Below are 47,500 nucleotides of genomic sequence, written 5' to 3' on the forward strand. Positions count from 1 at the left end.
ATCGACGTGACCGATGGTCCCGATGTTCACGTGCGGCTTGGTGCGCTCAAACGTTCCTTTTGCCATGTTCTCTGCTCCCTCCAAGTGGTGGATTCACACGCAAAATTGCCCCTTTGATCGGGCGTCCCCCGCGCATACCGCAGGGTTCTGATGGTGTGACCCACATTGGGTTGATTCTCGCCAGGGCAGTGTCCCGCCGTGCTGGCACGTTGCGCTGGAGTCCAGACGCACCGAAGAAAGAGGATACAGGATATCCGGGTTCAGGGCAAGTGCTGTCCACAACGCGAAACGACCAGGTTAGCCGGGGGAACTGCAGACAGACGCCAGAATTCCCAGCGCTGCTCGTCACTGAAGATCCCAGTCTGGCTTCAGTGACGCGTGTAAGCCATCACCTGCTTGTCAAAGGCGCCGATCAACATGAAGATGCCCAGCACCGTCCCGACGGGAAAGACCAGCAGGGTAAACACACCGATTACGATGGCCGAGACGCGGCCCCAGTTCCGGCCTTCCAGCAGGGCCCGGCGCGTGTAATACAGCCACAGGATCAGGACCGCCGTGATGGCAAACGACAGCCACAGCACCCACTGAAGCTGATCGGGCGACAGCTGAACGGGCGGCAGCCCTGAAGTTGCTGCCTGTTCGTTGAGCCGCGCCAGCACGTCGGTTAACGTGGGGCCAGTGAAGGGCAGGGTCAGCAGGGAAATGGCGTTGTAAAAAACGCCGATCAGCAGGGGAAGCGTCAGGAACAGCAGGCGCGGGGGGCGCGGGCCCAGCGGCTTCTGTTCGGGGGAAGTGGGAGCAGTCATCACCTCCCAGAGTATCGCGCCGCGCTTTGAAAGGGCGGCAAAAGAGAAAGGCCCGCCAGTGACGGCGGGCCCTGTCTCTTAAAACCGGTTTACTTCTTCATCAGTCCCTGGGCGATGTTGTTCGGCACCTGGGTGTAGTGGTCGAAGAACATGCTGTAGCTGGCGCGGCCCTGGGTCATTGAGCGCATGTCGGTGGCGTACCCGAACATCTCGCTCAGCGGCACAAAGGCCTTGACGATCTGGGCGTTGCCGCGCGCTTCCATGCCCTGAATCTGGCCACGGCGGCTGTTCAGGTCACCGATGATGTCGCCCATGTAGTCCTCGGGCACGGTCACCTCGACGCGCATGACGGGTTCGAGGATCGCAGGAGCGCCCTTCTGGACGGCTTCCTTGAGGGCCATGCTGCCCGCGATCTTGAACGCCATTTCCGAGGAGTCCACTTCGTGGTAGGACCCGTCGTAGATGGTGACCTTCATGTCCACCACCGGGAAGCCCAGCATGGGGCCGCTCTGCATGGCTTCCTCGATCCCCTTCTGGGCCGGGTTGATGTACTCGCGGGGAATGGTGCCGCCCACCACGGCGTTCTCGAAGACGAAGCCGGAACCGGGTTCCAGGGGCTCGGCGCGGATCTTGACGTGGCCGAACTGCCCGCGTCCACCGGACTGACGCACGAACTTGCCTTCCACATCGGTGGCACGGGTGATGGTTTCGCGGTAGGCCACCTGCGGCGCGCCCACGTTCGCCTCCACCTTGTATTCGCGCTTCAGGCGGTCCACCAGGATTTCCAGGTGCAGTTCGCCCATGCCCGAGATGGTGGTCTGGCCGCTTTCCTGGTCAGACTCCACGCGGAAGGTGGGATCCTCTTCGGCCAGCTTCTGCAGACCAATGCCCATCTTTTCCTGGTCGGCCTTGGTCTTGGGCTCGATGGCGAGCTTGATCACAGGCTCCGGAATATCGATGCTCTCCAGCAGCACGGCGTCGTCGCCGTCGCCGATCAGGGTGTTGCCCGTGCCGGAATCCTTGAGGCCAATGACGGCGCCCAGTTCCCCGGCCTTCAGCTCGGTGACTTCTTCACGGCTGTTGGCGTGCATCTTCAGCAGACGGCCCACGCGCTCGCGCTTGTCCTTGGACGCGTTCATCACGTAGCTGCCGGACTGCATGGTGCCCGAGTAGATGCGCACGAAGGTCAGGCGGCCCACGTAGGGATCGGCCATGATCTTGAACGCCAGAGCGGCCAGCTTGCCGTCGGGGTCGGCGGGGAACGCAACAGTTTCCTCGCTGTCTTCCACCTTGCCGACGATGGCCGGAACTTCCAGCGGGTTGGGCAGATAGTCGATCACGGCGTCGAGCAGCAGCTGAACGCCCTTGTTCTTCAGAGCGCTGCCGCACAGCACCGGGAAGATTCTCTGCGCGATGGTGCCCTTGCGCAGGGCCTTGATCAGTTCTTCCGGCGTGGGCTCCTCGCCTTCCAGGAACTTCATCATCACATCTTCGTCGACCTCGGCCGCAGCCTCGATCATCATGGCGCGCATCTCGGCCACCTTGCCCGCGTACTTCTCGGGGATGTCGCCGATCTCGCCCACGGTGATTTCGGTGCCCAGATCGTTGGTGAAGGTGTGGGTCTGCATCCGCACGATGTCGATGATGCCCTTGAAGTCGGATTCCTCGCCCATCGGGTACTGGATGGGGGCGGGGATGGCGCCGAGGCGCTCACGGATGTCACCCAGCACCAGATCAAAGCTCGCGCCGGTCTTGTCCATCTTGTTGGAAAACGCGATGCGCGGCACGCCGTAACGGTCCGCCTGACGCCACACGGTCTCGCTCTGCGGCTCGACGCCCTGGCTGGAGTCGAACACGGCCACCGCGCCGTCCAGCACGCGCATGGAGCGTTCCACTTCGATGGTGAAGTCCACGTGGCCGGGAGTGTCGATGATATTGACGACGTATTCCTGCTCGGTGCCGGAACGGGTCCACTTGGCGGTGGTGGCAGCGGCGGTGATGGTGATGCCGCGCTCGCGCTCCTGCTCCATCCAGTCCATGGTGGCCGCGCCGTCGTGCACCTCACCGATGTTGCGGTTGCGGCCCGTGAAGAACAGGATGCGCTCGGTGGTGGTGGTCTTGCCCGCGTCGATGTGGGCGGCAATCCCGATGTTGCGGAAATGGGTCAGGTAATTGGTGGCTTTGGTGGTCATTAGACTCCCTGATAGAGAGGGAAGCGTGTCTCGCCCCCCGGATCATTGGTTGAGGCGCACAGCACATGCGCGCCCGGTAGTTTGCGCCCTTCACCTAAGCTGGACGGCAGGAAAGCCCACCGTCCAGTCTTCACTGCTGGGCGGAAGTACCGGTTACCAGCGGTAGTGCGCGTAGGCGCGGTTGGCTTCCGCCATGCGCTCGATGTCGTCCTTCTTCTTGATCGAGCCGCCGCGGCCCTGGGCGGCGTCCATGATCTCGCCGGCCAGACGCTCGATGGCAGTGCGCTCGGGACGGCTGTCCACGGCGGCCATCATCCAGCGCAGGGTCAGGCTCTGCTGACGGCGCACGCTGACCTCGACGGGCACTTGGTAGGTGCTGCCCCCGACGCGGCGGCTGCGGACTTCCACGCGCGGCTTGATGTTGTCAAACGCCTGCTTGAAAATCTTGAGCGACTCCTGGCCGGTGCGCTCCTGCACGACTTTCATGGCGCCGTAAAAGATGCGGCTGGCAAGGTTCTTCTTGCCGTCTTCCATGATGCGGTTGATGGTGGCGCTGACCAGCACGTCCTGATAAACCAGGTCGGGCTGGAGGGGACGCACTTCTGCTCTGCGGCGACGTGCCATGTTGAACTCCTTAGATACTTGCTGGGTGCGCTGTTGTCAGGCGCGTTGTGCGTGATTCATTGGCCTTACCTCTGGCGAACGCTCCAGAAGACACTCTGGGGTTCAGGCCACAAGGGGGCGTGCCGACAGTCCCGCCGGGGCGGGCAACCTTTACTTCTTGGCCGCCTTGGGCTTCTTGGTGCCGTACTTGGACCGGCTCTTGTTGCGGTCCTTGACGCCCTGGGTGTCGAGGCTGCCGCGCACGATGTGGTAACGCACGCCGGGCAAATCCTTGACTCGTCCGCCGCGGATCAGCACGACGCTGTGTTCCTGCAGGTTGTGGCCCTCGCCCGGGATGTAGGCGGTGACTTCAAAGCCGCTGGACAGACGCACGCGGGCGATCTTCCGCAGCGCCGAGTTGGGCTTCTTGGGCGTGGTGGTCTTGACGACCGTGCACACGCCGCGGCGGAAGGGGCTGCCCTTAAGGGCCGGAACCTTGCTCTTCTTCTGGAGCGTGGTGCGCCCCTTGCGGATCAGTTGCTGGGTGGTAGGCAGGGTGAATCACTCCTCGTGTTCGGTTTTCCAAGGACATACGGCTTTCTCGGAAGATAGGGCCAGCCCACGCGTACGGGGCCGGGCGACGGGTTGACAAAGTTGAGCTCTGAGGTGATCACGCACTCCTGACGGACTGCTGGGGCTGTCAGCATCAGCCCTGAGGTCACTTGCCGGAGCGGCATGCCGAAAAACTCCACGCGGCGCAACCCTGGACCGGGGCAGTTTTCAACCTTGGCATGATACGCCTGCGGGAGGGACTGACGCAAGGGGAGCTGTCCGGCGCACCAGACGCAGCGCACACAGCGCCGTCCCACGCCCCATACCGCGATCAGCCGAACGTTTCGGGAGCGAAGACCGCCCGCTCCTGCGTGGTTTTCACGTATGAACTGCGTCCCAGATACACGGGGGCTTCACCCGTGAACAGCCGTTGCCCATCGTAAAAGGCAGGATCGTGCCGCACCTCCAGCACCTCGCCCACGAACAGGTCATGATCTCCCGTGGTCACGGTCTGGCTGACCCGGCAATGGTAGTGCAGATAGGCGTCGGCCAGAGCCAGCGGCGCGTCCGGCAAAGTCTTCAGGTTCAGCCGGGACAGCTTGTCGGCCTCTGCCGGATTCAGGTCATGCAGCGATATCACGCCTGTGCCCTGCACTGGCCGGGCGTGCGTGGCAGGCAGGAAGTTGACCCCGAAGACGCCGCTGCCGGCCACCAGGGGGTGGGTGGCCCGCTCCCGGCCAATTAGCACGCCGTACAGCGGGGGCTGAGCGCTCAGGGCGGTGTGCCAGCCGGCCGCCATAACGTTGCGGACCCCGCCGTGTTCGGCGGTGATCAGCGCCACCGTGCCGGGGTAGTAACCGAAGAACTGCGTGCCTGTCTCGCTGAGCATGGGAGGCAGGATAGCGGGAGGTCCGCATCACCGCGCCACCTACCCCGCTTGCATATCAGTTCCGGTGGCCCGCTGCTTGCCTGGGAAGGTTGCCACTGCCCGGCCACACATGTGTCGTGACGCCCGTCCCGCTGTATCGGCTGGCCTGTAGATGTAGACCATGACCTGAACGCCGTAACGCCCGGTCAACCCGCCACAACAGGCGCCGCCTCTCCCGAGCGTGGTGGCGGCGTTGAAACTCACCGGACTGGCCCCGCTGTGATGTCCAGCATGGCGCTGTCGTTTGTTCTGCCGGATGAGCCGCTGGTATAACTGCCATTCGCATTGATACTGGCGTCGTTGGAAAGGGAAGAAAAGGCGTTGCAGCAGATCAGGACGCACACGCTGATGCCAGCCGCCAGCACAGGCCGGAACGGATGCGTGGCACAGCCGTCAGGACACCTGCGGCCAACCGAGAGGCAGAAGGCCTGCCCACGCCCCGTATCCTGTGCCTCATGTCTTCATCCCAGCCCACCGTGACCCGCATTGCCCCCAGTCCCACCGGAGACCCGCACGTGGGCACCGCTTACATCGGTCTGTTCAACTTCGTGCTGGCGCGGCAGGGCGGCGGCCGCTTCATCCTGCGGATCGAGGACACCGACCGCAACCGCTACGTGCAGGGCAGCGAGAAACGCATCTTTCAGATGATGCAGTGGCTGAACCTCACGCCCGACGAATCGCCGCTTCAGGACGGCCCCAACGGCCCCTACCGCCAGTCGGAGCGCACCGAACTGTACGGCCAGCACGCCCGGCAACTGGTGGAATCCGGCCACGCCTATTACGCCTTCGAGACGCCCGAAGAACTGACCGAACTGCGCGAGAAGGCGCAGGCGGACGGTACGGTGATCGCCGTGCCCAGCCGCGATCTGGACCCCGAACAGGCGCAGCGGCGGGTGGCGGCGGGTGACGCGGCGGTGGTCCGGCTGAAGGTGCCGCGCGAGGGCGAGACGGTGGTCAACGACCTGCTGCGCGATCCCATCCACTTTCAGAACGCCGAAATTGACGACAAGGTGCTGCTCAAGGCCGACGGTTACCCCACCTACCATCTGGCGAACGTGGTGGACGATCACCTGATGGGCGTAAGCGACGTGGTCCGTGCCGAGGAATGGATCACCAGCACGCCCATACACGTCCTGCTGTACCGCGCCTTTGGCTGGGACGCGCCGCGTTTTGCGCACATGCCGCTGCTACGAAACGCTGACAAATCCAAGATCAGCAAGCGTAAGAACCCCACCAGCGTCGAGTGGTACATGCAACAGGGCTACCTGCCCGAGGCGATGCTGAACTTTCTGGCGACGATGGGCTGGACCCACCCCGAAGGCCAGGAAATCTTCGATCTGGCCGAGTTCGAGCGCACCTTCCGGCTGGAGGACGTGACGCTGGGCAGCCCCGTGTTCGATCAGGACAAGTTGCGCTGGTACAACGGCAAGTACCTGCGCGAGGTGCTGGACGAGGAGGAAGTCACCAGGCGCCTGCATGACCACCTGCTGGCCCACAAGTCCGGGTTGCCGCTGGACAGTTACTTCCGCGCCGTTACCCGGCTGCTGATTCCGCGCATTGAAGTGTTCAGCGACTTTCTGGACAAGACAGGCTACTTCTGGTCCGAGGACTACCCGGTCAACGAGAAGGCGCAGAAGGCCATTGACGGCGCGCGGGAGCTGCTGCCGGAGCTGGCGGGCCGCCTCAAGAACCTGCCCAGTTTCGACGCCGGGAACCTGAGCGCCCTGTTCCACGCCTACGCCGAGGAAAGGGGCCTCAAGCTGGGCAAGGTGATGCCCCCGGTGCGCGCCGCCGTCGCCGGAACGCTGGAAAGCCCCGATCTGCCGCAGATGCTGGAAGCCCTGGGCCGGGAGCGCGTGGTGGCACGGGTGGAGCGGGCCGCACGCGCCGGCTGAAGGGCCACCGCCACCACAACCAGGCATAACGGATCAACGGTTTCACCGCCAGCATGACCCGCATGTTCGGCACCAGCCTGTGCTTCATCGTGGCGGGCTTCCTGGTGGTGCTGTTCATTCCGGTGATTCCGGTGCTGGGGGCCACCCAGGTCCCCGGCTCCACCGCAAAGCCGGACGGCAGCCCCACGGCCAGCGACTGACCCCAGCCCTTACCCCGGAGGCGCCCAGACAGATGAGGTCTGGGCGCCTCGTGCCGTGCGGCGAGAGGGCCAGACTCTTCGCCGCCGCCCCGTATACTGCCCGGTACTGTGACTGGCACCATACAAATTTCCGAGGCGGCCCTGGCCTCCTTGATCGGCCTGACGGCCCACGAGATTCCGGGGGTGGTGGGCATGGCCCCCGCCAACCTCAAAGAAGGCATCAGCCGCGTGCTGGGCCGCGCCAACGTCAGCGACGGCGTGGTGATTGGCCGGGACAGGGAGGGCGGCACCTACACCGCCGACCTGTACATCGTGGCGGCCTACGGCGTCAGCATTCCCACGGTGGCGCGCAATATCGTCGAGCGCGTGGAACACACCGTCAAGAATCTGGCCGGCATCGAACTCTCGGCCACCCGCGTGCATGCGGTGGGGGTCCAGCGTGTCTGAGCACAAGGCAACCCTGACGCCCGCCGACCTCGCCCAGATGCTGCGCTACGCCACCGACTGGCTGGGTGTGTACCGCGAGGAAGTCAACGCGCTGAACGTCTACCCGGTCCCGGACGGCGACACCGGCACCAACATGCACCTGACCATGCAATCGGTGCGCCGCGAACTGGACACCGCCGACGTGAGCAGCATGGCCGGCGTGGCCCGCGCCATCAGCTACGGCGCGTTGCTGGGCGCACGCGGCAACAGCGGCGTGATTCTGTCTCAACTGCTCAAGGGCTTCGCGGAAGTCATCAAGGACAGGACAGAAATCGATGCGCCCACCCTGGTCCGCGCCTTCGACGCTGCTCAGAAGAGCGGGTACGGCGCAGTCATGAAGCCGGTGGAAGGCACGATCCTGACCGTGGCGCGGGGTATTGCCGAGGGCGCACGCGGCGACTCGGTGGACATGGTGCTGGAAAACGCGCTGTTCAAGGGGCAGGAATATCTGGACCAGACGCCCGAGATGCTGCCCGCACTGAAGCAGGCGGGAGTGATCGACAGCGGCGGCCAGGGCTACCTGTACATCGTGCAGGGCATGCTGGCCGAGCTGCGCGGCGACGAACTGCCCGAAGCGCCCGAGATCACCCAGTACGCCGCCCAGAGCTTCGAGAACGAGGAGTTCGGCTTCTGCACCGAGTTCCTGATGTCCGAGGCCACCAGGCCCATTGAGGACATCCGCGAGCTGGTCAGTCCGTTCGGCGACAGCCTGCTGGTGGTGGGCGCGGAGGGCTACGTCAAGGGCCACATCCACACCAACGAGCCGGACGAGCTGCTGGCCACCGTGGGCCGCTACGGCAGGATGCTGAAAACCAAGGTCGAGGACATGTCCGAGCAGCACACCGAGATTCTGGGCATGGCCGGGGCCACCGCCCGCGCCGAGGAAGAGCTGCCGCTGTCGGGACTGGTGGCGGTGGCCAACGGTTACGGGCTGGTCAAGCTGTTCCGCAGCCTGGGGGCACGCATCGTCTCGGGCGGACAGACCGCCAACCCCAGCGTCCAGGACATCGTGGACGCCGTTCGCAGCGTCAGCGCCGAACGCGTGATCGTGCTGCCCAACAACAAGAACGTGCTGATGGCCGCCGAACGCGCCATGGAACTGATGGAAGGCCGCGCCGTGGTAGTGCCCACCCGCACGCTGGGGCAGGGCATGGGCGCGGCGCTGGCCTTTCAGCCGGACGTGCCCGCCGACGAATTGAAGGAAGCCATGACCGAGGCCGCCGGGGCCGTGACCACCTTTGAAGTCACCCGTGCCAGCCGCACCACCAACATCACCACCAAGAAGGGCGAGACCCTGGACATTGCCGAGGGCGACGTGATTGGCCTGCAGGACGATGAACTCGTCCAGGCCGGCGGCAGTCCCGAGGACAGCGTGCTGAAGATGCTGGCGGACGCCTACGCCGGGCAGGAGATCATCACGGTGTTCGGCGGCCCGCAGAAGTCCCAGGCGGATCTGGACGCGCTGGCCGAACGCATCGGCCAGCAGTTCGCGTCGGCGGAGGTGGAGGCCCACGCGGGCGGCCCGGACCTGTACGACTATCTGGTGATGCTGGAGTAAAAGTGGACGGGACAGCCCTCCGCCTGATCGCCCGTCCCACCCGATGGCATGCAGGATTGAACATGCTGGGGCACTGCTGGGCCGCCGTTCAGTTCACAAAAATGTCCAGCGGCAGAAAGGCGCTGACCGTGTAGTTCGGCGCGTCCACTACCTGACTGATCTTCAGATCCACACACGCGCTGGACAGCACGTACGCCTGCTCCAGGCTCAGACCACGCGCCGTCAGCCGCTGCAGCAGGGCGCGCAGGGCAATGCGGGCGGCGGTCATCAGGTCTGGATCGTGGCCGGTGGTGGCGTGCCAGCGCGAACTGCTGCCGCCGTGCGTGGGCGTGACGAATTCCGGCGTGGTCAGGCCCGCGCCCTTCTCCAGGCCGACGCGCAGCGCGATCTGCCCGGCCATCTCGATCCCCGTCCCTGACAGTTCGCCGTCGCCCTGCGCGGCGTGCAGGTCGCCCACCGAGAGCAGCGCACCTGGGACTTCCACCGGCAGATACAGCGTGCTGCCCGCCACCAGTTGCCGGATGTCCATGTTGCCGCCCACCTGCCGGGGCGGCGCGGTGGGGTGCGGGCCGTCCGCGCCGGGCGCAACCCCAATCACACCGGGAAAGGGGGCCAGGGGCAGGCGAATGCCCGGCAGGAAATCGGCGTGAAGGCCGCTGCGCAGGTCCCAGAAGTGCGTGTAGGGCTGCAAGCCTTCCCCGGCCAGCACAGCGTCCAGCAGGCCAATCCCGTTCGGGCGGCAGGCGGTCCAGCCCCAGGCGGCAGGCCGGACGTCCAGAATGTCGATCTTCAGGGCGTCGCCGGGCTGCGCGCCCTCCACGAACACCGGGCCGGTCAGCGGATGACCCCGTGGGCCGTCACGCACAGGAACAGCGTCGGCCCGGATCAGAGCGTCCAGCGTGGGAGGGGACGTCAATTCACCGCCTGCCACCCGCCGCGCCACCCCACCGTCCGAGGCGTCCAGCGTGTCGAGGGTAAGGCTGTCGCCGGGTCGCACGTGCAACGCGGGCGGCAGCGTGCGGTCCCAGACAGTGTGAATGTGATCGGCGTTCAGGTGGTGGTCAGCCATGCGGCTCAGCGTACTGGTAATTCTGACCGATATTCTGGGGAGCGATGCCCAACCCACACGCCGCCCTCCCCTTTTCCGCCACCGTTTACCCGGACGCCCGCCCCGCCGCGCACCTGACCTGGGATTCGCGCGAGGCTGGCCCGGATGTGGCGTTTGTCGCCCTGCCCGGTGAAACGATGCACGGCAACCGCTTCGTGGAGGCGGCGCTGGCGGCGGGTGCCCCCTTCGTTCTCACCGATCTGGATGTGCCGCGCGCCGTGCGGGTGTTCGACGCCTGGGCCGCGTTGCGAACCTGGGCGCACGCCGAGCGGGCCAGAAACCGGCTGGTTGTCGGCATCACCGGCAGCGCGGGCAAGACCACCGCCAAGGCCTACGCGGCGGCGGCGCTGGACGCCCACTTCATGCCGGTGTTCAACACCCAGCCCGCCATCGCATGCTTTCTGGTCGAGTTCGGGGCCTCCGCGCAACCGCTGGTGGTGGAGATGGGCATTGACCGCCCCGGCGAGATGGACGAACTTGTTGCGCTGGTGCGCCCGGACGTGGGGATCGTCACTTCCATTGGCCCGGCGCATCTGGAGCAACTGGGCAGCATCGAGAACATCGTGCGCGAGAAGGGCGTCATCCTGAAGGGCGTGCGCGGGCTGGTGGGCGCACAGGCTGCGCCGTTCTACCCAGGTGTGGACAGCTACGGCTTCGGAAACGTGACCCACGCCGGGCAGAATCTGCAGGTCACGCCGCAGGGCGCCGCGTTCCTGTTCGACGGGACCGAGGTCCGTCTTCCGCTGGCCGCCCGCGTGCAGGCCGAGGCCGCCGTGCTGGGCCTGACCCTGGCGCGCGAGGCGGGCCTCCCACAGGACGAGGCGGCGGCGCGACTGTCCCAGGTCAGCGTACCGGGGGGGCGTTACCGGATGCATCCGGGCCGCTTCACGGTGATTGACGACGCCTACAATGCCTCGCCCGTGGCCGTCACCGCCGCACTGGACGCCCTGACGGGGATGCCGGGACGGCGCATCAGCGTGCTGGGCCGCATGCTGGAACTGGGCGACACCGAGCGCGAGTGGCACGCGCAGGTGGGTCAGGCGGCGCGGGCCAGAGCGGACCTGACCTACGGCGTGGGGGCCTTTGCCGCCGAACTGGGCGAGCGGGCTTACAGCACCGTGCCCGAGCTGACAAATGCCCTGCTGGCCGAGGTCCGGGACGGTGATGTGGTGCTGGTCAAGGCCAGCCGGGGCATCTCCTGGACGCCCCAACAACGGGCGCAGGCCGGGGTGGGGCTGGACGTGGTGGTGGACGCCCTGCTTCAGTGGCGCGACGGCGGCGCTGGAAACTGACGCAGGTACGTCAGCGCCCGCTCCCATGCACCCGGCGGAAAATAGCAGGGAGTGGCGTGATCGTTGGCCGCGCAGAATTCGGTCATCGGCACAGTAATGTCCTCCACCCCGCCCTGCCAGTAAGGCGCGTAGGCCGCATGATGGCGGCGCAGCAGTCCCACTTCTGAGATGTAGCCCTGGGCATCGAAGGCGGTGTGGCCGTCGGTGACGTAGATATGGCTGCCGTCAAAGCCGGGCGTGGGGTAGATGAAGCGGGGCCGGAAGCCCGCGTGCGGGTAGGTGTCCAGAAACGCGAAGGCCAGAATCTGGCACGCGCCGGCCGAGAAAAAGGCGATGTCGGGGCGCTGATAGCTCAGACGCGCGTCATTGAACTGCTCCCGGGTCCGGGCGAAGACGGTGATGGGCTGCCTCATGTCCCTGAGCCTAGCGCCGGGAACAATGGGTTCCATGCGCCGCCTCCTTACCCTTGTCCCCAGACTCCTCATCCTGGGCCTGCTGCCGCTGGCAGGCTGCGCCCCGGTTCCGGCGGGGGCACCGGCGCAGTCCCAGGTCGCCAGCCCGAAAGTCGTCGCCGCGCCCGCTGACCCCGGCTTCCGGGCCGCCTTTGCACCCGAAGGCGTGGCATGGGTCAGCGGTGGGCAGGCCTGCGTGGCGCGCATGCCGTCGTACCGGGTGACCTGCCCCCGGCTGCCCCCGGTGGTGGACGTCGCCTGGAACGCCGGGGACGCCTGGGCCGCCGTTCCAGGGCTGGGGGCAGTGGTCACGCTGGACCGCGCCGCGCGGACGGTGGCGGTAGGCCGGGTGGTGGCCCTGAGCGCCAGCCGGGCCTACCGTGAGGACGGCACCGCCGTCACCTACGCGGGCGCGGCAACGCGCGGCGTGGTGGGTGCGCCCGCTGCGGCACTGACGGGCGGCGACGGTCAGGATTACGTGCTGCTGGGGGGCCGGCTGCTGCGGGTATCGGACGGCGCGGTGCTGGAAACCGGCGCGGGACCGTACCTGCACGCCACCCCCACCGGCGCGAGATCGGCTGACGTGCCCGGCGTGAACGGCGCCTTCGGCCGCTACCGCCTGAACAACGGTGCGCTGGAACGGCTCGACACGGCCGGAGGGGTGCTGGCCCGCGTGCCGCACGGGCCGGGCCGCGTGGGGCTGGTGGGGACGGATGTGGTGACGATCAGCCCACAGGGTCAGGTGCGCGTCTTCGGAACTGATCTACGGGAGCGCTAGCCGGCTGGGCCGGGGCGACGGTCCGGCGAAACTGGAGCCGGAGCCATCTGTCTGCTGCCTGAGCGGGCCAGAGCCCAGGGGCACACCTCTCACTGAACACCTGTCGGCTGCTGATCCGCGCCGTTTGTCCCTGCGCCCTGAAGTGGGCGACGGTGGGGGCATCCAGCCCACCCCCCCCACCGGGGCAGGAGCGCGTGGGCCAGATCCTGTATTTTGACCCGGCACCACGCCCGTCATCTTCCGCCGTCCAGACCGGCCCGGCCTGCGGGGGTGTCAGAGTTCGGTAAGCGCCGGGATGGTTGCATGGAGGGGTCCATGGTAGCCCCTGCCTTCCGTCTGCCCGTCCGTCGCCTACCGCCCACGTTTCCCGTCTGGAACAGCTCCCGCCAGATGACTGCCTGTTGAAATCCACCCTGATCTGGAGGGAGAATGTCTAGTTTCGTACAACGTCTGCTCAGCCCGCGTCCCGCCGCGCTCGGCGTGGAAATCGGCACCAGCGCCATCAAGGTGGTGGCCTTGCGGGCCGGTTCACCGCCCTCACTGCTGCACGCCGTCATGACGCCCACGCCGATCGGCAGCATGCAAGACGGTCTGGTGGTCGAGCCCCAGGCCGTGGCCACCGAACTGCGTAACCTGCTGGCCGAACACCGCATCACCACCCGCTACGCCGTGACCGCCGTGCCCAACCAGTCGGCGGTCACGCGCAACATCATGGTGCCCAAGATGGACCGCAAGGACCTTCAGGAGGCCATCAAGTGGGAGGCCGAGCGCTACATCCCGTACCCCATCAATGAGGTCAGCCTGGACTTCGACGTGCTGGACGATCCAGCCACTATTCCCGAGGACGGGCAGCTGGAAGTGGTGATCGCCGCCGCCCCCACCGAGGCCGTGGCGCGGCAGATCGAGGTGCTGCGTCTGGCAGGGCTGGAACCCACCGTGATCGACCTCAAGAGTTTCGCGGCCCTGCGGGCACTGCGCGGCAATCTGCTGGGCGAACACCTGACCAAGAGCACCCTGACCGGCAACAAGTACACCGAGTCTGGCGAGGTGGCGCTGGTGCTGGAAATCGGGGCCAGCAGCTCGGTGATCAGCCTGGTGCGCGGCGACCGGGTGCTGATGGCACGTAACATCAACGTGTCGGCCGACGACTTCACCACGGCGCTGCAAAAGGCCTTCGATCTGGACTTCAGCGCCGCCGAGGACGTCAAGCTGGGCTACGCCACGGCAACCACCCCCACCGAGGACGAGGAAGACCTGCTGAACTTCGATATGGCCCGCGAGCAGTACAGCCCGGCGCGCGTGTTCGAGGTGGTCCGGCCGGTGCTGGGCGACCTGATCACCGAGATTCGCCGCTCGCTGGAGTTCTACCGGGTTCAGAGCGGCGACGTGGTGATCGACCGGACCTTCCTGGCCGGTGGCGGCGCCAAACTGCGCGGCTTGGCCGCAGCCATCAGCGACGCGCTGGGCTTCCGGGTGGAAGTCGCCAGCCCGTGGCTGACCGTGCAGACGGACCAGGCCGGCGTCGATACCGGGTACCTGCAGACCAACGCGCCCGAGTTCACGGTGCCGCTGGGCCTCGCGCTGAGGGGGGTGGGCAGCCGTGGTTGAGATCAACCTGCTTCCGCAGCAGTACCGCAAGCAGTCGGTGCCCAGCGCGTGGCGCTACGCCACCTACGCCCTGATCCCGCTGACGGTGGCCGCCATCCTGATTCCCGAGGTGGTCACGGCCACCCGCGTGGGCGACCTGAACCGCGAGATCGACGCCCTGAACGGCGAGATCGTGGCGCTGACCCCGGCCAAGCAGGAATTCGACACGCTGACGGCCGAGGCGCGGACGCTGGAGCAGGTCACGGCCATCGCCGAGCAGCTCAGGGCAGGCAAGACCTACTGGACCAATGATCTGGCGGCGTTCACTGCCCAGCTGCCCGGCGACAGCAGCCTGGCCGTCACGTCGCTGACCATTCGCAACATGGACGCCGGCAATCTCAGCTCGCTGCAGCAGACCGGCATCTACATGGGCAAGGCCGTGACGCGCGAGATCGATCTGAGCGGCACGGCCACCAGCCAGCAGGCCGTGGTGAACTTTCTGAAACTCTACGAGGACAGTCCCAATTTCGGCGTCAACTTCAAATCCCTCCAGAGCGCGTCGGCCAGCGGCCCGGAGCAGAGCGGGACTGCCGGAGCGGCGCAGCAGTACACCTTCACGGCCAGCGTCGGGGTTGTGGGGGGTGTACCAGCAGGAGCGGATACGGAAACGGTGGCCCCGGCGGTGCAGCCAGCGCCCGCCGCACCGGCACAAGGAGTGGGCAGTGTTAACTAAACTCTCTCCCAGAAACCTGTTCCTGATCGTGATGGCGGCCTGCCTGCTGCTGCTGGCGCTATGGTTTGTGCTGCGTTTTCAGCCGCGGCAGCAGCAGATCACAGACCTGCAGGGCCAGGTCGAGCCGCTGCAGACACGCGTGACGGTCATGCGGCCGGCTGCCCAGGCCCTGCCCGCGCTGCGTGAACGCGTCGCCGAGCTGCGTACGGATCAGCAGGAATTCCTGACGGCCCTGCCCAGCACCGCCAATTTCGGCTCGGTGCTGGACGGACTGCGGCGCACCACGGCTGCCAGCGGGGCCACCCTGAACACCTTTGCGGTGTCGGGCGGCGCGGCCACAGAGCTGCCCGGCGGCGTGCGTCCCATCGGCCTGAACGTGGGCGTTCGCGGCACGTTCTCCCAGATGTTCGAGACCCTGCGGACCCTGGAAACCGCCGGTCGGTTCACCACCGTCAACAACGTGGCGCTGCAACTGCCGGCCGCCAGCAGCTTCGATCCCCAGCTGGAGGGCACCCTGGGTCTGACCGTCTATACCTTCGATCCGGCCCAGGCCAGCGCTGCGGCAGCTGTCGGCGAGAACCCACAGGCCCCGGCGGCCCCGGACGCCCCAGACGCCGCCCCAGGAGGAACCCAGTGACCCGCGCGCCCATCAAACTCTCCCGTGAGATGAAACTGCTGCTGCTGCTGCTGCTGATGGTGGCGTTGATCGGCGCGTGGTACGTCTGGACCAGCAGCCAGACAGCGGGCGCCCTGTCGCCGGCCACCACAGGAGCCGGCGACGCCGTTGCCCAGACAGACGGTGCCCAGACCAACGGTGCACCGGCAGACCCCGCCACAGGCGATGGCGCTGCTGGTGCAGGCACCGGCGAGCCTCCAGCAACCCCTGACACGCCCGGAACTGCCGGAACCGGCACGACCCTGAGCACGGTGCCACTCGCGCCCGCCGGAAATGCGTCCGGCCAGGACGGCGCAGACAACACGCTGACCGTGCAGCCCAACCGTCCGGTGGAGATCGAGGTCATTCCCCCCTTCCCCACCCCCGACCTCAGTGGCGACGGCGCTCCGACCTCCACCCCCGGCGGCATCAATCCCCAGGCCAGCGTTGCTGCCGTCCCCGGCAAGAACCCCTTCCGGCCCCTGAATCTGGACCCCAGCGCCCAGAATTCCAGCACCCAGGACCCGGCCAGCAGGCCAGCCGCGGCGACCCCTCCCGTTTCCGCGTCCAGCGGGCCGGACGGCAGCGGGCAGAATGACAGTATCGAGACCACACCGGTGACGCCCATCCTGCCCGGCAGCACCGCCGGACCGCTGGCGCTCAGCCCGATTCCCGGCGCGGTCGGCAGCGGCCCCGTGACCAATGGGCTCGGCAGCCTGTCCCCCATTCCTGGTGCCAGCAGCGGCGCAGTTTCTGGCCAGGCACCCGAACGCACCATCTCCGGCGACAGCGGCGACTCCGGCGTGACCGTGATCGGCAACAGCGGCACCATGCCTGACTCCGGGACTGCAGCTGGCGCAGCCGCCTTAGGTGGCCCCAATGCGGCCAGTCCGGCGCTGGGCGGCGTGGTCATCACCGCTCCTAAGCCGCCCAAGCCCGTCGCCCCGCCCATCGCCGGCATGAATGTTCCCAGCGTGACCCGCGTTCCTGCCAGGTCCGGCGCAGCTTCACCCCCCGCAGCTGGAGCCACCGCAGCAGCGCCGGGCGCAGGCACCAGTCGCCCGCTTCCAGGCACGCCGCAGGTCATCACCTCGCTGGGTCAGGATGCCGCAGACAGCGACTCCGGTGCGTCGCCCGACGCCCGCAAGCTCGATCAGTTCGTGCAGCAGCGGCAGCTGAGCTTCAACGCCGCCGTCCTCGGGCCCATCAACACCGCCATCTTCCGGGGACAGGACGGCTACGTGGTTGTCGCCGTGGGCCAGACCCTCCCGAACTCTCAGGTCACGGTCAAGGAAGTCAGTGCCGCCAGCGCCGTGCTGAGCCTGGGCAGCGAACTCAAAACTCTCGAACTGGACCAAAGGTGAGCCAAGCCATGAAGAACCGTTACGCCCTCCTGCTGACTGCCGCGCTCGGCATGGCCGCCGCGCAGACCGCCGCCGCCCAGACCATTCCCGCCACGCCTGGAGGCGCCCCATCCCGGCCCGCCGCCAGCGCGGCCTCCGCGCAGTCCATCGTCTCTGACCCGCAGCTCTCGGGGGCACAGGTTACCTTCGAGGTCCGGCGGGCCGGCAGCGACCTGGCCTCCATGCTGATCGCCCTGGCCACCAGCGCCGGCTACGAGATCATCATCGAACCGTCGGTGGACGCGGTACTGCAGGCCAACAGTGTCGGAGGTCCCGCCGCGGCCGGCGCAGCAACCGGTGCAGGCAGCGCCCTGACCTACGCCTTCAAGAACAAGCCCTTTAACGAGGTCTGGCCGCTGGTGCTCGATATCTACGGCCTGAGCTACGAAACGCTGGGCATCGGCGGTAAGACCGTGCTGCGGGTGGGCATCAAGCCCCTGCAGAAGATCGTCAAGCTGCCGGCCAGCCTGAGTGCGGCCGACACCGAGCGCCAGCTGAAGCTGTCCTTCGGCAGCCTGCGCAAGATCACCAGCAGCCAGACCAACGCCGCTCCGGCGGGAGCCACAGCCGCCGGGCCGCAGACGAGCGCCACCACCACCGAGGCCAGCCAGGAGGAGATCGTTCTGGACTCGCCCACCATGCGCATCGTCGCGGAGCCGGCCTCCAACAGCGTGATTATCCGGGGCACCAACCAGGAGGTCGCCCAGGTCGAGCGGCTCCTCGGCCAGATCATTGCGGCGCAGGCGTCGGGCCCCGCCGTGGTCAGGCCGGCCCCGATCCCCAACGTGCAGCGCGTCTACAGCGTCAATGGGCGTCAGGAAGACGTGGTGGCCCTGCTGGGCAAGCAGTATCCCGGACTGAACGTCACGCCAGTGGGCAGCACTGGACAGGTGGTGGTCAGCGGTCCCGAGGACCAGCTGACGGACGCGTTCAAGCTGCTCGCGCAGGTGGACCGCCCCGCCAGCGCTGCCCCGGACCCCAAGTCGGCGGTGCAGGTCTACTTCGCCAGGGGCAAGTCGGAGGACGTCAGCAAGTTTCTGGCCGCGCAGTATCCCGGCCTGAAGGTCACGCCCATCGGCACCACCGAGCGGCTGGTGATCAGCGGCCCACAGGACCAGCTGAGCGCCGCGCTGGCCCTGCTGGGACAGGTGGATCAGGCTGCGCCGGTGGCTGCCAGCACCGTGCAGCGCGTTTTCACGCTGGCCAACGCCAGCGCCGAGGAGGTCAAGGCCACCCTGGAAGGCACCCTGGCGCGCGACGTGACCCCAAACACGCTGACCCCCAACGCCACCCTGATCAACCCGGTCACGGGGCAGCCCTACACCAGCGGTGCCCTGGCCAATGCGCCGCTGCAACCCCAGCCCTCCGGCACAGCCGCGATGGACGGTGCGGCCACCGCCACAGCGCAGCCCGTCACCATCATTGCCGACAAGCGCACCAATACCGTGATCGTGCGCGGCACTTCCGCACAGGTTGAGCAGGTGGCCCAGCTGATTCCTCAACTGGACCAGAAGGTGCCGCAGATCAACGTGCAGGTCCGCATCCAGGAAATCACCGAGTCGGCAGGCCGCAGTCTGGGCATCGACTGGAAGCTGGGCTTCGGGGGCTTCACGGTCTCGGCGGGCAGCGGCGGCCTGGGCGCGGCCTTCAATCCCACCCAGAGTCTGCTGGGCTTCAACCTGGGCGCCACCCTGAACACCCTGCAAAACCAGGGCCTGTCCAAGAGCGTCTACGACGGTGCGGTCACCATGCAGAGCGGCCAGCGCTCGCTGGGCAGCGCGGGCCAGACGCAAAACGCCTCATCGGACGCGGCGGCCACCATCAAGTCCGGCGGACGGCTGGAGCTCAACATTCCCTCGGCGGCGGCCAACGTTCCCGGCATTCAGAAGCAGATCGATTACGGCGTCAATCTGGACTTCTATAACCCCCAGGTGGCCCCCGACGGCTCAATCACCATGCGCGTGCGCGGCCAGGTCAACGATCTGACCACCGCCATCACCGCCTCCACAGTGCCCAACCTGCTGCAGTTCACCAACAGCGAGGCCCAGACCACCTTGACCTTCAAGAGCGGTGAGACGCTGCTCCTGAGCGGCCTGCTGAAGACCAAGGAAACCCGCAACAACGACGGCGTGCCGTTCCTGTCCAGCCTGCCTGTGATCGGCGGCCTGTTCGGCAAGGAATCCACCCGCAAGGAACAGACCCAGCTGCTGGTGGTCATCACCGGAAACATCGTCAAGTAGTCTCAAACTTTCGCCGCCTCCCTCCCATCACAGGCGGGGGGCTTTTTGCTGTCTGTGTTTTGCCCCCACCCTGTTTGGGCATGGCCGCCTGCCAGACGGAGGGGGGGCGCTACAGTCGGCCCATATGAGGTATCTGACCGCTGGAGAATCGCACGGGCCACAACTGACGGCCATCATCGAGGGGGTGCCGTCGGGCCTGCCGCTGGGCAAGGGGGACATCGACCCGTGGCTGCGGCGGCGGCAGGGGGGGTATGGACGCGGGCGGCGCATGGTCATCGAGACTGATGAGGCGGCCATTCTCAGCGGCGTGCGGGCCGGGCGGACCACCGGCGCGCCGATTGCACTGGTGATCGAGAACAGGGACCACCGCAACTGGACCGAGATCATGTCGCCGGAACCGGGCGGCGAGCCGCGCAGGAAGGCACTGACCGACGCCCGCCCCGGCCACGCGGACCTGACCGGCGGCATCAAATACCGCCACAAGGACCTGCGCGACGTGCTGGAACGCGCCAGCGCCCGCGAGACGGCGGCGCGGGTGGCCGTGGGCAGCGTCGCCCTGAAACTGCTGGAGGAACTGGGCATCCAGGGCGCGAATTACGTGTCCAGTCTCGCGGGCATCGAGACAAAAGGGGACTTCAGCTGGGCCAACCTGGAGGCCATTGAGGACAGTGACCTGCGGACCCCCGATGCCGACGCCGCCGAACGGATGCGCGAGCGGATCGACGCGGCCAAGAAGGACGGCGACACGCTGGGCGGCATTCTGGAAGTGCGCTTCCGGGGCCTGCCGGTGGGCCTGGGCAGCTTCGTCCACTGGGACCGCAAGCTCGACGGGCGCATCGCCCAGGCCTGCCTGAGCGTGCAGGCCATGAAGGGCGTGGAGATCGGCCGGGCCTTCGACAACGCCCTGAAGGCCGGCAGCGGCGTCCACGACGCCATCCACTACCGGGGCGGCACCTACGCCCGCGCCACCAACGGCGCGGGCGGCCTGGAAGCGGGCATGACCAACGGCGAGGAACTGGTGGTCAGGGTGGCGATGAAGCCGATTGCCACCCTGATGAAGCCGCTGCCCACCGTCAACGTCGTCTCGCACGAGGCGTCAGACGCGGCCCGTGAGCGCAGTGACACCACCGCCGTCCCCGCCGCCGGGGTCATTCTGCAGTGCGTGATCGGCCTCGTGATTGCCGACGCCATTCAGGAGAAGTTCGGCGGCGACACCCTGGCCGAATTGCAGGAACGGGTGGCGGCCTCACATGCCTACGCCACGACGTACTGATGGACCTGGGTCTGACCGAGCCGGGAGAGGCCGCGCCGCTGCCTCCTGCCCACGACGGCCCGCCGACAGACCTGCCGGGATGCGTGGAGCGGGAGCTTCAGGCCCTGCTGGCAGAGCCGGCGGAACCTCCAGACCGTGCCTTTGTTACCCCGCTCACAGGCGAGTCCTCTAGACTGTCCCCCATGTGGGGTACGGGCCTGATTGAACGCCCAGTCGACTGGGTGGCGCTGGCTGGCTTCATGGGGACTGGAAAGAGCCGCGTGGGCTGGGAACTGTCGCGCGCCCTGGCGCTGCACTTCGTGGACACCGACAAGCTGATCACGCGGGTGGTGGGCAAGAGCATCCCCGAGGTCTTCGAGCAGGAGGGCGAGAGCTATTTCCGCTCCTGCGAGGCCGAGGTGGTCCACCGCGTCTCCCGGCTGGACCACGCCGTGATCAGCCTGGGCGGCGGCACCTTCATTCACGAGGCCAACCGGCGCACGCTGCTGGAGCGCGGCCCGGTGGTGGTGTTGTGGGCCACGCCCGAAACCGTGTACCAGCGCACCAAGCACAGTGACCGCCCGCTGCTGCGTGCCGAGGACCCCCTGGGCCGCATCCGCAGCCTGATGGACGAGCGCGAGGGTGTGTACCGCGAGGGGACTATTCACGTCCACAGCGACGGGCGGCCCTCCGAGGAGATTGTGGAGGAGATCATCGAGCGGCTGTGGAACTGGTCTGACGCCGCCCACGCCTGGGCCGAGGCTCCGGAAGCGCTGGCGGACCGTGCGGCGGATTGAGGTTGGCGGGACGCCGCCGTATGGGGTGGAGGTGGGTGCGGGATTGCTGTCCCAGTTGCAAATCCCGCAACGCCACGTCGCCCTGATCTATCCGGCGGACCTGCCCCGGCAGTTTGTGGAGGCGGTGCAGGCCAGCCTCTCCCCCACCGTCACCATCGAGGTGCCCGCCCGCGACGACTGCAAGACGCTGGGGGTGCTGGGCGGCGTCCTGTCAATGCTGGCCGCCGCCAACATTCCCCGCGACGGCGCGGTGGTGGGGCTGGGCGGCGGCGCGGCCACCGATCTGGCGGGTTTTGCGGCGGCCAGTTACCTGCGCGGCGTGGCGTTCTACACGCTGCCCACCACGCTGCTGGGCATGGTGGACGCAGCGGTGGGCGGCAAAACCGGCATCAACCTGCCGGAGGGCAAAAATCTGGTCGGCGCTTTTCATCCCCCGAAGGCGGTGTGGTGCGACACCGACACGCTGGCCACGCTGCCAGACGCCGTGTTCCGAGAGGGCGCCGCAGAGGCGTACAAGCACGGGCTGATCGCTGACGCCAGTCTGCTGGCGCGGGTCCTTTCGCCGGAGTTCAGGCCCGGCGGCGTGAATCTTGAAGCCACCTTAGCCGACGCGATTGCCGTCAAGGCCGGAGTCGTGACCCGTGACCTGACCGAGCAGGGCGAGCGGGCATACCTGAACTTCGGTCACACCCTGGCGCACGCGCTGGAGGCGGTCACGGACCACGCGGTCACGCACGGCGACGCGGTGGGCTACGGCATGCACTACGCCGCCGTGCTGTCGCGCGAAATGGGCGGCGCGGACCTGACGCCGCACACGCTGGCCTTCCTGGCGTGGCAACGGCCCGCGCCGCTGCCCCCGCTGACCTTTGAGGCCGTGATGCCCTACATGGCCCGCGACAAGAAGGCCGACGCCGGGGGCGTGCGTTTCGTGCTGCTGCATGGTCTGGCGCGTCCCTATCTGACGCGGGTGCCGGAAGACCTCCTGCGGAAGGCGTTCCAGGAATGGCAGGGAACGGTGGGCGACCCACACTGAGTCCAGCCGCCCTACCCGCTCACCCGTTGCGCTACCCTGCCCCCATGCTGCTGATCCTCAACGGCCCCAACCTCAACCGCCTGGGCCTGCGCGAACCGGGCGTGTACGGCTCGCAGACCATCGAGGACCTGGAACGCCAGTGCGAGGCCTGGGGCGCGGAACTGGGTGAGGCCGTCACCTGCCGCCAGAGCAACTACGAGGGCCAGCTGCTGGAATGGATTCAGGAGGCGCAGGAGCAGGGCTTTGCCGGTATCGTGATCAATCCCGGTGCACTGACCCACTACAGCTACGCCCTGCGCGACGCCATCGCCGGGCAGCCGCTGCCGGTGGTGGAGGTGCACATCAGCAACGTGGACGCCCGCGAGGAATTCCGGCACCGGTCGGTGACGGCAGCCGTGTGCCGGGGCAAGATCAGCGGCCTGGGCTTCTTAGGGTACCGCCTTGCCATGGAGTACCTGACCGAGGGGACAGGCACGTGAGCTGGCAGCCCTACGCCGCGCAGCCGGACAGCACCGTGACCGGGACGCTGCTGCAGTGGGAGGGGGTGGGCGACACCAACCACGCCGCCCGCACGATTCTGGCCTGGCTGCCGCCCTTCTACGCAGCGCAGCCGGACAGGCGCTACCCGGTGGTCTACTTTCACGACGGCCAGAATGTGTTCGACGCGGCCACCAGCTACAACACCAGCGAGTGGGGCGCCGACGAGACGCTGACCGCGCTGGCGGCAGAGGGGCTGGACGCCATTGCCATCGGCATTCCCAACGGGGACGAGCGGCGCTATCACGAGTACAGCCCGGTGCGCCACCCCGGATTTCCACCGGAAGTGGCGGGCGGCGGGGGCGGAGACGATTACCTCAGCTTTCTGATCGACACGGTCAAGCCGCTGGTGGACGACCACCTGCGAACCCGGCCGGACGCCGCCCACACATCGCTGATCGGCTCCAGCATGGGCGGCCTGATCAGCCTGCATGCCCTGCTGACCCGCCCCGAGATCTTCGGCGGCGCGGGCGTGATGAGCCCCGCCTTCTGGGCCTGCGACGGCGAGGCGTTCGGGCGCGTGCGGAACAGGCCGCCCATCACAGGCCGGGTCTGGCTGGACATCGGCGGCAAGGAAGGCACCGATCACCCGGAACAGCAGCAGGCGTACTGGGACGACGCCCACGCCATGCGCGATCTGCTGCTGGAAACGGGTCTGGGCGAACGGCTGCGCTTTCAGGCAGACCCGGAAGGCATTCACCGCGAGACCGCCTGGAAGGCGCGGCTGCCGAATGCCCTGCGGTTCCTGCTGGGCAGTTAAGCCCGGCTGCCAACCCGTCACGGTGCCGGGCTGAGGTTCTGGCCCGATCTCTTTTCTTCACCGGTCGTCCAAAAAGCCTGCCCCTGTTTGCCCACGTTGCTACACTGCACTGCGCGAAGGATGGCCGGGCAGCACCTGGGAGGCCAGCGGGAAAGGAGGCGGGCCGTGAATCACGCTTACGTGGATGCCAGCTGGCATGAACTGCCCGACGGTTCCGGCGTGGGCGGCTGGGGGCTGGTGCTGCGGACACCCGGCAGCCTGCCGCAACGGTTCCAGGGCCAGCTGGACGCTCCCGATAACAACGCTGCGGAACTGCGTGCCGTGCTGGAAGCCGTGCGGCTGGCCCCGGGCCATGAATCTCTGAGCGTATTTACCGACAACCAGGCGGTGATCGCCGCCGTCTCACGCGGGCGGGGGGGCGGCCACCTGGCCGAACTGGCCCGCGAGGTGATGGACGAGGCCGAGGCCCGCGGGGTGAACCTGCGGGTGGGTTACGTGCCGCGCACCCGGCGGCACATGCTCTCGGCACACGCCCTGGCCAACGACGCGCGGCGCGGGGGCGGCACACCCAGTCTGGAGCTGACCCAGGCCGACGTGCTGATCGAGCAGCGCCCGGCCCTGTCTGAGGCCCGCGTGAGCCTGCGCCGCAGCGGCGAGCGGGTCACGGCGCACGTGACCCTCGATCCACTGTCGGACGTGCCGCCCAGCGCCCAGGCCCTGCTGGCCGCAGTGGAGCTGGCCCAGCCCGGCGAATCGCTGCTGGTGCGCCGCGCCAGCAAGGTGGCGCAGGCCCTGTGGCAGCGCCCCGAACGTGCCCTGCGCCCCGCCGCCCATGCCCGGCTGCTCAGCGCCCGGCAGTCGGCGGAGGCCTCGGGGGTGCAGGTGGAGTTCCTGGGGGTGGGCTAGGGGGCGGGCTGGGTCTCGGAGCCGAACTGATGTGCAGAAACGAGACAGCGCTTTTCGGCAGCCGTTCTCCTCAGCCGTTAGACTGGGCGCATGACGGGGCCAAAGAAAGGATCACGGGGACGCGCCCCAAAGCGCAACACGGCGCAGGGACGCGGCGGAGTCACGCGCGACACGGTCAAGCCGGCGCGGGAGCGCACAACCTCGCGCGGCAGCGAAGTCGAGACGACGGGCAGCGGCAAGGCAGGCAGCCGCACCGGACCCTCCAGGACATCAGGGGGCCGGACAACACCGGGCGAGCGGCGCTCCGGCGCAGCAAAAACCTCCACCAATCCGGCGCGGCGCGGGCCGGGCGAGCGGGCAGTGGGCGAGCGCAGCGCGGGTGGCCGGGGGGCCGACAGCGGGGGCGAACGCAAGGAGGGCGCCGCCGGGCGCACCTTCAAGCCTGCCCCCGGGCGCAAGCCGCCGCCCAAGCTGGGCCGCAAGCCCCTGCCCGAGCTCAAGCGGGTACAGCTGGACGCGCCGCCACCCGACACGGTGTTTCTGGACCGCGACGGCGAGCGGCTGACCTTTCCCGACAGCAACCTCAAGCGGGCCGCCGCCGCGCTCCTGAGTGAGAAGAAAAAGGCGTGGCGCTACCGCCCGTTTCCATTCCCGCTGTTCACCGACAGCGGCAACGAGACGGCCTTCCACTTCGACTTCTACGTGTACGACTACGAGGACAGCGTGATTCGCCTGCTGCTGGTGGTGCCCTTTGAGTCGCGCGAGGTCTGGGACAAGGTGGGCCGGTTCAAACGGCAGTACCCGATGTACGACTACGAACTGTGGACGCCCGAGAAACTGGCGCGACTCAGCGGCCCGCGCGGACGCCTGGAGTTCTAGGCCCGGGCGGCCATGCCGCCCCCCGCCGGAACTTTAAGGAAGTGCTCAAGCCAGCATACAGACGCCGGGCATCCGGTCTGGTAGCGTTTCCAGAGAGGGGCGGACGACAGAGGCACCAACCTGTCGTCTTCCCTATTCTTAAATCATGTTCAGGCCTGGAGTACGTGTCCACCGGCACCTCATACGGTGCCGAGGGTCCTCCAGGACCCTCTCAAGGAGTTCTGCACACTATGCCAACCACCGAAAAGCCTGCCACCACCGTTCGAATGCGTCCCGGCACCCCCTATCCGTTGGGGGCCACCTGGGACGGCAAGGGCACCAATTTTGCGCTGTACAGCGAGAATGCCAGCGGCGTGGAGCTGTGCCTGTTCGATGACGCGGGCCAGGAAACCCGGTACGGGCTGACCGAGCAGACTGCCTTCGTGTGGCACGGCTACCTGCCCAATATCGCGCCGGGGCAGAAGTACGGCTACCGCGTCCACGGCGAGTACGCCCCCGAACGCGGCCTGCGGTTCAACCCCAATGTGGTCCTGCTGGATCCCTACGCCAAGGCCCTGAGCGGCACCGAGGAGTTCGACGAGGGCGTGTTCGGCTACGTGCCGGGCGGCGAGGACACGGTGATGCAGACCGAGGACCAGCGCGGCGCGCCGCTGGGCGTCGTGATCGATCCGGTGTTCAACTGGGTGGGCGACAGCAAGCCCAACATCCCCTTTCACCAGTCGGTGATCTACGAGGCCCACGTCAAGGGCCTGACCATGACCCATCCGGACATTCCCGAGGCGCTGCGCGGCACCTATGCGGGCGTGGCCACCGAGCCGATGCTGACCTACCTCAAGGATCTGGGCATCACCGCCATCGAGTTTCTGCCGGTGCACCAGCATCTGGACGATCCCTTCTTGCTGGATAAGGGGCTGACCAACTACTGGGGCTACAGCACGCTGTCCTTCTTTGCGCCGGACGTGCGCTACTCCGCCGAGGCCCGCAAGGGTAACCCCTCGGGCGCGGTGGCCGAGTTCAAGAACATGGTGCGCGCCCTGCATGACGCCGGCATCGAGGTGATTCTGGACGTGGTGTACAACCACACCGCCGAAGGCAACCACATGGGGCCGACGCTGAGCTTCAAGGGCATCGACAACCCCACCTACTACCGGCTGGTGGCCGAGGATCCGCGCTTCTACTTCGACTACACCGGCACCGGCAACAGCCTGAACGTGCGCCATCCACAGACGCTGCAACTGATCATGGACAGCCTGCGCTACTGGGTCACCGAGATGCGCGTGGACGGCTTCCGCTTCGATCTGGCCTCCACGCTGGCACGCGGCCTGCACGAGGTTGATCAGCTCTCGGGCTTCTTCACCATCATTCACCAGGACCCGATCATCAGTCAGGTCAAGCTGATCGCCGAGCCGTGGGACGTGGGCGAGGGCGGCTATCAGGTGGGCAACTTCCCGGTCAACTGGGCCGAGTGGAACGGCATCTACCGCGACGACATACGCGCCTTCTGGAAGGGCGAGGGCGGGCTGGCTTCCGAGATCGGCTACCGCCTGACCGGGAGCAGTGACCTGTACCAGAACGACGGGCGCGCGCCCTACGCCAGCATCAACTTTGTGACCGCGCACGACGGCTTTACCCTGCGCGACAGCGTGACCTACGAGCAGAAGCACAACGACGCCAACGGCGAGGGCAACAACGACGGCCACAACCACAACATCAGCTGGAACTGCGGTGTGGAGGGCGAGACCGAGGACGCCGCCATCAACGCCCTGCGCTCGCAGCAGCAGCGCAACTTCCTGGCGACGCTACTGCTGGGCCAGGGCACCCCGATGCTGCTGGGCGGCGATGAGCTGGGGCGCACCCAGGGCGGCAACAACAACGCCTACTGCCAGGACAACGAGATCAGCTGGTACGACTGGGCCAATGTGGACGAGGCATTGCTGGCCTTTACCCGGAAGGTGATCGCCCTGCGCAAGGCCCACCCTTCACTGCACCGCCGCAAGTTCTTCAGCGGGCGCAACATTCGCGGTGAGGAAGTGCGCGACGTCGTGTGGCTGCGCTTCGACGGCCAGGAGATGACCGACGCCGACTGGAACAACAACCAGACCCAGAGCCTGGGCCTGTTCCTGGATGGGGACGGCTTGGACGACGTGGACGCCGAGGGCAATCCGTTGCACGACGACGATCTGCTGCTGCTGCTGAGCAGTTCCTACGTGGACCTGCCCTTCCGCCTGCCGGACTTGGACAGCTGCGACACCTGGCAACTATTGCTCGACACCACCGACGACGCAGCTGAGGAGCAGATCAGGACCGGTGAGGAAACCACCCTCAAGGCCCGGAGTGTGAAGCTGTACCGCTGCGTGCGCGGCTAGGTTCAAGTTTTTCATCAGGCATTCAAAGGGACGCTTAACGCAGAACATGCGCTGGCGTCCCTCTGCACTGTTCTTATGGCAAGGAAAGCCCTGGCCTGCCCCGGGAGCGTCTACATCCTGGAGTGCAGACCAGTGAGGAAGGAGCAAGTTATGACCACCCCATCTTCGGATCAAGCTGAGACCCCCAAGCCGCCCACCTCTGTCCACCATGACGCCCCCGAGACCCGGCTGGGGGCGCACCTGCTGCCCGGCGGGGAAAGCACCCGTTTTCGCCTGTGGACCACAACTGCCGCGCAGGCACAGGTCAAGGTCAATGGCACCATGCATGCCATGAACGATGTGGGGGACGGCTTTTTTGAGGTGATCTTGCCCGTCGGCGCCGGCTCACGCTACCTGTTCGTGCTGGACGGCCGTGAACTGCCTGATCCCTACGCCCGCTTTCTGCCGGACGGCGTGCATGGCGAGGCCGAGGTGGACCATCCGGACACGTACACTTGGCAGAACACTGGATGGAGCGGGCTGTCGCTGTCCGACTGTGTGTTCTACGAAATGCATATCGGCACCTTCACCCCGGAGGGCACCTACCGCGCCGCGCAGGAGCGGCTGCCCTACCTCAAGGACCTGGGCATCACCGCCATTCAGCTGATGCCGCTCGCCGCCTATGACGGCGAGCGCGGCTGGGGCTACGACGGGGTGGCGCTGTACGCCCCACACGCCCCCTACGGGCGGCCCGAGGACCTGATGGCGCTGATTGACGCCGCGCACGGGCTGGGGCTGGGGGTGTTTCTGGACGTGGTGTACAACCACTTTGGCCCGGCAGGCAACTACCTGTCGGCCTACAGCCCCACCTACTTCACCGAACGCTTCAGCAGCGCGTGGGGCATGGGCCTGGATTACGCCGAGGTCCACATGCGCCGCTACGTGACCGGCAACGCGCTGATGTGGCTCGACGAGTACCGTTTTGACGGCCTGCGTCTGGACGCCACCGCCGCCATGCAGGACGACAGTCCGGTGCACATCCTCAAGGAACTGGCGACAGAGGTGCATGAATTGGGTGGGACCCACCTGCTTCTCGCCGAAGACCACCGCAACGAGCCGGGCCTGATTCTGGAAGACGGCTTGGACGGCATCTGGGTGGACGACTTTCACCACGAGGTACGCGTGACCCTCACTGGAGAGCAGGAGGGGTATTACGGCGGCTTCCAGGGCAGCGCCTCCGAGCTGGCACACGTGCTCAACCGGGGCTGGAAGTACGAGGGGCAGTTCTGGTCCGTGACCGGCGAGGAGCACGCACGCGGCAAATCGTCGGATGGGCTGGAGGCGCCGAGCTTCGTGTACTGCATCCAGAACCATGACCAGATCGGCAACCGCGCTGTCGGGGACCGCCTTCAGCAGCACGCGGACGTCAGCATTCAGCAATTCCGGGGCGCATCCACGCTGCTCCTGACGTTGCCAATGACACCACTGCTGTTTCAGGGGCAGGAATGGGCCGCCGAGACACCGTTTCCCTTCTTCAGTGACCATGCCGGGGAACTGGGCCAGCTGGTGACCGAGGGGCGCAAGAAGGAGTTCGCGTACTTCAGCGATTTCACGCATCTGGAAGTACCGGACCCGCAGGCCCGCAGCACCTTTGAAAGTGCCAAGATAGACTGGACTGAGAAGGAAGGCGGCGAGCACGCCCAGACACTGGCCCTGTATCAGACCCTGCTGAGGCTGCGCCGCGAGGACCCTGTCCTGCAACACCGTTCGCGCCAGTACCTGACGGCAGGCAGTGAGGGCGAACTGCTGTGGGTGCGCCAGTGCAACCCGGCAGGCGAGCGCGTGCTGCTGTGGAACGTTGGCCAGGACGCGGTGCAGGTGGGCGGCCTGAGACTGCCCCACCCCCTGCCCACCCGCGTGGTTCTCCACTCCGAGCAGATCGGCGCCGCGCCGCGAGAGCTGAGCGTCCTGAACCCCGGCGAGGCCGTTCTACTGGGTGACGCATGACCAGCACTGTCCCACAGGCCGGCGCGAAAGGGCGGCCCACCAGCGCCCACCTCCCTTCGTCGACCTACCGCCTGCAACTGAACCGCGACTTCGATTTCGCCGACGCCCGCAAGATTCTGCCGTATCTGGCACGGCTGGGCGTGTCCGACGTGTATCTCTCGCCCATCTGGGCCAGCACGCCGGGCAGCCCGCACGGCTATGACGTGACCGATCACTCTGTGGTCAACCCCGAGCTGGGCGGCCTGGAGGGGCTGAAAAAGTTCTCGGCGCGGGCGCGGGAACTGGGGCTGGGCATCGTGGTGGACTTCGTGCCCAACCACATGGGCATTCAGGGCGGCCACAACCCGTACTGGGAAGACGTATTGATGCACGGGCAGGCCAGCCGCTACGCCCACTTCTTTGACATCTCCTGGCAGCCGCTCAAGCGGGCGCTGGAGGGCAAGGTGCTGCTGCCGGTGCTGGGCGATCAGTACGGCCGGGTGCTGGAAAACGGCGAGTTGCGGCTGGAACACGCCGGGGGACAGTTTCGCCTGCGCTACTGGGAGCGCACGCTGCCGCTGTCGCCGCGCAGCATTGGCCTGGTGCTGGAAGCGGTGCGGGCGCACTTGCCGGCAGCCGCCTCCGAGGGCGTCCAGGCCGAACTCGCCAGCCTCTCACGCAGCATGGCCAGTCTGCCGCGCAGCACCTCGGAGGCCCTGACCGACGGGGACCGGATGGAACGCGCCCAGGAACTGCAGGTCATGACCCGGCGGCTGCGCACCCTGCTGGACACGTCCGCCGGGGTGCAGGCGGCGCTGGACGCCGCGCTGGAGGCCCTCAACGCCGACCCGGCACAGCTTGACCTCCTGATCACCGAGCAGAACTACCGCCTGGCGTTCTGGAAGGTGGCCGCCGAGGAGATCAACTACCGGCGCTTCTTCGACATCAACGATCTGGCCGCGCTGCGGATGGAAGACCCACGCGTGTTCGCTTGGGCGCACACCACCCTGTTCGAGCTGCTGCGGGATGGCATTATCCACGGCGTGCGGCTCGACCACACCGACGGCCTGTACGATCCCGCCGGGTACTTCCGGGCCTTGCAGACCGGGGCCGCCGGGGCGCTGGGCGTGGACTGGGATCCGGAGGCGGGCGGCCCGCTGCCGCTGTACGTGGTGGCCGAGAAGATTCTGGAGCCGGGGGAGTACCTGCCCAACGGCTGGGCGGTGTACGGCACCACCGGCTACGACTTCCTGGCCGAGCTGAACGGCGTGTTCGTGGATGCCAGCAACCAGGAGGAGATCAGCGCGGTGTACCGCCGCTTTACCGGCGACCGCCTGAGCTACGGTGACCACCTGTACCGGGGCAAGCAGCTGATTCAGCGCGTCAGCCTACCCGGCGAGGTCAATGTACTGACCGAATCGCTGGAGCGGCTGGGCGAGCTGGACCTGCGCTCGCGCGACTTCACCCTCTCGGCGCTGCGGCACGCCGTGCGCGAGGTGATCGCCACGTTCCCGGTGTACCGCACGTACCTGCGGGCCAACGGAGACCGCGAACCCGGCGACAACGCCAAGATTGCGCGGGCCGTGCGTGACGCCAAGATCCAGAACCGCCGCGAGGGCGGGCCGCTTGATCCCAGTGTCTTCGACTACCTGGAGTCGGTGCTGACCGTCAACGCACCCAGCGAGGCGACACGCGACGCCTACGCCGACTTTGCCCTGAGTTTTCAGCAGCTCACCGGCCCGGTGACGGCCAAGGGCGCGGAGGACACCGCGTTCTACCGCTATGCCCGCCTGCTGTCCCTCAACGAGGTGGGCGGCGATCCGGCGCACTTCGGCACCCGACTGAAAGATTTCCACCAGGCCGCCGGGGAACGGGCGCGGCGCTGGCCCCACGCCATGCTGTCGGGCAGCACCCACGACACCAAACGCGGCGAGGACACCCGCGCCCGCATCAGCGTGATCAGCGAGCTGCCGCAGGCGTGGGGGGCTTTTGTGCGCCGCTGGGCCGCGCCCATCCTGAAACTGAGCCAGGAGCAGGAGCTGGGGCTGGCCCCCAGCCCCCTGGACGCCTACGTCCTGCTGCAAACCGCGCTGGGCGCCTACCCGCTGGACGGCAACCTGAATGGTTTCGCGGATCGCCTGAGCGCCTACATGCTCAAGGCCAGCCGCGAGGCCAAGCTGCGGACGAGCTGGGCCGCCCCCGATGAGGAATACGAGGCGGCGCTGGACAGTTTCGTGCGTGGCCTGATGGCCGACAGCGGATTTGCCGCCGCCCTGCGAGACCTGCATGTGCTGGTCAGCCCCTACGGCGCGCAGAACGGGTTGAGCGCCACGCTGGCCCGCCTGACTGCCCCCGGCGTCCCCGATACCTACCAGGGCTCGGAGGGCTGGAACCAGAGCCTGGTGGACCCCGACAACCGCCGGCCGGTGGACTACCCCGCGCTGACCCGCCGCCTGACCCGGCTGGAAAAGACCGCGGGCCTGCCGCACGCCCGCAGGCTGCTGGACCGCTACGAGGATGGCGGCGTCAAGACGCTGGTGACCTGGGCTGCCCTGCAGGCCCGCGTTGCCCACCCCGAGCTGTTCGGGGCCGGCACCTACCGCCCCATCGACGCCGGACGGCACCTGCTGGCGTTCGCCCGCGAACATGGGGATGAGCTGGCGGTGACGGTGGCCCCCCGCCTGACGCTGACGCTGACCCGACAGGCCGTGCCCTGGGCCCTGGGCGGGACCTGGGGAACACGCCAGCTCACGCTGCCGGGCTCTGGCACCTTTGAGAATGTGCTGACCGGCGAGCGCTTCCAGGTGCGCGGCGGCAGGATCCCCGTGGCCAAGGTGCTGGAGGAGTTTCCGCTGGCGCTGCTGATCAGGCGCTAGGTCAGGGGTGGAGAGGGGCGAGGCGTGGAACCAGTGCCTCGCCCTTTTCCCGTACCTCTCAGTGCCCACCGCCATACACTTCGGTTTCCAGCCCTGGAAATGCCGCCCGCAGTTCGCCGACCAGTCGCCGCAGTCCCCAATTCTCGGTGCGGCGATGGCCCAGCGCGATCACGCCCATTCCCCGTGCCCGGGCCGCTGCCGAGGCTGAGGTTCGCAGCTGCCCGGTCAGATACACCCGCACCCCCTGCTCCGCAACATGTTCGATCAGGCCAGGAGTCATGGCGTTCATCAGGGCCAGTCGCAGCGGGCCGGAAGCGTCGGCGGGCGGCCAGGCGCTGTCCTCTCCGCCCAGTTCGGCGTGCAAGGCGGCAAGCAACTCGCCCCAGCCCTCCTGTGGCGGCGTGGCCGTGATGCCTTTCAGCTGTTCCTGCCAGACCACTTCCCGCACCTCCCGCCAGCCCAGCACGCGGGCCAGACGGTGGTTCGGTCCCGTCGTCAGGGCCAGATCGAAGCCGTCATGGACGCCCAGGACGCCCAGGCCGGGCCACCTCTCGCCCACCCGCAGAGAGCGGTGCAGAAACAGCGCGTCGGCGTCCAGCGCAGGCGGCAAATCGGCAGGCTCAAGGGCCAGGGCCAGCCTGCGAACCTCCTGCGGCCCGCCGCGCTTGAGCGGTGCCGGCTCGTCAAATTCGGCGCGCAGCCACCCGGCCAGCGCGTGCAGGGTGGGGGTCAGTGCATCCTCCGAGCGTTCAGGGTTCACACTTCGGTTGCTTTGCGCCACCCTTCCAGGGCATGCACACGAGATGGTTCAGGGCATCGACAGAGGCTCAGAGTTGAGACGCAGCTGTTTCGCACATCCTTGCCGGGCCTGCCCACCATAAATGGAGGCGGCCCCGCAACACTGCCAGGGCCACCTTCAGAGGCAAAGCTACTTCTCGTCGTCCGACTTCTCTTCCTTGCCGTCGTAGTCCACGCCCTTCCAGCCGCCCGGATCGACAAAGCCCGCTGAGGAATCCCGCTCAACGTTGGCGTCCACAGACTCCTGCGACATATGGGCTCCTTGCTCTACCTTCGCCCCGCGCGGGGTCTCGCCCCGGACAGCGGTGCGCTGCTTGTCGGTCATGTCAGTGCTGAAGGTGGGATTTTCAGGCTTTTTAGAATCAGTCATGCCCCAGCCTGTCCCGGACAGCCCCCCAGGGCGTGAGAAAAGAGAAAACAGCAGCAGGCACAGCGTGAATGGTTTCTTCAGACCACCGGAGGCGGCGAACGCGGACTACGGCTGCCAACGTGCTGGGGCGGCTGCCTAAAGAGCACAGACCTGCCCCAGCCGAAACCGGTCAGCTCTGGCGGCTTGTCGCCGCCGTTTCGCCTCGCGACCGCACCGCCTGCAGTCCTTTCTCGAAACGCCCCACCGCCCCGTCGACGTCCGCCAGTTTGTCCAGTCCGAACAGGCCGATGCGGAAAGTCTTGAAGTCCGGCCCTTCACCCACCTGCAGCGGCACGCCCGCCGCGATCTGCAGGCCCGCCTCGCGGAACGCCTTACCACTCTGGATGGCGTCTACATCGGTATAGCTGACCACCACACCGGGCGCTTCGAAACCTTCGGCGGCCACGCTTGAAAAGCCGGCCTCTTTCAGAACGCTGCGGACGCGGTTGCCCAGACTCCACTGCGCGTCCTGCGCCCGCCCGAAGCCGAAGGCCTTCATCTCCAGCACGGTGTCGCGGAACTGGCGCAGGCCATCGGTGGGCAGGGTGGCGTGGTACGCGAAGCCGCCGCCCTCGTAGGCGCGCATGATGTTCAGCCACTTCTTGAGGTCCAGCGTGAAGCTCACCGAGTCGGTGGCGTCCACCCGCACAGTTGCCGCGGCGCTCAGCAGCGCGATTCCGGCGCAGGGCGTGCTGCTCCAGCCCTTCTGCGGCGCGGTGATCAGGACGTCGATGCCGAGATCTGTCATGTCCAGCCACACGCAGCCGGAAGCGATGCAGTCGATGACCAGCAGGCCGCCAATCTCGTGCGTGGCCTGCGCCATCTGACGAATGTACTCCTCCGGCAGGATGATGCCCGACGAGGTTTCCACATGCGGCGCGAAGACCAGCGCGGGTTTCTCGCGGCGGATGGCCTCCACCACCTCCCCGATGGGCGGCGGCGCAAACGGCTCCTGAGGCCCCTGCACCTGCGTTTGCGCGCTCAGGACGGTCACCGCTTCCGGCACGCGGCTCATCTCGAAGATCTGGGACCAGCGGTAACTGAACCAGCCGTTGCGAACCACCAGGCAGCGCTGCCCCGGCGCAAGCTGGTCCACCACCGCCTCCATGGCGGACGTGCCGGACCCCGGAATGATCGCCACGGCGTCGGCGTGGTACACGGCCTTCAACTCACGGGACAGGTCATTCATCACCTCCTGAAAGGCGGCGGACATGTGGTTGAGCGAACGGTCCGTGTACACCACCGAGTATTCCAGCAGGCCGTTGGGGTCGATGTCGGGGCGAAGTGGGGGCATGGCGTCTCCTTGGAATGGGGGAAAAATAGAGTGAAAGAAAATGCTTCCACTTCGAAGTATGACCCAAAAGTGGAAGCGGACGTCCCGTTCCCAGCCTCAGACTTGCGCCCTGGGCCAGGCAAAGCACCTCAGAACTGCGCCAACACGCCTTCCAACCGTTCCTTCTGTGCGCCGAAGTCCTGCACGCGGCGTTTCTCCTCCTCGATCACCTCGGCGGGGGCGCGGGCCACGAACCCCTCGTTGTTCAGCTTGCCCTGCGCCTGCTTGATCTGCTTGTCCAGCTCCGCGAGCCTTTTCTTCTGCTTGCCCAGCCACTCGGCAATGTCCACCGTGCCTTCCAGTGGGGCGCGGACAGTCACGCCGCCCTCCACGGCAGACAGGGTGCGGCCCTCCAGCGCGGTCACCAGTTTCACGCGGGCGATGCTCTCCACCACCCTTGTATTGGCGGCCACCGTTGCGGCCTGCTCGCCCTCCACCACCACGCCCAGACGGTCCTGTGGCGACAGGCCCAGTTCATTCTTGAGGCTGCGGGCGGCGGCCACTGCGTCGCGCAGGCCACCAAAGGTGCGGTTGGCCTCCGCGTCGTGCAGGGCGTCCACCGGCTGCGGCCAGCTGTGCAGTGCCAGCTGGCGGCGGTGGCCCAGCGCAGCGTAGACCTCGGAGGTAATGAACGGCATAAAGGGGTGCAGCAGCTTCAGGATATGCTCCAGCACGGCCTTGAGCGTGGCCATGCTGCCCAGCCGGCCCTCGGCCAGCGCGGGCTTGGCGGCCTCGATGTACCAGTCGCAGAACTCGTCCCAGGTAAACGAATACAGCGTGCGAATCGCTGCGCCCAGATCGAAGGCGTCCAGTTGCCCGCTCACCTCAGCAGTCACGGCATTCAGGCGGCTGATGATCCAGCGGTCCGCCGGGGTCAGGTCGCCACGGGCCACCAATTGCAGCAGCACCTCCTTGCTCCTCAGTGCCGCACTGACCGTGTCGGGCATCAGGCTGCGGACGTAGGTGGTCAGGTCATCGTCGCCTTCCAGTCCTGGCATGGCCTCGCCCAGACGCATCAGCGCAAAGCGGGACGCGTTCCACAGCTTGTTGGCAAAGTTGCGTCCCTGCTCGAACCGCCGGGCGTCGTGGCGGATGTCCTGTCCGCCGGTACTCAGGAAGGCAAAGGCAAAGCGGCAGGCGTCCACGCCGTACTGCTCGAACAGTTCCAGGGGATCGATGCCGTTGCCCTTGCTCTTGGACATCTTCTGGCCCTTGGCGTCCAGGTACAGGCCATGCAGCATCACCGTGTCAAACGGGGCCTGCCCGGTCAGCCCGTACCCGGCCATCTGCATCCGCGCCACCCAGAAAAACAGGATGTCGTAGCCGGTGACCAGCACCTGCGTCGGGTAGAACTTGCGGAAGTCCTCGCTGTCGGTATCGGGCCAGCCCAGGGTGGAAAAGGGCCACAGGTTCGAGGAAAACCAGGTGTCAAACACGTCCGGGTCACGGCGCAGTTCCAGGTGCGCGTAGCGGGGGTCCTGATCGCAATCCAGCTCCGGGTTCTCGGGATCGGGCACGTAGATGTTGCCGTCCGCGTCGTACCACGCCGGAATCTGGTGGCCCCACCACAGCTGCCGGGAGATGTTCCAGTCGCGGATGTTCTCCAGCCAGTCACGGTTGACCTTGCCGTAGCGCTCCGGCACCAGCCGCATGTCCCCGGCGTCCAGCCCGGCGAGGACCTGATCTGCGAAGGGTTTCATGTGCACGAACCACTGCGTGCTGATGATCGGCTCCACCGGCACCTTCGTCCGCTCGGACAGGCCGATGGCGGTGTCGTGGTCCTTTTCCTCCAGCAGGTCGCCAGAGTCGATCAGCGCCTTGACCACTGCTTTCCGCGCCGCAAAACGCTCCAGGCCCCGGAAGGATTCCGGCACCAGATCCGAGGTGAGATTGCCTTCCAGATCAATCACGCTGGGGCGGCTCAATCCGTGGCGCTCGCCGATCTCGAAGTCGGTGGGATCATGCGCCGGGGTGATCTTGAGCGCGCCCACGCCAAAGTCCATTTCCACGGCAGCGTCAGCGATGATCGGAATGAAGCGGTCTGTGAGGGGAATCCGGGCTTTCTGCCCCACCAGATGCGTGAAGCGCCCGTCTTCGGGATGCACCGCAATCGCCTGATCGGCGAAGATCGTTTCGGGGCGCACGGTGGCGATCAGAATCTCACCCGCCTCGCCGTTGCTGGGAGCGGCCTGCGAGTTCTCCAGCTTGTAGGACAGCGTGGTCATCTTACCCTTGCGGACCTCGCGGTCAATTTCCAGTTCGGACAGGGTGGTCTGCGCGGCCACGTCCCAGTTGACGATGCGCTCGCCCCGGTACGCGGCTCCGTCGTGGTACAGCCGCACGAACTGGGCACGGACGGCCCGCGAGAGGCCCTCGTCCATTGTGAAGCGCTCGCGGGTCCAGTCGGCGCTGACGCCCAGCCGCGTGAGCTGGTCCAGAATAATCCCCCCAAAATTGGCTTTCCATTCCCACACGTTGTCCAGAAAGCGCTCGCGGCCCAGATCGTGGCGGGACACGCCCTGCTCGCGCAGTTGACGCTCCACCAGCACCTGCGTGGAAATCCCGGCGTGGTCCATGCCCGGCAGGTACAGCGCCTCAAAGCCCGCCATGCGCTTGTAACGGATCAGGGTATCGATCAGCGTGTTGTCCAGCGCGTGGCCCAGGTGCAGGTTGCCTGTCACGTTGGGCGGCGGAATCACGATGGTGAACGGCTCCCGGCCACTCGTGGCGTCGGCGCGGAACGGTTCGCTGCGCCAGCGGGCCGCCCAGCCCGGCTCGATGGCCGAGGGGTCAAACTGCTTGGCCAGGATGGAGTCGTTCTCGGGCATCAGCGTTTCGGGGGTGGATTCTGGCAGTTCAGTCATGGGCGGGTCTCCTGAAGAGGGGGAGTAGCATCGGAATGCAGAAACGGCAGGGCGGCGTCCATCTCCCAGTCCAGACCGGGGGCGCTCAGCGCGGCCCAGCGGTAGGCGAAAACGTGTCCGTCGGCGGGATGGGTCCAGGCGTCGGGCAGGCCGGGCGGGGCGACAAAGGCGTAGGCGTGACAAACCTGACGGGTGAAGCGCTCTGGAAGCTGCGCCTCCCAGCGGTAAGAGACGAGGTGGCGTGGGCAACGGAGCGAAAGGCCCGATTCCTCGAACAGTTCGCGCACGGCAGTATCGGCTGGCGTTTCGCCTGGTTCGGTGCCCCCTGCTGGAAGTTGCACCCCCGCATCCGGCACATCCGCATGGTCAAAGACAAGAAGGGACGAGCCACGCACGACGAGACACAGCACCTTCTCGCGTAAGCCCAGCCGCTCCGCATCCTGCCGCGCGACCGCCTGATTGTCGTAAAACGTGACCACTACCCCCTCCCCACCTAAGAAACGAAAAAACGCCCCGTCCGCCAGGCTCTCACCTGTGCGCGGACGAGACGTCAGAAAAGACAGGTCCCGTGGTACCACCGCAATTCCCACCTGCATGGCGGGCGCTCTGAACGCGCTGTGGCGGGCGCACCCGGACGGGTCTACTCACCGCTCACGCGGCTTCTTCCGTCTTGCTCGCGGGCGACTTTCTCCGGCTGCGTTCCCGTCCAGCTTCTCAGTCAAGCGCTGGACTTCCTGTGGGCGCATTTGCACGGGTACTCCTCCCGGTCACTGCCCCGCCAGTATACGCGGCGGCGGGGCCAGGGAGAGCGGCAGACCGGCTTAATGCGGGTCCGCATCCGCCGCATCCGGCCTGCCCCCGGCCCGCCCCAGCAGCGGCAGCGCGGGCAACCGCACCAGCGCGGCCAGGGCCAGGGCCGAGCGCACCCCCAGCACGTTGCCCAGCACCCCGAACACCGGACCGAAGGTAACCTGTCCCAGCGCGTCGGCCTGCGAGGCGATGGAGTTGACGGTGGCGCGGGAGGCTGGATTCAACCCCCGGTTGATCCACGCGTCGTACAGTGGCGAGTACAGCCCGCGCAGCACGCCGTGAACCACCAGTGCCAGCGCCGCCCAGCCGAAGCCGGGAGCATAGGCGAAGGCCAGCAGCGCCGCCGCGCTGAGACCCAGCACCCAGCGCAGCGCCAGCGAGGCCGCCTGCGCGTCCGCCGGATTGATGCGGCGGCGCAGCGGTTCGGTCACGCCCAGGCCGACAACCTGAACGGTCAGCGCCAGCACAATGAACCAGTTCGCGGCGCTCAGGCCACCGGGCAGCCCCACCTCCACGACCAGCAGGAAGTCGTTCAGGCGGTCCAGCGCCTCGCTGCTCGCGCCGTACAGCAGGGCCGTCAGCATCAGCAGGGTCAGCACGCAGCTGGCACGGACCTCACGTACCCCCCGGCGCAGCGTCTCCGACAGCGCAGCCCAGGTCTGCTGTTCCCCACGTGGGGCTGGAGAAAAGCCGTTCTCGGGCATCCGCAGCCACAGGTAAAGGCCAAGAACGAGGGCCACCACGCCGCCCACCAGAATCGGAATGTGCAGGTCCAATATGGCGAGCGCCGCCGTCGCCACAATCCCGGCAATCCCCGCCGCCCGCCCGTACTGGCTGCCCAGCAGGTACAGGTGTGCAGCCTGGTCCTCGCCCACTTCATCCGCCAGCCACGCCTGTTGCGCGCCGCTGAGAAAGGTGTAGCCCGCCGCCGAGACGATCTGGGTCAGCAGCAGCGCCGGGAACACCGGAAAGGCCGCCACCAGCAGCATGGCCGCGCCCAGGCACACGCACCCCAGAATTACCGAGCGGCGGCGAGAGTACACATCAGCCATCACGCCCGTCGGCACTTCCAACATGAAGGCGGCTCCCTCCAGCGCCGCGCCGATCAGCAGCAGTTGCAGCGGGTCCAGCCCCGCCACGGTCACGAAATACAACCCTTGCAGCGTGTAGGCCAGGGCAAAGGCGAACGACAGGCCCGCCGACAGCGTCAGATAGACCCGCGTGGGGTCACTTGTTTTCAACATGTTTTTTCCTGGGTGTCAACAGCCCGGTCTGGTCATGGGGACAGCCGCGCCTCCTGTGGATCATGGGCGCAGATTCTTGACGTGGTGGGTCAGAGGGCTGTTGACATGGATGGATTACCCCAGGGTTGAGGCTGAAATCAGTGTAGGCCCAGGGCCTGCGCCGCGCCTCCGCCAGGTGGCCCATGCAAAGGCGGCGGCCCCATAGGAACCGCCGCTCAGTTTTTTAGAAACCTGGGCCGCTCAGTTGCGGCAGCGGATGTCCTGGCCAAAGTACTGGCCGCTGATCTTGGCGTAGGTGCCGTTGTTCAGCGACTTGTCCAGCGCCGAGTTCAACTCCTTGAGCAGGCTGCTGTTCCCCTTCTTGACGGCCATGGCAATGCTTTCCTTGAACAGCAGCGCGCCCTGCTTGACCTTGCCCTTCTGGGCCTTGACCAGATCGATGCCGGTGAACTTGTCACCCACCCAGGCGTCCACGCGGCCCGACATCAGCGCGGCCTGGGCGTCGGTGTCCTTGGGGAAGGTCTTGATGTCGCCCACGCCAGCCACCTTGCGGACATTTTCCAGGTAGGTGGTGCCCACCTGCACGGCCACCGATTTGCCGGCCAGATCGGCGGCGGTCATGGGGCCACCGGGCTTGGCGACGATGGCGCCCCCGGTGCAGTAGTGGGGGTTGGAGAAATCCACGGCCTTGGCCCGCTGCGGCGTGATGCCGTGGCTGGCGATCACGAAGTCGTAGCGGTCCTGGTTCAGGCCGATCAGCAGGTTGTCGAAAGGCTGGGTGGCCCACTCCACCTTCAGGCCCAATTCCTTGGCCAGCGCCTCGGCCAGCGTGACTTCAAAGCCGGTCAGCTTCTTGCCTTCCAGCACGTTAAAGGGCGGAAATGCGCCCTCGGTGGCGATCTTGATGGTGCCGCTCTGCTTGATCTCATCCCAGCTGCGGGCCTGGGCGGTGGTGGCGAGAAGGGCAAGGGCGGTCAGGGTCAGGATGGCTCGTTTCATGTGAACTCCTTTGTCGTGCTGAATCCAGCGCCCTGAGCAGACGCCAGACATGTGATTGATGAACGGCATTGTAACGTCCAGGGCAGGGTCCGGCACGACGGCGGCCCACACCCTAGACTGCCCCATGCGAATTGTTATTGTCGGCGGCGTGGCCGCTGGAATGAGTGCGGCCAGCCGCGCCGTGCGGCACAATCCAGCGGCGGACGTGGTGGTGTTCGAGCGCGGCGGGTACATCAGCTACGGCGCGTGTGGCCTGCCTTACGTGCTGGGCGGCGATGTGGACAGCTTCGATGACCTGATCGCCCGCACACCGGACCAGATGCGCGCCCGTGGCATCGGCGTCCGGCTGCGCCACGAGGTGACCGGCGTGGACGCCAGCGGCGGAACGGTGACGGTGGTGGACCGGGACTCCGGACGCAGCGCCGTGGAGCCCTTCGACAAACTGCTACTCGCCACCGGAGTCTCGGCCGTCCGCCCCGACTGGGCTAGGACGGACCTGGGCGGCGTCCATGTCCTGCGCGACATTCCCGACGGACAGGCGATTGAGGCCAGCCTCCAGACGGCCAGACGTGCCGTGATCATCGGCGGCGGCTACATCGGGCTGGAGATGGCCGAGACGCTGATCTGCCGGGGCCTGAGCGTGGTGATCGTAGAACAGGCCCCCGACGTGGCGGGCCGCATGCTGGACCGCGAGTACCAGCGGCGGGTCCGCGCCGAGCTGGAAAGCAACGGCGTAGACGTGCGTTGCGGCACCACCGTCGAGAGCCTGACCGGCAAGGACGGGCACGTCACAGGGGTGCAGACCACCGAAGGCCTGATTCGCGGCGACCTGGTGATCGTGGCCGTGGGCGTGCGTCCCAACACGGGGCTGGCCTGCGCTGCCGGGGCACGCATCGGCAAGACCGGGGCAGTGGCCGTCAACGTCCGCCAGGAAACCAGCGTGCCGGGCGTGTACTCGGCGGGCGACAACACCGAGTCCACCCACCGGGTCACCCGCCGAAAGGTGCATATCCCGCTGGGGCTGACCGCCAACCGCATGGGCCGGATCGCCGGGGTCAACATGGCCGGCGGCGACGCCACCTTTCCCGGCGTGGTGGGCAGCGGCATCTTCAAGACCTTTGCCCTGGGCGTGGCCCGCACCGGCCTGACCCAGACCGAGGCCGACGCGCTGGGCCTGGACGCCGTGAGCGTGGACGTCAGCAGCACCGATCACGCCGGGTACTACGCCACCGCCAAGCCCATCCACGTGCGCCTGACCGCCGAGCGCAGCACGGGCCGCCTGCTGGGCACACAGCTGGTCTGCCAGAACCACGAGAGCGTCAAGCGGGTGGACGTCGTGGCTGCCCTGCTGCATGGGCGCGGCCGGGTGCAGGACCTGTTCGAGACGGACCTGTCGTATGCCCCGCCCTTCTCGGGGGTGTGGGACGTGCTGCTGGTGGCCGCCGACCGCCTGAGCCGCGAACTGCACATCAAACGCGAGGGCCAGGAGGGCTGAACGCGGGCCGGGCCTTCCGCCCGGCCCCGCCCGGATGACCTGCCCGCCGTCCGCGTCCTCCCATCCCGAACCACGGGCGGGTCCGGCGCGGATAATGCGCCCAATGAGGGCATGGCGCAGATGGGACCGCAACGAGCAGCTGGGCATTTTGAACGGCTGGGGCGTTTTCGTGGGCGACGGTTTTCTCAACGTGACAGTGGTGGTGGCCGGGTTCGCCTCCAAGCTGGGCGCGCCCAATTGGGTGATCGGCCTGCTGCCTGCCATCGCCGGGGGCGGGTGGATGTTGCCGCAACTGCTGGTGGCCGCGCGCGTCCGCAGCCTGCCCCATAAGCTGCCGGTGTACCGCTCGGCAGCCACGATCCGTACCCTGACCTACCTGTCGATGGCCCTGATCGCCGCGTTCCTGGCCGATCAGCCCGCGCTGTGCCTGACGCTGTTCGTGCTGGCGATGCTGATCAATTCCCTGGCCTCCGGTGTGGCCGGGCTGCCGTTCCTGGAAGTGGTCAGCAAGACGGTCAGCACCGAGCGCCGCCCGCGCTTTTTCGGCACGCGCAACCTGTACGGCGGGCTGCTGGCCTTCGGGGCGGGGCTGCTGGTGCGCTGGATTCTGGGCTCAGGGCTGGAGTTTCCCCTCAATTACGCCCTGATCTTCGCCCTGGGGACGGCGGCCTACACCTTCGGCTACTGGATCTTTGGGCGGGTGCAGGAGCCGCCGGACCCCCCGCAAGAGGCGCACGGCTACCGCGCCGAGTTCCGCGCCATTCCCGAAACGCTGCGCGACCCGCACTTCCGGGCCTTTTTGACCGTGCGCCTGCTGCTGGCCGGGGCGAGCATGAGCGATCCATTTCTTGCGGTGTACGCCCTACGCGTGCTGGACTTCCCGCCCGCCATCCTGGGGGCCTTCGTGATGGCGCTGACCGGGGCGGCCCCGCTGTCGAACATCGTGTGGCAGCGCGTGGCCGAGCGCAAGGGTTCGCGGCGGATCATCCGCTACGCCTCGGTGTTTTACGGGCTGGCCCCGCTGTACGCCGCCCTGGTGGGGCTGCTGGGGCTGGGCAAATGGGCGTACCTGGGCGTGTTCCTGCTGACCAGCGTGGCCGCGCAGGGCTTTAACCTGGGCCACACCAACCACCTACTGAACATCGCGCCGGCTGGTGCCCGCAGCCGCTACATCGGCACGCTGAACACGCTGGTGGGCGCGGCCCTGTTCACGCCCGTGCTGGGCGGATTGATCGCGGACCGCTTCGGCTACCTTCCGGTCTTTGCCATCAGCCTGCTGCTGTGCGCCGCCGCGTTCTGGCAGTGCGGCAAGCTGCGGCGGGACGCCTGATACGGGCTCCGATTGAATCGTTTGCAAAACGATGAAAATCCGAGCGAAGCGAGAACAAGTAGAACGGGTTCCGGGAGTGGAGTTAACAAACCGGGAGGGCGCCGGTTTGCCAACTCCACTCCCGGAACCCGTATGAGCCAGGGGTTTGCAGCTGCCGTGAGATTGAACATCTCCTGGGTCTGTCGGGTGTCCCGGATTGCAAGCCTGCCCCTCACGCCCAGGCCGCGCCGCGCATTACGCTGAGGTGTGCCTGAACTCCGCTCCCTCCGCATGCTGCTTCCGGCGCTGCTGCTGACCCTGTCGGTGGCGGAAGCCAGCCCGGCCAGCGACCTGTTCCGCGCGGCGACCGACCAGGTCACGCGCGGGTACTACGGCTGGTCTACAGCGGACCTCAAGGCGTTGAACGAGAAATACGACGCCCTGCTGCGCGTCCGGTGTTCGGAGCAGGGCGAGGCCTGCCCCTACGACACGGGCCGCGAGGTGCTCAAAGACCTGTTCAAGGAGTTTGGCGACGCCCACACCAATGTCCGCGACCCGGAAGCGGCGGTGCGGCTGCGCGAGGTCACGCAGGACCTGGCTGTTCAGCGCACGGGGGCGCGGGTGGTGCGGGTGGAGGGCGGCCTGCTGGTGGTGTCGATCATGCCCGGCAGCCCCGCCGAGGCCGAGGGCCTGCGCGTGTTTGATCTGCTGACCACTGTAAATGGCCAGGCGGCGGGCAAGCGCGGCGACGAGAATGCCCCGGCCGGTCCCAACGAGTTTGTCCGGCTGGAGCGGGAAGGCCGGCCTATTCGCGTGACCGTCCGGCGGCCCGCGCTGCCGGACCAGGCCCTCAGCCTCAGCACCCGCCCCCTGCTGGCCCGCGACGTGCCTACCCTGTCCTGGGCGGGGGCGGATGGCCGGGTGGCGGTGATCTCCTACCCCACCTTCCTGCCCAGCGACGCCTCCACCCTGTTTCTGGAGCGGCTGAACGAGGCGCAGGCGGCGGGCGCACGCGGGCTGATCGTGGACCTGCGCTACAACGGCGGCGGCAGCCTGACCGAGTGCGTGGCCGCCGCCAGCATCTTTGCTCCGGTGGAGTACCAGTCGCAGACCCGCTACAACGGCAAACTGTCGACCTACAGCTACACCGGCGTGAACGGCACGCGGGGCCACTTTCTCAACCTGAAAACCGTGCCGCCGGGCAGCGCGGCCTGGAAGGGACCGGCCGCCGTCCTGGTGGGACCGAACACCGCGTCCTGCGCCGAGGTGTTCGCGTATTACGCCCAGCGGGCCGGGGCCACCGTCGTGGGCGAGAAGACCCGTGGCGTGGGCAACAGCGGCGTGGTCTTCGGTGCCCTGCCCGACGGCGGCGTGGTGTCGGTGACGGTTCTACGCGCCTTTAATGAGCGCGGCGAGGCCCTGCCGGAGGCCATCACGCCGGATGTGCTGGTTCCCGGCGACATTCCGGCGCTGACCGGCGAGGGCCGCGACGTGACGCTGGAGGCGGCCCTGCAGGCACTGGAACTGAAGGCGGCGAAGTAAAAAACCATCGTCCAGGGCTGCGCGAAATTAGGCGAGGCGGGGCTCCGTATCTGATGCCCTGGTAGCACCAGATTCCCCTCCCTGTTCAGTCAGAAGCGCCGCAGCCTGCCGGCAGGGCCGACACGACCTTCAGACCTCGCCTCCGTACTCGCCGCGTGCCGGGTAATCCTTGTCCAGGGCGTATTGAACCGCGCCCAGCAGATCGGCGAACGGGGGGCGGGCAAACGGCATGGTCTGGACCGAGCCGTAGTACAGCGTGCCGTCGGGACGAACCAGAAAAACGCCAGGTTCGCTGAACAGCCCAGGCTCTTCGAGGCCGGTCGAGGTGACGCCGCGTGAAGCGCTGATGTACAGGCCCCAGCGCCGCGCCGTGTCCAGACCCAGGTCATATCCGAACTCGATGCCTTTCGCCCCCACCTTCTCGGCCATCTTGCGGGCGCGCTCCTCGCCGTCACTGCTGATGGCGACGACCCGCACGCCATGCTCGGCGTATTTGTCGGCCAGACGTTCCAGTTCCAGCAGATACTTGACGCAGATTGGACAGTGCAGGCCGCGGTAAAACACGATGAGATCAAAGTTCTTCCCAGCATTGCTGCCAGGGGTGTAACGCCCGCCCGACACCAGCGGCACGTCCAGCGCTGGGACGCTCTGACGGGGCATCAGGACGGCGGGGGTGATTGGCTCAGCAAAAGATGTCATGTAGTGATTACATCAGTGTTGAAAGCAAAGCAACAGCCCTCTGGCCCACCTTTCATTCGGGCTTTAACGCGAACACCGCCACTTCTGGCTCGCACAGGCTGCGTAGCGGCACCCCACTCAGGCCCAGGCCCCGGCTGATATAGGCGGGCGTGCCGTGTGCCCCCGTGACCCAACCCATCGCGTAGCGCTGGCCGTAACGGCTGGGTACCACCGGCGCCCCAATCAACGGCAGGCGGATCTGGCCGCCGTGGGTGTGGCCGCACAGCGTCAGGCCGATGCCCGGCGTCAGGTCCGGCAGCAGATCGGGATTGTGACTGACCAGCAGTGTGGCGCCCCCGCCCGGCTTCCCGGCGAGGGCGGCCCGCAGATCGACCTCGCCTTCCCACAGATCATCCACCCCGGCCAGGTACAGGTCCTCCCGCACCGCACGGCCCTGGTTACGCAGGATGGTCACGCCCGCCTCCCCGTAGGCCACGCGCAGGCGCTCACGCCGCTGCGGCCAGTCGTCTCGGGCCGGGCCATAGTGCGGGCTGTGGTACTTGCCGACGCTGCCGTAGTCATGGTTGCCCCACACGCCGTACACGCCCAGCGGGGCCTTCAGCCGGCGCAGTTCGGCCAGCAGACCGGCGGGCGGCTCGTCGGCGCGGTAGTCCATCTGGTCACCACCCAGCACGATCAGGTCCGGGCGGGCGGCGTTGGCAGCGTCTACCCAGGCGCGGACGCTGCCCCCGTAGATAAACAGGCCGTAATGCAGATCGGTCAGGAAGGCCACCCGCAGCGGCCGGGTCAAGCCGGGCAGCGCGTGGGTGTGGCGCGTCATGCCGAAGCGGTAGGCCTGCGCCGCGCCCACACCTCCCAGCAGCCCCACCCCCAGACCGCCGCCCGCCAGCCCGCGCAGCACGCGGCGGCGGGTCAGGATGGGGCCTCGCAGACGGGACGCAGACATGGCCCGCAGCCTACCCCCCCGGCGGGGGCAGTGCCTCCCCAAAAGGATGCAGAACAGGTCCGGCCCGGGCGCTAGACTGCCACAGATGAGCTCCGACACCGACTACCTGCTTGTGATTGATGTACTGGACGAGGACGCGGGTCTGGCCGATGTGGAGGACACGCGGGGCCGCACCTTCCAGCTGCCCGCCGAGTGGCTGCCCGGCGCGGCGGA

General features: G+C 67.2%; 41 protein-coding genes (1 of these 41 cut by a window edge). 25 read left to right on the forward strand and 16 right to left on the reverse strand.

Features of this window, described 5'->3' with window-relative positions:
* Positions 1 to 368: 368 nt before the first annotated feature.
* The 5 genes from IEY31_RS00005 to IEY31_RS00025 form a co-directional block, all read right to left on the reverse strand.
* A complete protein-coding gene (locus IEY31_RS00005) occupies positions 369 to 806 on the reverse strand; it encodes a hypothetical protein (RefSeq protein WP_188967778.1) in 438 nt (145 codons plus the stop codon).
* An 89-nt stretch (positions 807 to 895) separates the two neighbouring features.
* The gene (fusA, locus tag IEY31_RS00010) at positions 896 to 2,998 is read right to left on the reverse strand and encodes an elongation factor G (RefSeq protein ID WP_188967780.1); all 2,103 of its coding nucleotides are present in this window, start codon (positions 2,996 to 2,998) and stop codon (positions 896 to 898) included.
* Between the two features lie 153 nt (positions 2,999 to 3,151).
* Positions 3,152 to 3,622, reverse strand: coding sequence for a 30S ribosomal protein S7 (gene rpsG, locus IEY31_RS00015; protein ID WP_039682839.1), 471 nt, complete (start codon positions 3,620 to 3,622; stop codon positions 3,152 to 3,154).
* 150 nt (positions 3,623 to 3,772) lie between these two features.
* On the reverse strand, positions 3,773 to 4,156 hold the full coding sequence (gene rpsL, locus IEY31_RS00020) for a 30S ribosomal protein S12 (protein WP_188968724.1): 384 nt from the start codon (positions 4,154 to 4,156) through the stop codon (positions 3,773 to 3,775).
* Positions 4,157 to 4,484: 328 nt separating this feature from the next.
* Positions 4,485 to 5,042 (reverse strand): flavin reductase family protein, encoded by a 558-nt coding sequence (locus IEY31_RS00025; protein WP_188967782.1) that lies wholly within the window; start codon positions 5,040 to 5,042, stop codon positions 4,485 to 4,487.
* Between the two features lie 494 nt (positions 5,043 to 5,536).
* Here IEY31_RS00025 and gltX point away from each other — a divergent pair, with 494 nt between their 5' ends.
* The 4 genes from gltX to IEY31_RS00045 all read left to right on the forward strand — a co-directional run bounded on the left by gltX (position 5,537) and on the right by IEY31_RS00045 (position 9,220).
* Complete coding sequence (gene gltX, locus IEY31_RS00030; protein WP_229723210.1) at positions 5,537 to 6,976, forward strand: glutamate--tRNA ligase; 1,440 nt, start codon at positions 5,537 to 5,539, stop codon at positions 6,974 to 6,976.
* 53 nt (positions 6,977 to 7,029) lie between these two features.
* A complete protein-coding gene (locus tag IEY31_RS00035; RefSeq protein WP_188967787.1) occupies positions 7,030 to 7,176 on the forward strand; it encodes a hypothetical protein in 147 nt (48 codons plus the stop codon).
* 108 nt (positions 7,177 to 7,284) lie between these two features.
* The gene (locus tag IEY31_RS00040) at positions 7,285 to 7,623 is read left to right on the forward strand and encodes an Asp23/Gls24 family envelope stress response protein (protein WP_188967789.1); all 339 of its coding nucleotides are present in this window, start codon (positions 7,285 to 7,287) and stop codon (positions 7,621 to 7,623) included.
* Between the two features lie 37 nt (positions 7,624 to 7,660).
* Positions 7,661 to 9,220, forward strand: a complete 1,560-nt coding sequence (locus IEY31_RS00045) for a DAK2 domain-containing protein (protein WP_188968726.1) — start codon at positions 7,661 to 7,663, stop codon at positions 9,218 to 9,220.
* Positions 9,221 to 9,308: 88 nt separating this feature from the next.
* On the opposite strand, the gene IEY31_RS00050 is transcribed toward IEY31_RS00045, so the two are convergent.
* On the reverse strand, positions 9,309 to 10,289 hold the full coding sequence (locus IEY31_RS00050; protein WP_188967791.1) for an acetamidase/formamidase family protein: 981 nt from the start codon (positions 10,287 to 10,289) through the stop codon (positions 9,309 to 9,311).
* A 44-nt stretch (positions 10,290 to 10,333) separates the two neighbouring features.
* On the opposite strand from IEY31_RS00050, the gene murF reads away from it, so the two are divergent.
* A complete protein-coding gene (gene murF, locus IEY31_RS00055; RefSeq protein ID WP_188967793.1) occupies positions 10,334 to 11,620 on the forward strand; it encodes a UDP-N-acetylmuramoyl-tripeptide--D-alanyl-D-alanine ligase in 1,287 nt (428 codons plus the stop codon).
* On the opposite strand, the gene IEY31_RS00060 is transcribed toward murF, so the two are convergent.
* Positions 11,590 to 12,033: a hypothetical protein gene (locus tag IEY31_RS00060; protein WP_188967795.1), complete on the reverse strand. Its 444-nt coding sequence runs from the start codon at positions 12,031 to 12,033 to the stop codon at positions 11,590 to 11,592. The two genes, murF and IEY31_RS00060, sit on opposite strands and share 31 nt — an antisense overlap.
* A gap of 34 nt (positions 12,034 to 12,067) precedes the next feature.
* On the opposite strand from IEY31_RS00060, the gene IEY31_RS00065 reads away from it, so the two are divergent.
* From IEY31_RS00065 to treY, 16 genes are all read left to right on the forward strand, one after another.
* On the forward strand, positions 12,068 to 12,850 hold the full coding sequence (locus IEY31_RS00065; RefSeq protein ID WP_188967797.1) for a hypothetical protein: 783 nt from the start codon (positions 12,068 to 12,070) through the stop codon (positions 12,848 to 12,850).
* 429 nt (positions 12,851 to 13,279) lie between these two features.
* Positions 13,280 to 14,458 carry a type IV pilus assembly protein PilM gene (pilM, locus tag IEY31_RS00070; protein WP_188967799.1) on the forward strand — a complete coding sequence of 393 codons (1,179 nt, stop codon included), beginning with the start codon at positions 13,280 to 13,282 and terminating at the stop codon, positions 14,456 to 14,458.
* Positions 14,451 to 15,170: a fimbrial assembly protein gene (locus IEY31_RS00075; protein WP_188967801.1), complete on the forward strand. Its 720-nt coding sequence runs from the start codon at positions 14,451 to 14,453 to the stop codon at positions 15,168 to 15,170. Before pilM ends, IEY31_RS00075 begins: the two co-directional genes overlap by 8 nt.
* On the forward strand, positions 15,160 to 15,807 hold the full coding sequence (locus IEY31_RS00080; RefSeq protein WP_188967803.1) for a type IV pilus inner membrane component PilO: 648 nt from the start codon (positions 15,160 to 15,162) through the stop codon (positions 15,805 to 15,807). Before IEY31_RS00075 ends, IEY31_RS00080 begins: the two co-directional genes overlap by 11 nt.
* Positions 15,804 to 17,189 (forward strand): hypothetical protein, encoded by a 1,386-nt coding sequence (locus tag IEY31_RS00085; protein ID WP_188967805.1) that lies wholly within the window; start codon positions 15,804 to 15,806, stop codon positions 17,187 to 17,189. The genes IEY31_RS00080 and IEY31_RS00085 overlap by 4 nt, the downstream gene beginning before the upstream one ends.
* A gap of 8 nt (positions 17,190 to 17,197) precedes the next feature.
* A complete protein-coding gene (locus tag IEY31_RS00090) occupies positions 17,198 to 19,468 on the forward strand; it encodes a secretin N-terminal domain-containing protein (RefSeq protein WP_229723211.1) in 2,271 nt (756 codons plus the stop codon).
* Positions 19,469 to 19,592: 124 nt separating this feature from the next.
* Positions 19,593 to 20,741, forward strand: coding sequence for a chorismate synthase (gene aroC / locus IEY31_RS00095; protein ID WP_188967812.1), 1,149 nt, complete (start codon positions 19,593 to 19,595; stop codon positions 20,739 to 20,741).
* Positions 20,741 to 21,517, forward strand: coding sequence for a shikimate kinase (locus IEY31_RS00100; protein ID WP_229723212.1), 777 nt, complete (start codon positions 20,741 to 20,743; stop codon positions 21,515 to 21,517). Before aroC ends, IEY31_RS00100 begins: the two co-directional genes overlap by 1 nt.
* Positions 21,504 to 22,550, forward strand: coding sequence for a 3-dehydroquinate synthase (gene aroB / locus IEY31_RS00105; protein WP_188967814.1), 1,047 nt, complete (start codon positions 21,504 to 21,506; stop codon positions 22,548 to 22,550). Before IEY31_RS00100 ends, aroB begins: the two co-directional genes overlap by 14 nt.
* 44 nt (positions 22,551 to 22,594) lie before the next feature.
* Positions 22,595 to 23,029 carry a type II 3-dehydroquinate dehydratase gene (gene aroQ / locus IEY31_RS00110; RefSeq protein WP_188967816.1) on the forward strand — a complete coding sequence of 145 codons (435 nt, stop codon included), beginning with the start codon at positions 22,595 to 22,597 and terminating at the stop codon, positions 23,027 to 23,029.
* The gene (locus IEY31_RS00115) at positions 23,026 to 23,847 is read left to right on the forward strand and encodes an alpha/beta hydrolase (protein WP_188967818.1); all 822 of its coding nucleotides are present in this window, start codon (positions 23,026 to 23,028) and stop codon (positions 23,845 to 23,847) included. Before aroQ ends, IEY31_RS00115 begins: the two co-directional genes overlap by 4 nt.
* A gap of 165 nt (positions 23,848 to 24,012) precedes the next feature.
* Positions 24,013 to 24,753 carry a reverse transcriptase-like protein gene (locus IEY31_RS00120; RefSeq protein WP_188967820.1) on the forward strand — a complete coding sequence of 247 codons (741 nt, stop codon included), beginning with the start codon at positions 24,013 to 24,015 and terminating at the stop codon, positions 24,751 to 24,753.
* Positions 24,754 to 24,843: 90 nt separating this feature from the next.
* On the forward strand, positions 24,844 to 25,632 hold the full coding sequence (locus IEY31_RS00125; RefSeq protein ID WP_188967822.1) for a hypothetical protein: 789 nt from the start codon (positions 24,844 to 24,846) through the stop codon (positions 25,630 to 25,632).
* 230 nt (positions 25,633 to 25,862) lie between these two features.
* Positions 25,863 to 27,998: a glycogen debranching protein GlgX gene (gene glgX / locus IEY31_RS00130; protein ID WP_229723213.1), complete on the forward strand. Its 2,136-nt coding sequence runs from the start codon at positions 25,863 to 25,865 to the stop codon at positions 27,996 to 27,998.
* Between the two features lie 150 nt (positions 27,999 to 28,148).
* Positions 28,149 to 29,984, forward strand: a complete 1,836-nt coding sequence (gene treZ, locus IEY31_RS00135; RefSeq protein ID WP_188967824.1) for a malto-oligosyltrehalose trehalohydrolase — start codon at positions 28,149 to 28,151, stop codon at positions 29,982 to 29,984.
* Positions 29,981 to 32,839, forward strand: a complete 2,859-nt coding sequence (gene treY / locus IEY31_RS00140) for a malto-oligosyltrehalose synthase (RefSeq protein ID WP_188967827.1) — start codon at positions 29,981 to 29,983, stop codon at positions 32,837 to 32,839. Before treZ ends, treY begins: the two co-directional genes overlap by 4 nt.
* 58 nt (positions 32,840 to 32,897) lie before the next feature.
* On the opposite strand, the gene IEY31_RS00145 is transcribed toward treY, so the two are convergent.
* The 7 genes from IEY31_RS00145 to IEY31_RS00175 all read right to left on the reverse strand — a co-directional run bounded on the left by IEY31_RS00145 (position 32,898) and on the right by IEY31_RS00175 (position 41,296).
* Entirely contained in the window at positions 32,898 to 33,599 is a 702-nt protein-coding gene (locus IEY31_RS00145; protein ID WP_229723214.1) for a Nif3-like dinuclear metal center hexameric protein, read from the reverse strand.
* A 168-nt stretch (positions 33,600 to 33,767) separates the two neighbouring features.
* Positions 33,768 to 34,007: a hypothetical protein gene (locus tag IEY31_RS00150; RefSeq protein WP_188967829.1), complete on the reverse strand. Its 240-nt coding sequence runs from the start codon at positions 34,005 to 34,007 to the stop codon at positions 33,768 to 33,770.
* 169 nt (positions 34,008 to 34,176) lie between these two features.
* On the reverse strand, positions 34,177 to 35,340 hold the full coding sequence (locus IEY31_RS00155) for an aminotransferase class V-fold PLP-dependent enzyme (protein ID WP_188967831.1): 1,164 nt from the start codon (positions 35,338 to 35,340) through the stop codon (positions 34,177 to 34,179).
* Between the two features lie 128 nt (positions 35,341 to 35,468).
* Complete coding sequence (locus tag IEY31_RS00160; RefSeq protein WP_188967833.1) at positions 35,469 to 38,243, reverse strand: valine--tRNA ligase; 2,775 nt, start codon at positions 38,241 to 38,243, stop codon at positions 35,469 to 35,471.
* The gene (locus IEY31_RS00165; RefSeq protein WP_229723215.1) at positions 38,240 to 38,722 is read right to left on the reverse strand and encodes an NUDIX hydrolase; all 483 of its coding nucleotides are present in this window, start codon (positions 38,720 to 38,722) and stop codon (positions 38,240 to 38,242) included. Before IEY31_RS00165 ends, IEY31_RS00160 begins: the two co-directional genes overlap by 4 nt.
* Positions 38,723 to 39,064: 342 nt before the next feature.
* On the reverse strand, positions 39,065 to 40,297 hold the full coding sequence (locus tag IEY31_RS00170) for an MFS transporter (RefSeq protein ID WP_188967837.1): 1,233 nt from the start codon (positions 40,295 to 40,297) through the stop codon (positions 39,065 to 39,067).
* Positions 40,298 to 40,537: 240 nt separating this feature from the next.
* Positions 40,538 to 41,296 carry an ABC transporter substrate-binding protein gene (locus IEY31_RS00175; protein WP_188967839.1) on the reverse strand — a complete coding sequence of 253 codons (759 nt, stop codon included), beginning with the start codon at positions 41,294 to 41,296 and terminating at the stop codon, positions 40,538 to 40,540.
* 124 nt (positions 41,297 to 41,420) lie between these two features.
* Between IEY31_RS00175 and IEY31_RS00180 the strand changes: the two genes are divergently transcribed.
* The 3 genes from IEY31_RS00180 to IEY31_RS00190 all read left to right on the forward strand — a co-directional run bounded on the left by IEY31_RS00180 (position 41,421) and on the right by IEY31_RS00190 (position 45,642).
* Positions 41,421 to 42,791: an FAD-dependent oxidoreductase gene (locus tag IEY31_RS00180; RefSeq protein ID WP_188967841.1), complete on the forward strand. Its 1,371-nt coding sequence runs from the start codon at positions 41,421 to 41,423 to the stop codon at positions 42,789 to 42,791.
* A gap of 103 nt (positions 42,792 to 42,894) precedes the next feature.
* Positions 42,895 to 44,121 (forward strand): MFS transporter, encoded by a 1,227-nt coding sequence (locus IEY31_RS00185; protein ID WP_188967843.1) that lies wholly within the window; start codon positions 42,895 to 42,897, stop codon positions 44,119 to 44,121.
* A 246-nt stretch (positions 44,122 to 44,367) separates the two neighbouring features.
* The gene (locus tag IEY31_RS00190) at positions 44,368 to 45,642 is read left to right on the forward strand and encodes a S41 family peptidase (RefSeq protein ID WP_229723216.1); all 1,275 of its coding nucleotides are present in this window, start codon (positions 44,368 to 44,370) and stop codon (positions 45,640 to 45,642) included.
* A gap of 129 nt (positions 45,643 to 45,771) precedes the next feature.
* Here the strand turns inward: IEY31_RS00190 and IEY31_RS00195 are convergent, their stop codons facing one another.
* Positions 45,772 to 46,341 carry a peroxiredoxin-like family protein gene (locus tag IEY31_RS00195; protein WP_188967845.1) on the reverse strand — a complete coding sequence of 190 codons (570 nt, stop codon included), beginning with the start codon at positions 46,339 to 46,341 and terminating at the stop codon, positions 45,772 to 45,774.
* 52 nt (positions 46,342 to 46,393) lie between these two features.
* The gene (locus tag IEY31_RS00200) at positions 46,394 to 47,287 is read right to left on the reverse strand and encodes a metallophosphoesterase (protein WP_188967847.1); all 894 of its coding nucleotides are present in this window, start codon (positions 47,285 to 47,287) and stop codon (positions 46,394 to 46,396) included.
* Between the two features lie 85 nt (positions 47,288 to 47,372).
* On the opposite strand from IEY31_RS00200, the gene IEY31_RS00205 reads away from it, so the two are divergent.
* Positions 47,373 to 47,500: the start of a hypothetical protein gene (locus tag IEY31_RS00205; RefSeq protein ID WP_188967849.1), read on the forward strand. Its footprint extends 139 nt past the window's final position; only the first 128 of its 267 coding nucleotides appear in the window; its start codon is at positions 47,373 to 47,375; the stop codon falls past the right edge of the window.

The sequence above is a fragment of the Deinococcus aerolatus genome, assembly GCF_014647055.1.
Taxonomy (GTDB): domain Bacteria; phylum Deinococcota; class Deinococci; order Deinococcales; family Deinococcaceae; genus Deinococcus; species Deinococcus aerolatus.

Bases quoted from the DNA above. Each gene is read 5' to 3' on its own strand.
- IEY31_RS00200 (WP_188967847.1), bottom strand. From the start codon at position 47,287: ATGTCTGCGTCCCGTCTGCGAGGCCCCATCCTGACCCGCCGCCGCGTG.
- IEY31_RS00180 (WP_188967841.1), top strand. From the start codon at position 41,421: ATGCGAATTGTTATTGTCGGCGGCGTGGCCGCTGGAATGAGTGCGGCC.
- IEY31_RS00195 (WP_188967845.1), bottom strand. From the start codon at position 46,341: ATGACATCTTTTGCTGAGCCAATCACCCCCGCCGTCCTGATGCCCCGT.
- aroC (WP_188967812.1), top strand. From the start codon at position 19,593: ATGAGGTATCTGACCGCTGGAGAATCGCACGGGCCACAACTGACGGCC.
- murF (WP_188967793.1), top strand. From the start codon at position 10,334: ATGCCCAACCCACACGCCGCCCTCCCCTTTTCCGCCACCGTTTACCCG.
- IEY31_RS00035 (WP_188967787.1), top strand. From the start codon at position 7,030: ATGACCCGCATGTTCGGCACCAGCCTGTGCTTCATCGTGGCGGGCTTC.
- IEY31_RS00005 (WP_188967778.1), bottom strand. From the start codon at position 806: ATGACTGCTCCCACTTCCCCCGAACAGAAGCCGCTGGGCCCGCGCCCC.
- IEY31_RS00125 (WP_188967822.1), top strand. From the start codon at position 24,844: ATGACGGGGCCAAAGAAAGGATCACGGGGACGCGCCCCAAAGCGCAAC.
- IEY31_RS00045 (WP_188968726.1), top strand. From the start codon at position 7,661: ATGCTGCGCTACGCCACCGACTGGCTGGGTGTGTACCGCGAGGAAGTC.
- treZ (WP_188967824.1), top strand. From the start codon at position 28,149: ATGACCACCCCATCTTCGGATCAAGCTGAGACCCCCAAGCCGCCCACC.
- IEY31_RS00060 (WP_188967795.1), bottom strand. From the start codon at position 12,033: ATGAGGCAGCCCATCACCGTCTTCGCCCGGACCCGGGAGCAGTTCAAT.
- IEY31_RS00090 (WP_229723211.1), top strand. From the start codon at position 17,198: ATGAAGAACCGTTACGCCCTCCTGCTGACTGCCGCGCTCGGCATGGCC.
- IEY31_RS00170 (WP_188967837.1), bottom strand. From the start codon at position 40,297: ATGTTGAAAACAAGTGACCCCACGCGGGTCTATCTGACGCTGTCGGCG.
- IEY31_RS00050 (WP_188967791.1), bottom strand. From the start codon at position 10,289: ATGGCTGACCACCACCTGAACGCCGATCACATTCACACTGTCTGGGAC.
- treY (WP_188967827.1), top strand. From the start codon at position 29,981: ATGACCAGCACTGTCCCACAGGCCGGCGCGAAAGGGCGGCCCACCAGC.
- pilM (WP_188967799.1), top strand. From the start codon at position 13,280: ATGTCTAGTTTCGTACAACGTCTGCTCAGCCCGCGTCCCGCCGCGCTC.
- glgX (WP_229723213.1), top strand. From the start codon at position 25,863: ATGCCAACCACCGAAAAGCCTGCCACCACCGTTCGAATGCGTCCCGGC.
- IEY31_RS00160 (WP_188967833.1), bottom strand. From the start codon at position 38,243: ATGACTGAACTGCCAGAATCCACCCCCGAAACGCTGATGCCCGAGAAC.
- IEY31_RS00065 (WP_188967797.1), top strand. From the start codon at position 12,068: ATGCGCCGCCTCCTTACCCTTGTCCCCAGACTCCTCATCCTGGGCCTG.
- IEY31_RS00155 (WP_188967831.1), bottom strand. From the start codon at position 35,340: ATGCCCCCACTTCGCCCCGACATCGACCCCAACGGCCTGCTGGAATAC.
- IEY31_RS00185 (WP_188967843.1), top strand. From the start codon at position 42,895: ATGAGGGCATGGCGCAGATGGGACCGCAACGAGCAGCTGGGCATTTTG.
- gltX (WP_229723210.1), top strand. From the start codon at position 5,537: ATGTCTTCATCCCAGCCCACCGTGACCCGCATTGCCCCCAGTCCCACC.
- rpsG (WP_039682839.1), bottom strand. From the start codon at position 3,622: ATGGCACGTCGCCGCAGAGCAGAAGTGCGTCCCCTCCAGCCCGACCTG.
- aroQ (WP_188967816.1), top strand. From the start codon at position 22,595: ATGCTGCTGATCCTCAACGGCCCCAACCTCAACCGCCTGGGCCTGCGC.
- fusA (WP_188967780.1), bottom strand. From the start codon at position 2,998: ATGACCACCAAAGCCACCAATTACCTGACCCATTTCCGCAACATCGGG.
- IEY31_RS00025 (WP_188967782.1), bottom strand. From the start codon at position 5,042: ATGCTCAGCGAGACAGGCACGCAGTTCTTCGGTTACTACCCCGGCACG.
- IEY31_RS00150 (WP_188967829.1), bottom strand. From the start codon at position 34,007: ATGACTGATTCTAAAAAGCCTGAAAATCCCACCTTCAGCACTGACATG.
- IEY31_RS00100 (WP_229723212.1), top strand. From the start codon at position 20,741: ATGGACCTGGGTCTGACCGAGCCGGGAGAGGCCGCGCCGCTGCCTCCT.
- IEY31_RS00175 (WP_188967839.1), bottom strand. From the start codon at position 41,296: ATGAAACGAGCCATCCTGACCCTGACCGCCCTTGCCCTTCTCGCCACC.